30 protein-coding genes, 1 pseudogene and 2 riboswitches are annotated in these 45,033 nt (G+C 58.4%); of the genes and pseudogenes, 12 read left to right on the top strand and 19 right to left on the bottom strand.

What is annotated here, in order from left to right:
• Positions 1-242 precede the first annotated feature (242 nt).
• A complete protein-coding gene (locus tag KGB23_RS25850; protein ID WP_150655635.1) occupies positions 243-764 on the bottom strand; it encodes a DUF4142 domain-containing protein in 522 nt (173 codons plus the stop codon).
• 217 nt (positions 765-981) lie between these two features.
• Here KGB23_RS25850 and KGB23_RS25845 point away from each other — a divergent pair, with 217 nt between their 5' ends.
• A complete protein-coding gene (locus KGB23_RS25845; RefSeq protein WP_046048501.1) occupies positions 982-1,224 on the top strand; it encodes a DUF465 domain-containing protein in 243 nt (80 codons plus the stop codon).
• Positions 1,225-1,353: 129 nt separating this feature from the next.
• Here KGB23_RS25845 and KGB23_RS25840 read toward each other — a convergent pair whose 3' ends face one another.
• The 3 genes from KGB23_RS25840 to KGB23_RS25830 form a co-directional block, all read right to left on the bottom strand.
• Positions 1,354-2,442 carry an SMP-30/gluconolactonase/LRE family protein gene (locus tag KGB23_RS25840; RefSeq protein WP_223433084.1) on the bottom strand — a complete coding sequence of 363 codons (1,089 nt, stop codon included), beginning with the start codon at positions 2,440-2,442 and terminating at the stop codon, positions 1,354-1,356.
• Complete coding sequence (locus KGB23_RS25835) at positions 2,439-3,584, bottom strand: SRPBCC family protein (RefSeq protein ID WP_223433083.1); 1,146 nt, start codon at positions 3,582-3,584, stop codon at positions 2,439-2,441. Before KGB23_RS25835 ends, KGB23_RS25840 begins: the two co-directional genes overlap by 4 nt.
• Positions 3,585-3,690: 106 nt before the next feature.
• A complete protein-coding gene (locus KGB23_RS25830; RefSeq protein WP_033061633.1) occupies positions 3,691-4,554 on the bottom strand; it encodes a LysR family transcriptional regulator in 864 nt (287 codons plus the stop codon).
• Positions 4,555-4,979: 425 nt separating this feature from the next.
• On the opposite strand from KGB23_RS25830, the gene KGB23_RS25825 reads away from it, so the two are divergent.
• Complete coding sequence (locus KGB23_RS25825) at positions 4,980-5,951, top strand: zeta toxin family protein (protein ID WP_223433082.1); 972 nt, start codon at positions 4,980-4,982, stop codon at positions 5,949-5,951.
• A 124-nt stretch (positions 5,952-6,075) separates the two neighbouring features.
• Here the strand turns inward: KGB23_RS25825 and KGB23_RS25820 are convergent, their stop codons facing one another.
• The 6 genes and pseudogenes from KGB23_RS25820 to KGB23_RS25795 form a co-directional block, all read right to left on the bottom strand.
• The gene (locus tag KGB23_RS25820) at positions 6,076-7,923 is read right to left on the bottom strand and encodes an amidohydrolase (protein ID WP_223433088.1); all 1,848 of its coding nucleotides are present in this window, start codon (positions 7,921-7,923) and stop codon (positions 6,076-6,078) included.
• 307 nt (positions 7,924-8,230) lie between these two features.
• Positions 8,231-8,545 carry an SCP2 sterol-binding domain-containing protein gene (locus KGB23_RS25815; protein ID WP_008015934.1) on the bottom strand — a complete coding sequence of 105 codons (315 nt, stop codon included), beginning with the start codon at positions 8,543-8,545 and terminating at the stop codon, positions 8,231-8,233.
• Positions 8,546-8,609: 64 nt separating this feature from the next.
• Positions 8,610-9,320 carry a histidine phosphatase family protein gene (locus KGB23_RS25810; RefSeq protein WP_150655639.1) on the bottom strand — a complete coding sequence of 237 codons (711 nt, stop codon included), beginning with the start codon at positions 9,318-9,320 and terminating at the stop codon, positions 8,610-8,612.
• Positions 9,321-10,138: 818 nt separating this feature from the next.
• Positions 10,139-10,567 (bottom strand): hypothetical protein, encoded by a 429-nt coding sequence (locus KGB23_RS25805; RefSeq protein ID WP_223433081.1) that lies wholly within the window; start codon positions 10,565-10,567, stop codon positions 10,139-10,141.
• 53 nt (positions 10,568-10,620) lie between these two features.
• Complete coding sequence (locus KGB23_RS25800; protein WP_223433080.1) at positions 10,621-11,046, bottom strand: hypothetical protein; 426 nt, start codon at positions 11,044-11,046, stop codon at positions 10,621-10,623.
• Positions 11,009-12,162 (bottom strand): annotated as a pseudogene (locus KGB23_RS25795) (polymorphic toxin type 44 domain-containing protein). The gene KGB23_RS25800 and the pseudogene KGB23_RS25795 overlap by 38 nt, the downstream one beginning before the upstream one ends.
• Before the next feature lie 136 nt (positions 12,163-12,298).
• On the opposite strand from KGB23_RS25795, the gene KGB23_RS30515 reads away from it, so the two are divergent.
• A complete protein-coding gene (locus tag KGB23_RS30515; protein ID WP_411741510.1) occupies positions 12,299-12,520 on the top strand; it encodes a gp19.5 family protein in 222 nt (73 codons plus the stop codon).
• Between the two features lie 33 nt (positions 12,521-12,553).
• On the opposite strand, the gene KGB23_RS25785 is transcribed toward KGB23_RS30515, so the two are convergent.
• Positions 12,554-13,276, bottom strand: coding sequence for a hypothetical protein (locus KGB23_RS25785; RefSeq protein ID WP_223433079.1), 723 nt, complete (start codon positions 13,274-13,276; stop codon positions 12,554-12,556).
• 339 nt (positions 13,277-13,615) lie between these two features.
• Between KGB23_RS25785 and sohB the strand changes: the two genes are divergently transcribed.
• Together sohB and KGB23_RS25775 are read left to right on the top strand one after the other, a co-directional pair.
• Positions 13,616-14,641, top strand: a complete 1,026-nt coding sequence (gene sohB, locus KGB23_RS25780; protein ID WP_150655640.1) for a protease SohB — start codon at positions 13,616-13,618, stop codon at positions 14,639-14,641.
• Positions 14,642-14,841: 200 nt separating this feature from the next.
• Positions 14,842-18,672: a leucine-rich repeat domain-containing protein gene (locus KGB23_RS25775; RefSeq protein WP_223433078.1), complete on the top strand. Its 3,831-nt coding sequence runs from the start codon at positions 14,842-14,844 to the stop codon at positions 18,670-18,672.
• A gap of 70 nt (positions 18,673-18,742) precedes the next feature.
• Here the strand turns inward: KGB23_RS25775 and KGB23_RS25770 are convergent, their stop codons facing one another.
• Both KGB23_RS25770 and KGB23_RS25765 read right to left on the bottom strand, forming a co-directional pair.
• Positions 18,743-19,237 carry a DUF934 domain-containing protein gene (locus tag KGB23_RS25770; protein WP_111449837.1) on the bottom strand — a complete coding sequence of 165 codons (495 nt, stop codon included), beginning with the start codon at positions 19,235-19,237 and terminating at the stop codon, positions 18,743-18,745.
• The gene (locus tag KGB23_RS25765; protein WP_223433077.1) at positions 19,221-20,879 is read right to left on the bottom strand and encodes a nitrite/sulfite reductase; all 1,659 of its coding nucleotides are present in this window, start codon (positions 20,877-20,879) and stop codon (positions 19,221-19,223) included. Before KGB23_RS25765 ends, KGB23_RS25770 begins: the two co-directional genes overlap by 17 nt.
• A gap of 525 nt (positions 20,880-21,404) precedes the next feature.
• Between KGB23_RS25765 and KGB23_RS25760 the strand changes: the two genes are divergently transcribed.
• Positions 21,405-22,478, top strand: coding sequence for an ABC transporter substrate-binding protein (locus KGB23_RS25760; RefSeq protein WP_223433076.1), 1,074 nt, complete (start codon positions 21,405-21,407; stop codon positions 22,476-22,478).
• Here the strand turns inward: KGB23_RS25760 and KGB23_RS25755 are convergent.
• Positions 22,475-22,693 (bottom strand): DUF2970 domain-containing protein, encoded by a 219-nt coding sequence (locus KGB23_RS25755; RefSeq protein WP_008154959.1) that lies wholly within the window; start codon positions 22,691-22,693, stop codon positions 22,475-22,477. The genes KGB23_RS25760 and KGB23_RS25755 overlap by 4 nt on opposite strands.
• A 152-nt stretch (positions 22,694-22,845) precedes the next feature.
• On the opposite strand from KGB23_RS25755, the gene KGB23_RS25750 reads away from it, so the two are divergent.
• Positions 22,846-25,527, top strand: coding sequence for a dermonecrotic toxin domain-containing protein (locus KGB23_RS25750; protein WP_223433075.1), 2,682 nt, complete (start codon positions 22,846-22,848; stop codon positions 25,525-25,527).
• A gap of 41 nt (positions 25,528-25,568) precedes the next feature.
• Positions 25,569-29,924 carry an NEL-type E3 ubiquitin ligase domain-containing protein gene (locus KGB23_RS30275; RefSeq protein ID WP_317851634.1) on the top strand — a complete coding sequence of 1,452 codons (4,356 nt, stop codon included), beginning with the start codon at positions 25,569-25,571 and terminating at the stop codon, positions 29,922-29,924.
• 62 nt (positions 29,925-29,986) lie between these two features.
• On the opposite strand, the gene metH is transcribed toward KGB23_RS30275, so the two are convergent.
• Positions 29,987-33,697 (bottom strand): methionine synthase, encoded by a 3,711-nt coding sequence (gene metH, locus KGB23_RS25740; protein ID WP_223433074.1) that lies wholly within the window; start codon positions 33,695-33,697, stop codon positions 29,987-29,989.
• A 155-nt stretch (positions 33,698-33,852) separates the two neighbouring features.
• Here metH and KGB23_RS25735 point away from each other — a divergent pair, with 155 nt between their 5' ends.
• Together KGB23_RS25735 and nfuA are read left to right on the top strand one after the other, a co-directional pair.
• A complete protein-coding gene (locus tag KGB23_RS25735) occupies positions 33,853-36,147 on the top strand; it encodes a fatty acid cis/trans isomerase (protein WP_223433073.1) in 2,295 nt (764 codons plus the stop codon).
• Between the two features lie 207 nt (positions 36,148-36,354).
• Positions 36,355-36,939: a Fe-S biogenesis protein NfuA gene (gene nfuA / locus KGB23_RS25730; protein ID WP_046048486.1), complete on the top strand. Its 585-nt coding sequence runs from the start codon at positions 36,355-36,357 to the stop codon at positions 36,937-36,939.
• A gap of 146 nt (positions 36,940-37,085) precedes the next feature.
• Here nfuA and cobM read toward each other — a convergent pair whose 3' ends face one another.
• The 4 genes from cobM to KGB23_RS25710 form a co-directional block, all read right to left on the bottom strand.
• Positions 37,086-37,832 carry a precorrin-4 C(11)-methyltransferase gene (cobM, locus tag KGB23_RS25725; protein ID WP_223433072.1) on the bottom strand — a complete coding sequence of 249 codons (747 nt, stop codon included), beginning with the start codon at positions 37,830-37,832 and terminating at the stop codon, positions 37,086-37,088.
• Positions 37,833-37,915: 83 nt separating this feature from the next.
• Positions 37,916-38,329 (bottom strand): cobalamin biosynthesis protein, encoded by a 414-nt coding sequence (locus KGB23_RS25720; protein WP_223433071.1) that lies wholly within the window; start codon positions 38,327-38,329, stop codon positions 37,916-37,918.
• A complete protein-coding gene (locus KGB23_RS25715; RefSeq protein WP_150655646.1) occupies positions 38,326-39,033 on the bottom strand; it encodes a CbtA family protein in 708 nt (235 codons plus the stop codon). Before KGB23_RS25715 ends, KGB23_RS25720 begins: the two co-directional genes overlap by 4 nt.
• An 11-nt stretch (positions 39,034-39,044) precedes the next feature.
• On the bottom strand, positions 39,045-39,248 hold the full coding sequence (locus KGB23_RS25710; RefSeq protein WP_008150980.1) for a CbtB domain-containing protein: 204 nt from the start codon (positions 39,246-39,248) through the stop codon (positions 39,045-39,047).
• Between the two features lie 120 nt (positions 39,249-39,368).
• Positions 39,369-39,598: riboswitch (cobalamin riboswitch) on the bottom strand.
• 193 nt (positions 39,599-39,791) lie between these two features.
• Positions 39,792-40,007, top strand: a riboswitch (cobalamin riboswitch).
• A 100-nt stretch (positions 40,008-40,107) separates the two neighbouring features.
• Here KGB23_RS25710 and cobW point away from each other — a divergent pair.
• Positions 40,108-41,169 carry a cobalamin biosynthesis protein CobW gene (cobW, locus tag KGB23_RS25705; RefSeq protein ID WP_317851632.1) on the top strand — a complete coding sequence of 354 codons (1,062 nt, stop codon included), beginning with the start codon at positions 40,108-40,110 and terminating at the stop codon, positions 41,167-41,169.
• A gap of 3 nt (positions 41,170-41,172) precedes the next feature.
• Positions 41,173-44,946 carry a cobaltochelatase subunit CobN gene (gene cobN / locus KGB23_RS25700; RefSeq protein ID WP_223433070.1) on the top strand — a complete coding sequence of 1,258 codons (3,774 nt, stop codon included), beginning with the start codon at positions 41,173-41,175 and terminating at the stop codon, positions 44,944-44,946.
• The last annotated feature ends 87 nt before the right edge of the window (positions 44,947-45,033 follow it).

The raw sequence follows: 45,033 nt of genomic DNA, 5'->3' as shown, positions 1-45,033 counted from the left end.
GGGCGGGAAGATTGTCGTCAGCGGCACGCCGCAGAAAGTGGCCAAGAGTAAAAAGAGCCGGACGGCACCCTTTTTGGCCAGAACCCTGGGCTAAATCAAAAGATCGTCCGAACGCGGCCCGATCTTTTGATTTTGATTCGGCCTTGCGATGGAACCCTGTCCCTGAAATACAAAACGCCCGATGCGGTGCATCGGGCGTTGGGGTGAAACAGGTGTAAACCTGTTTCAGGACTAGACAAGGGTTATTTGCTCGGATGAGCAGCCTGGAGTTTTTTCGCCATATCCAGATGCTTCTTCAGCGCTGGCAGCATTTTTTGCGCGAAACCTTTCAAGTCCGTGGCGCCTTTGGTTCTGTCGTCCGTCACCGTGTTGGCTTCTTTCTTGAACAGTTCGATAGTGTCTTCGTGAGCCTTCACCTGATTGTTGGCGTAGGCCGCATCGAAGGATTCATCGCGCAAGTCGAGGATTTTCTCTTTTGCCTGTTTGACCAGCGTCGTGCTGTCCGGTACCTCGATGTCATTCTTTTTCGCCAGCGCCGCCAGTTCATCGTTGGCCTTGGAATGGTCGGTAATCATCATGTTGGCGAATGCCTTGATGTCCGCCGATGAGCTTTTTTCCAGGGCCAGTCGGCTCGTTTCGACTTCCGCGATACCGCCCGCGGCCGCGCTGTCGACGAAGTCATTGGAAGTGGCGGCGAAAGCCGTGCCCATGCTGGTGCTCAAGGCAACGGCCAACGTGAGGTGGCGCAGGGTAAGTCCGTCCATTGGTTTTTCTCCACACAGGTTTTCATGGGCGATCGATTGATCGTTAACGTGTGGAGGCCGACGAGCGGGCAAAGGTTTTATTGCGTTTGCGGCAGGGCGACGAACGGGCACCGCTGGTCTGATAGGCGGTCGACAGAACGGGCTAACCGAGGCCATTCTGATAGTTGGTGAACGCAATTGATCGCGTTTGCCTCCGATCAACAAACGGAGGTGTTCCATGCCGGTGCCACACGACCTTTATCAGGATCTCAAGCTTTCAAAGGAAGATATCCAGCAAAAACGCACCAAGGATCCGTTACTGGATTCACTGATCAACAAGTATTCGCAGGCGGATGCCGAGGTCGTAAAGGCTGAGTCCGCAAAATCGGATGCGCCCAGTGATGACGCATTGAAGAAGCTCAAGGCGAAGCGCGTGGAGGTTAAGCAAAAGATCGTTGATCGACTCCAGACGCCGTCCTGACGCGCCCTGTCTGGTCACCGACGACCGGTGACTGAAAAATTGGAACGGCGATAAATACCGGCACCTCGAATGTTCAGAGTCCGAATTTACGGCTCCATGCGAGGTGCCCCATGACCGAACGCACCACCATCAATCCAGCGCGGTACTCAACGGCAATCGCGCCATGTGTCTGGCCTTCAACGACCCGAAATACAACCAATCCCCATACTCGCGAACGGTAGTGATTGGCGAGTAGTTGTCGCGGCTACCGTCCTGCAAGTTTGCGATGACTTTACCGTCCAGATCCAGGCCCAGCGCGAAGGCGCGTTTCTCCACCGGTTTAGGCAGGACAGTCATGGCTCGCACGATCATTTTGCGCACGAAGGGATGCGGTGCGGTGGCATCGAGCAATGCGTTGCGCGGTGCATAAAGCGCCACCCAGAAGCGGTCGCGGCCATTGAACGCGAGGTTGTCCGGCAACCCTGGCAAGTTGTCGATGAATAGATCTCGGGTGCCGGCTTTGGGCCCGCTCAGCCAGTAACGACTGATACGATAGGCGCCCGTTTCGTTGACCAATACAAAGGCATCGTCCGGTCCCAGCGTCACGCCGTTGGCGAATTCCAGCTTATCCAGCAGGACCGCGGTTTTGCCGGTCTGGAAGTCATAACGCAGCAAGCGGCCATCGCCGCCATGCTCGATGATCGCTTCGCCGTCACTGCCGTAGCCAAAGCGGCTGGAGGCATCACTGAAATAGGCGTAGTGCCCGGATTTGTCGATCGCCACGTCGTCGGTGAAACCGAAGGGCACGCCGTTGGCCGCCGTGGTCAATGCAATCAATCGGCCCTGGGCATCCAGTGACAGCAAGCCCTTGACCCCGTCGGCAATCACCAGCAGACCATTGGGATGACGGGCCAGGCCCAAGGGTCTGCCGCCCGTATCGGCCAGGACCTTGGTGACCTTGCCGTCGAGGCTGGTACGGATCAGTCGGCCGTCATGCAAACCCGTGATGAGAACGTTTTCCTCCAGCAGCAACGCTTCCGGCCCGTCGATATCTGCGGCGCCGACGCGCTCCACGCCTTTTAGGCGCTGATTGTCGGCGTAGATGCCGCTGGTGAGAGAGGGTGCCGGTGTCGGTGTCCAGGCCACCGGCTGAACCTTGGTCGGCATCAGCAGCAGAAAAGCGCCGATGGCAACGATTATCAGCAACAACAGATGGCGAAACTTGACGGTTCGACTCATGCGCCGACTCCTGCCGGGGCCAATTGTTTTTGCGCCATCTCGCGCAACGCCAGCATCGACGCCGCCGACTCACGATCGATGCGCCGCTTGAGCAGCAGTCGATTGGCAATGCGCATCGCCAGGCCGCTGAACTGATACTCCAGGGTGCGCACAAAGCGTGTGCCATCGCCCCGGGCCTCGCACTCGTAAGTCACCACTAAAGACAACCCGTGATCGTCATGGGCCCAGGCACTCCAGCGGCGTCCTGGCAGGTATTCGTTAACCTCCCAATGCAGGTGTCCCTCACGCCCGCCCGCCTTGATGTCTTCCTCGAACCGCCCCCCGGCATGCAGCGGACCGCTCTGGCCATCGACCTTGAGGGACGAGGGATGCCACTCCGGCCAACGGGCCACGGTGCTGGCATAGGCGAGCACGTCAATCGGGTCTCCAGCAATGTCGATCTGATGCTGCATGCGGGTCATGGTCGTTCTCGTCGGGTGCAGATCCGTCGGCTCCGGTTCCCAATAGAGGGTGCCGAACAGGTAGTCCATCAGCGGAAAAACGATATTGAAATTGCGTTCCTGCATCAGCTCACGACGGTGATGCAGTTCATGCAGGCGGCGCATCTGGCGGATCCATGGCAAGCGTGTGACGGGGTTCTCCGCTGGCAGGTGCTCGCAGGCATGGAACACTTCATAGGTCAGGTAGCCGAGGACCAGGCAGCCGCCGAACAACCCGGCGACGTTGGTATCGAACTGCTCAAGCAGCCACCAGACGGGTAGGGTGATGACGACCGTGTGCAACACGATCAGCCAGGCTGGAAACAGAATCACCCGCCAGTCCCGGACACTGTCGTAGGTCATGTGGCCGGGGGCGAAAAAGCTGTGATGGTCGCCGGCATGGCGTGCGTAGAACATTCGCGCGAAGTTTTTTTTGTGATGCCCCAGGTGTCGATGGACCATGTACACGCCGAAGTTGAAGAACAACAACGTCAACGGCATCGCCAGCCATTCCAGTGGCTGCACCTGGTGTACGGTGCTCCAGAATCCGCCGATGGCCAGCAACCCGAACAGCAACACAAAAGCGCCGTGCAGCCATGGGTTGTAGAGCGGATGAATGTCGGCGCGGTAGCGGGCGCGGAATGCTTCGGTGGTCTGCCTCACTGCGTTCACCTGTTGTTTTTGTTATCTCCAGCAGATTAGACGATCCCGGCGTTTTGGCTGGCCTAACCTTGAGGACGCAACCGCCATGCTTCGGTGCAAACCGGATTCAGGTCAGCGGGTTCCAGCGTTGCGACCAGTCATCGTCGGATTTGATCACTTCGCGCAGCAGGTCGAAGGCTCGTTGCAAGGTCGCCGAGTCGCGGTCGCGGGAGTAAACCAGATAAGTCGGATAGCTGAACTCCGGGGCTTTAGGCACTTGCTCCAGCACACCACTTTCCAGATAGCTCTGGACCACCCGGGTGCGGAAGTAGCCGCTGCCGCCGTTTTCCAGAATGTACTGCAAGCCCAGTGGGCCGAGGTTGAAGCTCAATGCGGCTTTGGCTTTTTCCGGCAGGGCCGCATCGTGCTGGCGGCGGAAGTCCGGGCCCCAGTCGATGTACACGTAGGGATCGGGTCTTGCCGCCAGGCGGATAAGGACCAGTTTTTCTTCCAGCACCTGTTCGACTTGCAGGCGTGGCCAATACTCGGGCTGGTAAACCAGCGCCGCATCCAGAACCCCCAGTTCCAGTTGGCGCAGCAGGTTTTCACCGTCACGGATTTCCATGCGCAGGGCGTGGCTGGGGATCTTCTCGCGCAGCGCACCGGCCCAGCTGAGCATCAGCGGGTTGCACAGACTGACCTCGCCACCGATGTGCAACACGTCGCGGTAACCCTCGGGCAACGGCAAGTCCCGTCGCGCCGCTTCCCAGGTTTCGACCAGTTGATTGGCGTAGACCACGAAGGCTTCACCGTTAGGCGTCAGGCGTGCACCGGCGCGGTTGCGCACGAACAACGTACTGCCTAGCTGGCTTTCGAGTTTCTGTACCCGCGCCGTGATCGCGGTCTGGGTAACGTGGAGTTTTTCGGCGGCTGCGGCAAGGCTGCCGTGGCGGACGATTTCCAGAAAGGTGCGGGCGAGATCGATGTCCATGGGGCGGCCGGTGTCGGAGGTGCAGGCATTGTAAGAGCAGGGGCTGGCAACGGATACCTCGCAGGCCGGTCTTCGAGTTTGAAATGGCGTCATTGGTTTATAAGAAACAGGGTGTTTCTGGAAGGGATTTTGTCAAGTTGAGCATAGGGGGATTCGTTGATGCGGCGATGAAGTTTCGCTGAGTGCGATACTTGATGATGTGTGTTAGGTAGTCCATTGCTGCTTGCTCTGTAGGGGGTTTTTCCGGAGTTACGGTTGACGATTTTTTGAAATGTTTTGCATGATCTTCTTGGTTGTTCGATGTAACAAAATGGTTTTAGCTTGAGTTGTCTTTTGAATGGCTTCGGCGATTGTCAATAACTTTTACCGTGTCGAAGTCATGATTATTTAAAGGACTTATTTCAACTGAAAAGGAATTTCAGCCAGTGTCGAATAAATATGCTTATACGAAACAGGATGTAGAAAAAGTTTTCCATGAAATGGAAGAAGAGTTGTTCGCGTCCAGAACGCCAGGTGCGGACGATGAATCTGTGCCAAAGATGCTGGTGGTCGTTGGCGTGGAGGGCGCGGGTAAAACGCATTTGCTCAATGAGTTGCTCAAAACTTCCCGTTATTCAAATTACGTCCCGCTGTACGAGCCTGAATATCGCACCCGTCATCCGCACTACGACGAGATCGAGAAGCATGGCGTGGTATATGCCTACAAGCAGACTGAAGCGTTTGTCAGGGATCTGGGGGCGATGATCTTTGATAAGTCCCTTGAAGACAAGTACAGCATTATCATGGAGGCTGGCCTTGAAACCCGTGAGTTTGCTGGTTTTCAAACGGGTGAGCATGCTTGTCTCTATGAGTATGAGGTTCATGTCATCGCGAGCAAAAAAGATTTTGCGCACGTGTCGACCATCGTGCGGGCACTGGACAGCGTGAAGGGGAACAAGCTGGAACGCTTCGTTTCGCTACGGGACATAGATGCGGGCATGGCGAATGCCAAGGCGGTGCTGACTGCCTTCGAAGAAGCCTGTTCCAAGGTACAAGGTTCGGAAATTACGTTGTATGACCGTAACTTTGGTACCGATAAAAGAAGCAGGCAGATTTGCCGCAGTCAGTGCGTAAAAGTCGGGGAGTTGACGCCGCAGCCGATACACAACGGGAGTGTTTCGGTGCCGGTGGCCATAAATCAGGTACGTATTGAATACACGTCCGGTGCTGTCCTGTTCGGGGTATACAAGGCGTTTTCCGATATTGCCGATGGAGCGATCTTTCACCGTTATGGTCGTGAAAAGATGGTGCTTGAATGTCACGCTGCTCTGGCGGGTACTCTTCAGCTGGATCGGATGGATGCGGAGTTGGCAGTGAACAACCTCTATTCTTACATTCTTAAATACGCCATTCGTTAATACACAGGAAAGCCATCGTATAAAAATAAACGGTTCGTTTTGAGCGCCGTACTCGTTGATGATTAAACTGTCGAACGTGATTGCCGGAACTGCAAATGAGTTCCGGCTTTTTTATGGGTTTTTTCTAAAAGGCGAAACACGAACAACCAAACGCCCCCCAAAAACCTTGAAAGTCACTGACCGGCGCGGCCGACAGTCTCGCTCTCTCGTGACTGTGCGCATGCACCGCGCAAGCCCCGACGCATTGATGAACCTGCGCCGTCAGCGGCGCCAGGGGTTTCCAATGGCCCGGTACTTTGGCAACGGGCGACCACTCAGGCACCACCGGGACGGGAGGCGGCCCGAGTTTTTCAAACTCGACGCTGCCGTAGACGATCTTGCCGTCAACGATGGTCAGTACCGATTCGATCCATTTGACTGCTTCATCCTCGATGTGGAAGTAATCCGCCGACAGCGCAATCAGGTCCGCCAGTTGCCCGACCTTGATCTTGCCTTTTTTGCCTTGCTCGGAGGAAAACCAGGCGCTGCCGTTGGTAAAGAGTTCCAGCGCGGTATCGCGGCTCAAGCCTTGCGGGTACAGCGCCAGACCACCGACGGTGCGACCGCTGATCAGCCAGTACAGCGAAGTCCAGGGGTTGTAGCTGGAGACGCGCGTGGCATCGGTGCCGGCGCCGACCGGAATGCCTTCGGCGAGCATACGAGCGATGGGCGGCGTGGCTTCGGCAGCCTTGGCGCCATAACGGTCGACGAAGTATTCGCCCTGGAATGCCATGCGGTCCTGGATCGCGATGCCGCCACCGAGGGCCTTGACCCGTTCGATGTTCTGCGGGGTGATGGTTTCGGCGTGGTCGAAGAACCACGGCAATCCGTCGAACGGAATGTCGCGATTGACCTTCTCGAACACGTCGAGCATGCGGCTGATGGATTCGTTGTACGTGGCGTGCAAACGGAACGGCCAGCGCTGTTCTACCAGATGGCGGACCACCGGTTCCAGTTCTTGCTCCATGGTTTGCGGCAGGTCCGGGCGGGGTTCGAGAAAGTCCTCGAAGTCGGCCGCCGAGAACACCAGCATTTCCCCGGCACCGTTGTGCCGTAGAAAGTCATCGCCCTGACCGTAGTGGGAGGTGCTGGTCCAGTTCTTGAAGTCGGTCAGCTCTTCCTTGGGTTTCTGTGTGAACAGGTTGTAAGCAATGCGCACCGTGAGTTGTTGGTCTTTGGCCAGTTGCTGGATGACTTGATAGTCGTCTGGATAATTCTGATATCCGCCGCCAGCATCGATGGCGCTGGTGACACCCAGGCGATTGAGTTCGCGCATGAATTGGCGGGTGGAGTTGACCTGGTATTCCAGTGGCAGTTTCGGCCCTTTGGCCAGGGTCGAGTAAAGAATCATCGCGTTGGGGCGGGCGATCAGCATGCCCGTCGGGTCGCCATTGGCATCGCGCTGGATTTCGCCACCTGGCGGATTCGGCGTGTCACGGGTATAGCCGACCACCTTCAACGCGGCGCGGTTGAGCAGTGCGCGATCATAGAGGTGCAGGACGAACACCGGGGTATCCGGCGCGGCCTTGTTCAGTTCATCAATCGTCGGCAGGCGTTTTTCGGCGAACTGGAATTCGTTCCAGCCACCGACTACCCGCACCCATTGCGGCGTGGGCGTGCGGTCCGCCTGATCCTTGAGCATACGCAGCGCGTCAACCAGGGAGGGGACGCCTTCCCAGCGCAGTTCGAGGTTGTAGTTGAGGCCACCACGGATCAGGTGCAGGTGCGAGTCGTTGAGGCCAGGAATCACCGTGCGGCCGTGCAGGTCGATAATTTGGCTGCCGGGGCCTTGCAGGGCCATGGCCTGGGCATCGCTGCCGACCACCACGAAGCGTCCGTCCTTGATCGCGACGGCGCTGGCTTGGGGTTTTTTGCGATCGACGGTATGCAGGCGTCCGTTGTACAGAATGAGGTCGGCGGGGGCGTCGGGCATGGTTTTACTCCCTGCGATTAGCGGGCTGATCCAGGCACCGACGGCACCTGCCGAAAGGCCTTGCAGTACACGTCGGCGGTTAATTCCGTCGTGGTCGTCAGGTGGGCTCATGGGCAGTGCTCCGCGTAAAGGCTCTTCATAAAAAAGCGAAGGCAAACAGCCGATGTCTGACGCATGCGGCCAGAAGGAATATAGACGGCAAATCCACAGGTAGCCGTTTTCCAATGGTGAAAAACGACGAATCCCGCCTCGAGGGACGGGATTCGTTTGCGGCAAGGCGTGCTCCCGAAGGTCGGGAGCGGCGCGCTTAGCTCGGGAACAGCTCGGACAGTTTCATGGCCAGCATCATGTCGCCTTCAGCGCGCAGTTTGCCGCCCATGAACGCTTGCATACCGTCAGTCGAACCGTCGACGATGCCTTCCAGGGTTTCGCCGTCCATGACCAGAGTCACCTGGGCGTCCGGGTTTTCGCCTTCCTGGAGCTCGCAAGTGCTGTCCTTGACGATCAGCGAGAAGTTCTTGGTGTCGTCGATGCGGAAACCGAATACCAGGTCCAGGCCGGCAGCAGCGGCTGGGTTGAACTTGGCTTTCATTGCTTGTACGGCATCAGCTACGGAGGTCATGGTTCGATCCTTTCTTGGGTAATTAGAGCTGGGTGAATACAGCCAGGGTCACAATAGTCCGGACTCAGCGAAACGTGATGAGTTCCGGGGTCTTCAACAGTTGCAGGTGCGCATGACTGTTGAAAGAAGACAGAGCCACCTCGCGACCGCGAAACTTCAGCAGGTTGAGCGAGGTGTTGACGATTTGCCAGTTCAGTTCAAACGCCTGCCTGGCAGGCATTTGTGTAATGAGATGGAGCAGGGCCGTGATAGTGCCGCCGGAGGTGAACACGGCGATTTTCTGGGTGTTGTCGGCGCTTTCGAGGATTCGCTGCAGACCGGCCTGCACCCGTTCGACAAACCCCAGCCAGCTTTCCAGGCCCGGTGTGTCATAGGTGCCGGCGAGCCAGCGTTCGATGATCAGGGCGAAGATGCGCTGGAACTCACCGCGGTTTTGCGCGGCATTGCGCAGGATGTGCAGCGCTTCGGGTTCGTCCGGTAACATGGCCGGCAGCAGCGCGCGGATCACCGCATCGGCGTCGAACTCATTGAAAGCGGAATCGATCTCCAGGACGGGAACCGGCAGGCCTGCCGCAGCGAACTGTTCCAGTGCGCTGTTGGCCGTGTGCTGCTGGCGGCGCAGATCGCCCGAGAGGCAGCGATCGAAGCTGATACCCAGCTCGGCGAGGTGCTGGCCGAGGACTTCTGCCTGGCGAATACCGGTCGGCGACAGAACGTCATAGTCGTCTGCACCAAAGGAGGCCTGGCCATGTCGAATCAAATAGATACTGCCCACGTCCGCGTCATCCCGGTACGTTGAAGGTTCGGCGAGGTTATGAGGATGACGGTGAGCTGTCAATGAAAAAACATACGCTTGTTTGAAATGCCCGTTACAGGGCTGTTGCCAGAGGTTTCACGGCTGGCCGACGGGGCGGCGCTGGAGGTATCTCGCGCGCATTTTTGCAGCGCATCGTATTAAAGGAGTCCCTGTGGAGTTTTTTGCCAACTGACTTGATCCCAACATGATTGCCTATGCGGCTCTGACGCGCGGGTCGTACCTCGGAACTGCCTTTGGCCTGGCTAACATCGTGGCTGCACCATTGGGCTTTGATCAGGCGGCGATGGTGCGAACTTCGATTCTTCCTGAGGTAGCAAAAGAGGGACCCAAAGGAGAAAGCATGGCTGTACGGCCTGAGTGACCTCGACAAGTCCGGTGAAATTCTTACAGGTGCCCTGAAGCAGGTCCCAGCGGCTGGCTTGGTTAGCAGTGCTGCGCAGGTCGGATACAACCTTGCAGGAACCATTAACAGTCCCGACATGGCCCTGCAGTACCGTACAGACATCTTCAACGGATTCCGGGGGGTAATCCCCAACGATCCTATGAGCCAGCGAGCGACCGTTGAGATGTTTGAGCGGTGGGGCATCGACACCACGAAGTAAATCGCTGTGGCTTCAAAGGGGACCTTAACGGGTTCCCTTATTTTTCAAAATGACCACCTCTGAGAGGCCCCATCTGTACGGCCTGCAAATACCCCCACTAAAAGCAGAGGGGGCTAGAGGTTACTCTTTCAGGAACCCTCGTATAGATAACGCTGAGGCTGCTCTGTCTGATGATTATCGCCAATCCTTATACCTATCACGAACAGCCAATCTGGCCATCCAGGCAAAGGCAAGCAACCAGACGTAATAGCCATAGGTATACCCTATAACGGTGAGCCTGCCGTCTTCGTCGTACCAAGTAGCGTGCTGCAATTGCACCGACAGTCCTGCCATTAATGCGAGTAAGGCATAGATTAGGCTGCGCTTGGCGGTCCGGGTGCGGTAGGCGGCGATGAGCAAGGGGTTTGCTAACCAAGCGGCGTAACCGTAGACGATTGACAGAAACCCCATGATGAATGCACACGATCCCGGCAAAGTGTCTTGGGTGAGTGTTCCATGCAGCCAGTTATCATCTTCTTGCCACACCGCTGGCAGCACGAGGCTAAGTAGGTACAGGGCCAAACCGAAATCACGTAGTTCGAGACGTCGCTTGCGCCATTTCATTGCTGTGGTGCTCCGTCACCGCGTGAAACTCTTTGCTTGTTGGTCATATTTGCTTAAGGGCGGAAAGGGTCAAGTTCCCCCTTGCATGGTTTCAAACGAGTAATAACGTCAGCGGAAGTTTTCGCGGTGTCGATCCTGCCTGTTTCATCAAGGTTAATTTCTGTTGTTGTTCCCCATTTCGGCGTGATGGCGATGCACCTCCGAAGCCCCTTGTTTGACCACCAATCGAACATCATGAAGAAATCCTTATCGGGGAAGATGTGACCAATATCTGCTGTCCCTTGGCCGGGGAGAATGCCTCCTTTGTCAATACGGTGCTGGGTGTTCCAGATATAGCGCAGCTCATCCTTTCCATCCTTGGGGTAATTGACGACTACTCTCGGCAACGTCACATACCAAAATACAAGTAATGCAAGCAGGAGTAGGGTTACTACTCGTCGTTTACTCAGCTTTCTTACAAATGTGGACACGAGTGCCATCTCCCCAATCCTCTGGTTTAATTGCAAGAACTTTTTCCATGATCATCTGAGCGGTAATTCCCCCGTTAGGATGTTCGGCGAATAGTTTGATCCCGATACTGATTGATATACGGTCCTGGTCGTCGTCGTAAGCCCTCAACCCATCGACACCTTCGGCCGCATGGGGCCACTGCCGTTTACCCCAATCAAATATCTTCCTGACGGATTCGGACGCGATCTGCTCAAGACCCGCACCGTCGGATAGGGCGCTTTCCGAAAGGCCTCCAGCTCGTCCCACGTAGCCGTAGTGAATGTTCGACCAAATGTCATAGAAATAATCGTAGTCACCCTGTTTGTGGTACACGACGCCGTCGTACTTCTTTGCCAGCTCCACTTTGTGGTCCCACTTACGGCCTTGGCCAACTCGCTCAGTCCAAAGCCCCATAGCTGCCGCCACATTTGCAGCACTAATAGCTTGAGGGCTGGTCGTTCCGATTTGGGCGTACCAAGGCAGCTCCATTTGCTTGCGCGTTTCTTCCGCAACGTCATAGCTGAGCAGTTCTTTCATCTTCAAGACGGAGGGGTGATGGATGTTGGTATTTATCTCGCCAGCAATGTAACTCGCCAGCTCCTCCATCATGTCAGGGTCTTTACAGACGGCAGGTTGAGCTTTTGGCTCAGGCTTCGCATCCGGCTGCTTAGAGGCTGCCTTGGGATCTACCAAAGCGTTCGCCGCTGTGGCTTTCTCTACGAGCTTAGGGTCAGCCAACAAGGTCGCCATCTTCTCGTCGTCTCGTCTATAGAGCCATCTGGCCGGAATGCTCCGAGGGCCATAAAGTTGATGATGGTTGCACCGCCAGCGTCACCCATGACAAAGCCACCACCGACATCGCCTGACCCCGAGATGATTGTCCCACCGTGACTGGTAGGGCTCCCTAAGTGGGCCATTGGACGGCCATTCACTTGAATAGAAGGAAAGCCGGTGGTGACGACTGCGCCACACCCACAGGTATCGCCAACTCGGGCAGAGCCCATAAAGTTGATGTTGGTGTCAGCAGATGCAGAGGCGATAGGGGTAGTGCCGTGGCTTGGCAATGGGCAGACGTGTTTGTCACCCAATCGAGCAGAAGAAATCATTTTGCATCGTCCTTGCGTCTTTCATCCATGGTCATGAACCAGTCATATGCTGGCTCGCGGGAGGCTACCGGAAACGGAAGGGCGGGTCTGTAGGAGAAACCCCAAAGTTGGATTTGAGTATTAGAGGCCCTCAGAGATGGTGGTTATCGTCCACCTAACCCTACAGCTCAAGGAGGGCTATGCGATGACTACACGGTGGAAGACCTGTGTTGCTGTACTCCGCACTCTGGCTACCCATCGTGTCACCTATCGATTTCTTGGTTTGCTCCTTGTCACTCTGGGAGCTGCTCAAGGTGGTCCTTTGGCCGAAGCCCTTGGGGATGTCGTCTGCGTTCTACTTGGAGGCTGCGCCGAGTGACTTCGTGGCGATTCTGGCAGGGGCCTCGCGGATTCACTGCCTTACCTCAATGACCTCAGTGAAGCCAGTCTTGTAGATGAGAATACGATCGAAAGGGGTCTCCCCAACGCTCTCGTCTGCGGGCCAATAAATTAACTGATCTTGTGCAGGGTCCCAAAACTCAACAACGAGCAATAACCAAGTGGCTTCACATGGAGCATATTGTTGAGCCTTTGCGGCTTTCCGCGCGACTACATCCTTCACTCGTGTCACTGATAAGAGCGGCGTGCGGAAGGTCTGCGACAGCTCCCATCTACATTTGGGATATTCATTTCCATCGTGAGAGAGATAGCCTATCTCCGGTGTGGCGTCGAGGGGCCAACAGCTTAGATACCCATCTGATAGCGTTGAAATTTCCAAAGCATACGAAGCCAGGTCTTTCGCGATTTGTTTAATACGTTTTGGTTTAATCAGATTCAATTCGCAGAATCCTACATAAAGCGCGATCTTGCGCCCGCCACGCGATAGGTAGATTTCTTCAGCTGAGTCGATCACCTTGAGTCGATTAACGCTCTGAAGTTGTTCGCTATCCTTAACATCACCATCCTTTATGTAGAGGTGGGCAATCTCTATCCCAAGCGTACTCTGGTTGTTCTCGCCAAGAATTACCACATCAGGCTTGTCGCCGTGCTCAACGGTTCCAAGTGGCAGCTCATAGTGTTTACTGAACAAGTCGAAGTATTTCTTCTCGATCTTCTGTTTTTCGGTGAGCTGCATAGGACTCGCCTCATCGCTGGTAGATGCGCCCAGTGTAGATCGAGTGACAGTCGCAGTGGGGGCCTTCAACTCGTGATGGATGCCTTTGAGAATCTGACAGAAAAATCTGAATGACCACCTCAGTGCTTCTATGGTCCCAAAGTCCCCCGTGGGGCCCTCGCGCCTGAGCCTTATCGTGCGCCTGCGTGGGGTCCTTAGCGCGAGCTCGCAGGCCTCTGGAAGTCAGGCATTTTGGGGCCTCGGCGGTGTCACAAAGTGTTAGAACTCTGTAACAACAGCGTTAGACATACGTCGAAAGATGTCCGTAGAATGGGCCTCTCATGCCTCATTGGAAGCCTTATGGAGTTTTTTGCCGAGTACGCAGTTTTTCTGGCTAAGACCGTGACACTGGTGATCGCCATTCTGGTGGTCCTGGCCAGTTTCGCGGCATTGCGCAGCAAAGGTCGGCGCAAGTCGGTCGGCCAGTTGCAAGTCAGCAAACTCAATGATTTCTACAAAGGACTGCGCGAACGCCTGGAGCAAACCTTGCTCGACAAGGACCAGCTCAAGGCCTTGCGCAAGGTCGAGGCTAAATCCGAGAAAAAGCAAAAGAAAAAACCTGAGGCAGCCAAACCTCGGGTGTTCGTGCTGGATTTCGACGGCGACATCAAGGCGTCGGCCACTGAAAGCCTGCGCCATGAAATCACCGCGCTGCTGACCCTCGCCACGCCCAAGGATGAAGTGGTGCTGCGCCTTGAAAGCGGCGGCGGCATGGTTCACAGCTACGGCCTGGCGTCCTCGCAACTGGCGCGTATCCGTGATGCCGGTGTGCCGTTAACCGTGTGCATCGACAAGGTCGCGGCCAGCGGCGGCTACATGATGGCGTGCATCGGCGAGAAGATCATCAGCGCGCCGTTCGCGATCCTCGGCTCGATCGGCGTTGTGGCCCAGTTGCCTAACGTCAACCGCCTGCTGAAAAAGCACGACATCGACTTCGAAGTGCTGACCGCCGGCGAATACAAACGCACCCTGACAGTGTTTGGCGAAAACACCGAGAAGGGCCGCGAGAAGTTCCAGGAAGACCTGGACATCACTCACCAGCTGTTCAAGAACTTCGTTTCGCGCTATCGCCCGCAACTGGCCATCGACGAAGTGGCCACTGGTGAAATCTGGCTCGGTGTTGCCGCGCTGGACAAGCAACTGGTGGACGAACTCAAGACCAGCGATGAATACCTCGCCGAACGTGCGAAGAAGTCCGAGCTGTACCACTTGCACTACGCCGAACGTAAAAGCTTGCAGGAGCGCATTGGCATGGCGGCCAGCGGCTCGGTCGATCGTGTGCTATTGAGCTGGTGGAGCCGGTTGACCCAGCAACGCTTCTGGTAATACTCAAAAAGCATCATCGTTAAAAAAATGAAACCGTGGATATCTCCCCCGGTTTCATTTTTTTTTGCGGGTTTTAAGTCCATACGTTTTCCTTCCGGTGTTTGCGAATTTTCCTGAGGTCATTGTCGATCGCTCCCGCTTCCGGTTGATCCGTGGTCAGTTAGGGTGGTGTTCCTGAAACGCTTGCAATGGAATGCACCATGACCGACTACCCTCACAAAGACGACAATGCACCGACCTTTCCCGGCATGCGCGAAGAGCTGAAGTCCGCTGTGGATGCCGCGCTGCCGCAGACTCCCGGCCAGTTTGGCGGACACCTGATCAAGCAGAAGTGGGGTCAAGACATTGACCCGACGACAGCGCAGCTGGTGACACTCGATTACGACTACGTCGGGCGTTCTGCGCAGAACGGCGTCCATCAGGGGCGGGTGGCGAGTTCCATGTCCCTGGCGCAGGTGCTGATTTCCAACTATCAAACCGTGGGCGACGGGCGTTTCGGCGAAACAGCGTTTGGCTTGTACACGCCACCCGATGTCGGGCCGTCCATCGTTGTTACGGAACACGTCGATGAGTTGGCCGAGCCCGGTAATGACTATCACCATTCCTACGAAGGCATTTATCGCCGAACCGTTCCGCAGCGCTACGGACCGCTGACCCAGATCGCCGTGAGGCCCGCCGATTTCAAGAAATGGGTCTGGGAACTGAATCTCCAGGACCGATATCAGGCTTACCTCGATCAAGCCTGGCCATCGGATGAAGTGATTGTCGCCCCCAGACCCCATGCGCTGAAAACCTCGGCCAAAGCGGCCTTCGTCATGGCCGCTTTGCTGCAGCAGCATGAGAACAGTCTGACCCCAAAGGGGAGCGAGCTGGCCATGCAGGCGGCAGGGCTGCCGTCGGATCAGGCATGGGCAACGCTGACGGTCGAACAACTGCAGACGCCCACCAGGGTGCCCGCGATGCTCAAGACGGGACGCCTGAAGCTTTATCGCTACACCGCGGAAGATATCTGGGGCTACCGTGACCCCGACGGCAGGATTCTGTTGTACATCCCCGGCAACTCGTCGCCCTTGCACCTGTTTGACGATTCCGGGCAATTGCATCAATGGGTTGTGAAGCAGGGCAGGCATGACGATACAAAACAGGCCTTGGCCGCCCACTTCGCCGAGGACGATCGCAAGGACGGCACTTTCCATGCCGGTGTGTTGACGGCGCTGGATGGCATGGCGGTCTACCCGAAGGTACACAGGCTGAGGAAAGAGGCGGGGTTCTTCAACGATGACGGCCTTTGGGAACCGGCCGGATACATCGGTTTCGATGACTCGCCATCAGGCATCGATCCGTTTGCCCAGCTGGTTCTGACCATGAAGGAGGCCTCCCGGGCCAGTGTCAAAACCATTCGTGACGATGCGCAGGTCAACCGGGACAACTTGAGTGCCGTCGTCGAACCGGTCGTGCAGTGGATCAACCGTTTCGGTCCGTTGGCGTTGTTCGTGCCCGGTGGTGAAGGATTGCTGGTGCTGGCCGGTATCATCGACGCCGGGTATGGCCTTGATCAGGCCGTCAACGGCGCAACATCGAGTGATCGAGCGTCGGGCGTGACCCGCACGGTGTTTGGCTTGCTCAATGCGCTGCCGCTGGCAGGCGCAGGCGTGGCGCTCAAGAGTGAAGCTACCGAGGCCGGTGCCATTGCCGAGAGAGTGCACGAACCTGGCGTAGCGCCGAGGGAGGAGGTTGCCAGACCGACGCCGGATCTGGCCGTTGCCCCGACTCCCGGACTATCGAACCTGATACTGCCGACCCGCGTGGAACTTCTGCGCGGAATCGGCCCGTCGGTGGCGTCTTTCAGCGATGAAATGCTGGCGCAGATCGGCAAGGTCAGTACAGTCGATGACGACATGCTGCGACTGATGCAGGCCGGGCGCCCGCCGACGCCTTTGCTGGCCGATACGATCAGCCGTTTCAGGATTGATCAGGAGCTCGGGCAAACTACCGTGGCACAGGGCGAGCGAGTCGAACTGTTCAACAGCCGTTACGAAGCGCTTCAGCACTCGGAACATGAATGGGGCCGGTTGTTTCAGCGCCAATACCCCGGCCTGCCCAAAAGCGCCATTGAGCAGATGCTCGACCGCTATGGAATAGACATCCAGAGTCCGCCCGAGGCGGCTCAGGTCCGGCAATCATTCGGCCGTCTCGACAGCAAGGCCCGCCAGTATCAACAACATGTGCGGTTCAATCGTGCCTATGAAGGCTTGTACCTTCGGTCGGTGGTTAGCCCGGAGTCGGACACACTGGCCCTGCATTCCCTCAAAAATCTCCCCGGATGGCCAAAAAGCCTTCGAATTGAGGTGCACGACAGTTCCCTCGCTGGCCGTGTTCTGGATCGTAGCGGTGCGTTTGACGCCGCCAGTGTTCGACGGTTGATCAAGGTGGGAAACCGTTACCAGAGTCGCGATGTGCCAACGGGCTTTTATGAAGTGGTCCTGGAAATCTTGTCCGGGGACGAACGTGAGGGGCTGCAACTTTCATCGCTCGATCCGGCCCGCGAGTTGCGGCTGAAAGTCGGCGAGCGGGCAATGCCTCGATCCGAACTCGTGCTCGGTCTGGGCAGGATGGATTCCGGTCTGCCCTTTGAGGCGCAAGGGCTGCGCGGTGGCGGCTACCCCGGTACGCCGCAGGCCGAAGGGTTGACGCACGAGATGATGAGGTTGCAGCTCAAGGAGCTTTATCCGGATTTCTCGAACGCTGAAGCAGATGAACTGTTACAGCGTGCTGGTGGCAATGCTCAGGTACACATCGATCAGCTGAAGCAACAGTTTCAGCAGCTCAACATTGACTTGAGTGGCTGGATCGATCAGGTGGCGGAAGACATTGAGGACATGGACATTCCCTTCCTGAACGAAGCTGACAACGAGGCACAGGGGCTGACTGATGAGCAGATTGAAGAACATAACGCGGACATGGTTCGGAACACCATGCACTACGAGCGTGAAACCAGGACCGAGCTGGCTGACGAGCTGATCGCCCTCTGGCAAAAGCGGGCATCGCAAGATCAGCGCGTCTATTCAGGCGGACAGCTTGTGGGGTTCAAGCTCGACCTGGCGGGCGAGGACTATCATCGATTGCCGGTCATGAACATCCGGTTCAACGAGGTCGTCGAGTTGTCGATGCCGCACTTCCATGTAACCGAGCGTGAAACCTTGAGTGGGTTCCTCGAGTGTTTTCCGAATCTGCAGACCTTGAATCTTGAGAGTGCCGAGCTGACTCAATTCGACGCCGAGGGTAGGGCGCAGACCTTTCTGCCGACGGCCATGTTCAGCCTGACTCATCTCACGTCGCTGAATCTCAGGGCCACGGGCCTGGTGTTCACCCAAGAGACGGCGTCGCAGTTGACCGGGTTGGTCAGGCTTCACACGCTGGACCTGAGTGAAAACCCATTGAGCGTACCTCCCGTGCTGCTCGGGATGAATGACTTGCGTCAGCTGAACCTGAGCGACACCCAGATTACCCGGTGCCCGATCGGCATCAGAGATGAGCCCTACATGATCTCACTGGATTTGCGTGATAACCGCATTACCCGGGTTCCGCCCGCGGTGATGAATCAGGCCGTCTCGGTGGAGCGTGTGCAGCTGTGGGGTAATCCACTGACGGACGAGGACACGCTGCGCCGACTGATCAGTCATCGTGAGCAAACGGGAATCAATTTATGGCTGAGCGCGCCAAGTGCTGACTATGGACAGCCGATTGTGTGGCTACGAGACTGCGACGAGCCGCTGCAACAGTCCCGACAGGCCCTTTGGCAGCGGCTGGCAGGTAAGCCCTCCGGTACGCGGTTTTTAGGCGTAATAGACAGGCTGAGCCTGATCGCCGACTTTCAGGTCAGTTATCTGTCGATTCAGGCGCGAGTCTGGCGACTCTTGGAGGCGGCAGATCTTTCAGACGCAGTATGGAGTCGATTGAGCGCGGGGCGTGGACGGTTTGAAAACCCATTGGTGGCTTTCAGGGCGCTGGAACAGCGCGCAGGCCTTTAAACGGATTTATCCGTGGGTTCGGTACAAGGAGGGAGCCTTGAACCCCGCGAAGGGGTTCAAGGTTTGACGATCAGCGGCGACGGAACAGCGGCAACGGTTCGTCGGTGGCGGCCTGATAGGTCACCGAGAAGTCCTTGAGACCTTCAAGGGCTTCGTACGGGTCTTTATCGGCGCGGATCGCAAAGGCGTCGAAACCGCAGCGGTGCAGGTAGAACAGCTGGTCGCGCAGCACATCGCCAATTGCCCGCAATTCGCCTTTGAAACCATAACGGTCACGCAGCAGGCGGGCGTTGGAGTAGTTGCGGCCGTCGGTGAAGGCCGGGAAGTTCAAGGCGATGACCTGGAAATTTTCCACGTCGTCACCGATTTCTTCCGCTTCTTCATCGGCATCCAGCCATACGCCCAGGCCGCCATCGCGGGCCTTGAGCATGCGGCTGTGTTCGCGCCACAGCTGCAACGGGACGATGTAGTCGTCGCAGTTGCTGATCTCGTCGATGTTGAAGTCCTTGGGCAGCAAGTGCCAGGTTTCGTCGACGACTTCGTTGTTCTTAATTATTCGCTGCATAGACACGCTCCTTGAAGAGGTCGATGCCAATACGCTGATAGGTGTCGATGAAACGCTCGTCTTCGGTACGTTGTTCGATGTACACGTCGATCAGCTTTTCAATCACATCAGGCATGGCTTCCTGGGCGAAGGACGGGCCGAGGATTTTGCCCAGGCTCGCGTCGCGACTGGCGCTGCCACCCAGGGACACCTGGTAGAACTCTTCGCCTTTCTTGTCCACCCCGAGGATGCCGATGTGGCCGACGTGGTGGTGACCACAGGCGTTCATGCAGCCGGAGATGTTCAGGTCCAGTTCGCCGATATCGAACAGGTAATCCAGGTCTTCGAAGCGACGCTGGATCGACTCGGCGATCGGGATCGACTTGGCGTTGGCCAAGGAGCAGAAGTCACCGCCCGGGCAGCAGATGATGTCGGTCAGCAAGCCGATGTTCGGCGTGGCGAAACCCTGCTCACGCAACTCGCCCCACATCGCGAACAACTGACTTTGTTCAACGTCGGCCAGAATGATGTTCTGCTCGTGAGACGTGCGCAGCTGGCCGAAGCTGTAACGATCGGCCAGGTCGGCAACGGCATCGAGTTGCTTGTCGGTGATGTCGCCCGGTGCAACACCGGTCGGCTTCAGGGACAGGGTCACGGCCACATAACCCGGCTTTTTGTGGGCCAGGGTATTGCGGGTGCGCCAGCGCGCGAAGCCCGGGTGTTCTTTATCGAGTTCGGCCAATGCCAAGGTCTGGTTGTCCAGAGCCTTGTACTCGGGGTCGACGAAGTGTTTGGCCACACGATGCACTTCGGCTTCGGTCAGCGTGGTCTGGCCACCGCGAAGGTGCTCCATTTCCGCATCGACTTTTTGCGCGAAGACTTCAGGTGTCAGGGCCTTGACCAGAATCTTGATCCGCGCCTTGTACTTGTTGTCACGACGGCCGTAGCGGTTGTAGACCCGCAGGATGGCGTCGAGGTAGCTCAACAGGTCTTGCCACGGCAGGAATTCATTGATGAACGCGCCGACCACCGGGGTACGGCCGAGACCGCCACCCACCAGCACACGGAAGCCCAGCTCGCCAGCGGCGTTGTGCACCGGCTCAAGGCCGATGTCATGGACTTCGATGGCCGCACGGTCGGAAGTCGAACCGTTGATGGCGATCTTGAACTTGCGCGGCAAGTAAGCGAATTCAGGGTGGAACGTGGTCCATTGGCGGACGATCTCGCACCACGGGCGCGGATCGATCAGCTCGTCGGCAGCGACACCGGCGAACTGGTCGGTGGTGACGTTGCGCAAGCAGTTGCCGCTGGTCTGGATCGCGTGCATCTGCACGGTCGCCAGTTCGGCAAGGATGTCCGGGATGTCTTCCAGCGCCGGCCAGTTGAACTGTACGTTCTGCCGGGTGCTGATGTGGGCATAGCCCTTGTCGAAATCGCGGGCAATCCTGGCCATCATTCGCGTCTGGCGCGAAGTCAGTTGGCCGTAAGGCACCGCCACCCGCAACATCGGCGCGAAGCGCTGGATATAAAGGCCATTTTGCAGGCGCAGGGGGCGGAATTCTTCTTCGCTCAGCTCGCCTGCCAGATAGCGTCGGGTCTGATCACGGAACTGCTTGACGCGGTCCTCGATGATCCGCTGATCGTACTCGTCGTATACGTACATATAAGTCCTGTTCTCAGGCTTGGGCCGGTCGGATCCAGTTGCGTTTTTCGCTTGCTGAAGTTTCCGATACTGCCTCGGCAATTCTGCGCGCACGGCCGCGCACTCCCAACGGAGCCGGGGCAAGATACCAGTTTGCAGTTATGCGCAAAAGTGATGTTTGAGTATATGTAAAGAACCAAAACGACTAATGAAGGCCAACGAGCTAAAACCCACATTTGTGGTGCGGGCAATCATCGTCTTAACTGTGCTCGAGTCTTTATGCAATCACCGATAAAACCGACAAGAGGCGATGCAATGAGCAACCCTACCAAAACGTCAAAACCCGATAGCACGGTCGATGCTTGGGCCATTCTGTTCCTGATCATCCTGGTCGTGGGCACTGCGGTATTTTGGGTCAGTCATCAATAACCGACCTCGTCCGGGTCCCATACCGACGATTGTCGGACAATAACCGGAATAAACGCCGTTTTCCGGGACTTCGCTGGCTATAATGCGCGGCGAATTGCCGGGGGGCTCGAACGATCAATGTTGAAGTTTTTCTACTCATTCCTGCTGATGCTTGGCGCAGTTTACGGCCCCGTTGTGCGCGCGGAATCGGTATTGTTCCTGAGCCCTGGAAAGACTGACGAAGCCTTCTGGATCAGCTATTCGCAATTCATGCAGGCGGCAGCCACGGATCTGGGCATCGATCTGCGAATTCTCTATTCCCGACGCATGCCGGAGCTCACGTTGGCGCAAGCGCGTCAGGCGCTGCAAGGCCCTGATCGTCCGGACTATCTGGTGTTCGCCAACGAACAGTACGTCGCCCCGCAGATCATTCGCCTGGCCCAGGGCAGCGGGGTAAAGCTGTTTATGGTTAACGCTTCGCTGACGGCCAATCAGCAGAGTCTGCTGCGGGATCGCTCTGATCAGTTGGGCAGCCTGGTGCCCAACGATGAGGAGGGTGGCTACCTGATGCTCAAGGAACTGATTCGCCAGCATCCGCCCGCGGCGCCCGGTCAGGTCATCGAGTTGCTGGCGTTTTCCGGCCTGAAGATCACCCCTTCGGCGCAACTGCGCGAGCAAGGCATGATGCGGGCCTTGGCCGAGCACCCTGAAGTGCGCTTGCGCCAACTGGTTTACAGCGGCTGGACCCGGGAACGGGCCTACGAACAGGCCAAACTGCTGTTCCGGCGTTATCCGAAGGTCTCGCTGGTGTGGTCAGCCAATGACGAAATGGCGTTTGGCGCCATGCAGGCGTATTCGGAGACGGGTGGGATACCCGGCAAGGATGCGTTGTTCAGTGCGGTCAACACCTCGCCGGCGGCGTTACAGGCGAAGGTCGACGGACGCATCAGCGTGCTGTTGGGCGGGCACTTCACGTTGGGCGGCTGGGCGCTGGTGGAGTTGCATGATCTTGAACTGGGTGTGGATCTCAGCCATTACGGCGGCCGAGACCGGCAAATCCCGTTGCTGCAATTGATCGACAAGGCACAGGCCAAGCGATTGCTGGCCATGGGGGAATCACCGGATTACGGTGTGAACTTCCGCCGTCTTTCAGCCAAGGGCCGGTCGACGTCGTATCGCTATCCGTTCAGCCTGCAAACCTTGATGCGCTAAACCCCGGCCAGATGCACCACCAGTTGCACGATGCCGTACAGCGTCAATGCGAACACCGCGGTGAACAAAATCCCCAGAATCACGAAATGACTGGGCTTGCCGTGAGTGAAGTCCCGCGCCCGGTTCTTCCCGCTCTGCACCCCGAACGCCGCCGCCATGACGCTGTGCAGCATCTGCCAGAAAGTGGGCGGCTTGTTGTCGGCTGGATCGTCCATAAACCCCTCGTCTGCCGTTTGAGTAAGACAAGCATAGACAACCCACGGAAAGAAGATCGCCCCAGGCGCTACCCGGTATAAATATGTACCGCCCTGGACGACAAACCTGCTGATTGACTGGTGCTTCATTTAACAGCATCAGGTATTGCCACATGAGTGGAATCCCAACGGCCCAGGAAAAGGGCCTTCACAACCATTTCATCAAAAAAAAGCTGCACGATCGGATACGCCACCTGACCCCGGCAAACATCCAGGCTCTGGATCGGGCGAGAACACCAGGAGGCCTGGCCGAAAATGCCATGCCAGACTGGTTTCAGAAGGCCTCCAGCGACCAACGACAAACCGTACGGGACGACCAGAAGCGCAGTCGAACCGCCAACGAAACCCTGGCAAAAACACTCACCGGGCTCAAAGGGGTCACCGAATTCGCGAAGCCGTTGCTCGAAGCAGCGTTGCAAAAAAAGTTCGGGTTGAAAGTTGATGTTGCGCAGACCTGGTTCTACGAGCCCTTTGCAGGCTCGCTGATCACTCACCAGACACTGCTGCAATTGGCACTGCGCAATTTTGAAGAACACCAGGCGTTTGATGAACATGACGTCATTGCTGAACGAGGTATGCGGGCTGCCTCTCTGGAAACTCAAGGAGGACCTTACGGTTGGGACTATCCGCAAAAGGGCCCTTCAACGCGCTACAGGATCAAGAAGCTACCGATAAAGCCCGCCGATTTCGCCTCGCTGTGCCGTGAACTGGATATCGGCAAGCAGTATCAGGAACATCTGACGGCGATGTTTGACGCCGCGGACAGGGCGGCCACCGTGCGCACCCAAACGCTCGGCGCGTGGGCGGACAGTCTGCGGGTGCATGCCCATATCGCCCACCTCAAATCGCTGATCACGCCATCGGCCTACAGCACATTGCTGGCCGTGCTCAACGGCGACAAATCGGCAACACTGGATGGTGAGCGCGTCACTTGCAGTCAGTTGCATGTGCTGGGGTCGCCTGTCAGTGAGCTGTTTGTCATTGGCGCAAGCCGGCGCAAAGGTAAAAAGGTCAACTTCAGCTGGACCAATCCCGGTGTAAACCTGTTTGACGTACTGGGTTACCAGGACTCGCGGATCATCGTCTGTATTCCGGGCGATCCGGTGGCGCCGGTCATGGAATATGCCTCGCTCAAGTCCTTTGAAAATGACCTGAGCTACAGGCTGCGCGATATGAACTACCAGCGCTCTTTCCTCAGGCTCATTCCTCACGGTGATGCGGGCAAGTTCCTCGGCAAGATCAAGACTGCTCTGCAAACACTCAAATGGAACCCGGATTTCCCACACCGTAAAGAAACCCTCTTGGGGCACATAGACGGAATCTACGAAAATGTTTACCGGGACGAGCCGGCTCTTGATATCAGTGAAGAATTTTTTGGCACGGAGCTGTTCGGCGAGCTGTACACGCGGCACCAGACGCGCCTCAAGGAGACAGCCGAGCAACTGGCGGTACCGACGGCCAAGGTCGATCATGACGCCTGGTATGAACGACTCGCCCGCTATGCCGAGTGGGGGCTGAACATACTCAACGTGGCGGCTTTTTTTGTGCCCGGCCTGGGCGAGGTAATGATGGCCGTGATGGCTGTGCAACTGACCACAGACATTTATCACGGGGTTGAAGCGTGGAGCATCGGGGACACGGATCAGGCCTGGAGTTATTTGAAGTCGGTGGCCGTGAACGTGGCATTCATGGCGGCTGTAGGCGCGGCTGTCAGTAAAGCGCCGAAAGTGCTGTCTACACCCATCGTCGATGGCCTGGTCAAGGTCAAATTGCCGTTTGGCAACGAACAGTTGTGGCGGCCTGGCTTGACGCCTTACCTGAGCGACAGGGTCTTGCCGGCGGGGCTCAAGCCCGACAAGCTTGGGCAGTATGAAGTGGGCGGCAAGACCTATATCAGGCTCGACGGTAACGTCTACGAAAAAACCTTCGACCCCACGCTGAACAAATGGCGTTTCAAACACCCGACGGACCCGAACGCTTACTCCCCCGTTCTTGAACACAACGGTGAGGGCGCGTGGCGCCATCGTTTCGAGCGCCCGCTGGGGTGGGATCGTGCCACCTTGTTACGACGTCTTGGCCCGGTCACCGACGGTATTGACGCGGCGACGCTGGAGAAAATCGCCGATATCAGCGGCGTTAACGACGACGCGTTGCGCAAGATCCATACGGATAACCTGCGCTTGCCATCAGCGTTATCCGACACGTTGCGGCAGTTTCAAATCGACCGTCAGCTCAATGAAATGATTGAACAGATTCGTCTCGATCAGCCGGTGCCGGACAGCCGCTACAACGCGATCTTGCCACACGTGATCAATATGCCGCGTTGGCCGCAGGGGCGGGTGATCGACGTGTTCGACAATGCAAGCCTGAGCGGTGCTTCGTCCCGCTATGGTGAGGCGTCGACACCCGTGAAGCCGAGCATCAGGATTTCCCGTGAGGATGTGTCTGCCGGGAAATTGCCCGAACGAGTGCTTGCGGCACTGGAGGAGGAAGAAATCGTTCGCTTGCTGGGGGTGAAGGTGCACGGGTCGAGGCAGAGCGTGAAACGGTTTTTCGACAACAGCTTGGCGACCACCTTTCGGGCAACAAAACCTCATTGTTCGACACACTCAGCCAGGATTCCAAGGCAACAACGCGTGAAATTCAGGCGCTGCAGCGTACTTTCCCCAGTCTATCGACGGACGCGGCGCAAGGAGTCCTGGCCAATGCCACCGCCAAGGAACGGCTGCACATCAAACAAACCGGCCGACTTCCCACCAGTCTGTTGCTCAAGGGGCGTGCGCGCGCCCGGGTGACTCGGCTGAACAAGGCCTTGGCCGGACTGCAGCTGGAGAGCATGGCGTCATCCGACAGCCAGCGCCTGGCGCTGCACAGCCTTGAAAAACTCCCCGACAGGCCGAAAAGCCTGCGCCTGGAAGTTCGTCAGGGCGATTGCGGCGGAAAACTGCTCGACACCATCGGTAGCGAGACGGCCGAGCAAGTCAAATACCTGGTCAAGGACGGCTATCAACATCATCAAGCCAATCAGTTCCAGGCCTTCGACCAGCAAGAAAACTCGTTGAGCAGCGTACCGAAAGAAGGCGACAACTTTTTCTCTTCGGTCATGCATGCGTTGCCGGACGACGTCCGCACTCAGTTGGGCATGCCCAATGTGACGCAGGGTGCCAGGTTACAAAAGACGTTGACCACCTACGCCATGGGCCACCGTGATCAGATGATGGAAACCCTCGTGCCCAACGCCGCCATGCCACGATTCCGTTCGCCGGTGCGACTGGCCGACGGCAGGGTCGGCTACCCATTGAGCGGGCGAGGTGCCGGAGCAAAGGTGAATCCCTCATTGGTCTCCAGGTTGCGGGATGTCTATCCGATCTTCTCCGATGAGGTGGCGGAATTGATGGTCATCAAGCTTGCGCGTGATGGCATGACCGAAACGCAGATCGCCCATTTTCTGAACATGCGGGGCCGGGAATACGAGGCCCTGACGGCGCAGCTCGAACAATGGATAACCAGCGGCGGCCAGAATACTGCCCGCCATCAAGTCGCACGAAACATTCGATACGTCTGGCAGCGGAGGGGTATTTACGATGGCGATGCCAGTGTTTCTCTGGACGTGGGCGCTGCAGACAGCCTGCCGGAACTGGCCGGCAACTTTCCTCACGTAAGTCGTCTGAATATGAGTGTTGGTGGAGTATTGAGTCAGACGCCGGAAGCCTTTGTGCGCCAGTTCCCCAACGCCCGGTCGCTGACGTTGGGAGTCCAGGATGGCGTCGATAGGGTTCAACTGGCCGAGAGACTAAAGGCACTGCCGGGTATTCGTGAGCTGGAGATGGCAGGGCCGCTGGGTCCGGAATTCACCGACGCTGCCCAATCGGTGATAGACGCGATGCCACAACTGCAACGATTGGACGTGATCGGCATGGCGGGCGAGCTGGATGTCAGTCGCCTGACTCAACTGCATTCGTTGAGTGTGTACGGAACGACAGAGGTCTGGCCGAAGGGCGCTCTGCAATTGCCGCAGCTCAGGTCGCTGGATCTCACTCACTCAAGCGTCAAGACACTTCCCCCTGAATGGCTATCCGGTCATGAATCACTGTGGCCCGGCATGAAACTCAACTGGGCCAGGCTGAGCACTGAGGACTTCGTGAAGGCATACGAGTATGTGCACGACAATCCTGCGCATTTGCTGGATACCGGGCAAATGCTGGATCGTTATTGCCAAGGCACGCTACACAACGCCCTGGAGACAAGCGACGAGCTTTCGAAGATTGCCCTTGGGCGAATGAAGGTTGAGGGGTTGGCAGGGCGGGTGTTGCTGGCACGGATCAATGCACTGCGCCAGGATGGACAGGCATTGCGACAGCAACTGGAGGCGTGGCAGCAGCGAACAGCAAGAGTCAATGGCCGGCAAGTCAACATTCGGGAACGAGAATCCGTTGCCCGGCGAATCCGTGAGTGTTGGCGTGATGGTCTGCGTAAACGCTATGGCGGTACGCAGGAGGCACAGTCTTCGCAGCCTCTGGCCGGGTCTTCAACGGTGTGGCCATTGCCTGGCATGCCGCGACAAATCATTGCATCGACTCTTGATTTGTCCGGCTGGCCGCTGGGCGATCTGCCTGAACTGCCAGCGCTGTCAGCAACGAATTTTGCCCATGTGCAAACCCTGCAAATGTCGGGTGTGGTGGCCTCATCCGAGGATTTCAGTCGTTTTTTGAGCGGCTTCACCGACATTCGTGGGTTGGATCTGAGTGGCAATCAACTGCAGGATCTCCCGTCGGCATTGGGCAATCTCGGAAAACTCAGTTATCTGGAGCTGAGCCGAAATCACCTGACAATTACCCCGAGTATGCAGCAACGCTTGAACCGGTTGTCTGCCCTTGAAAGCCTGGACTTGCGCTATAACCGGCTCGATTCGCTGGATGTCAGCGCCATGACCCGCTTGAAGACCCTGCGTGTGGGTCATTCCGCCATTAAGGACTGGCCAAAAGGTGCATTGAACTTGTCCGGCCTCGGCAAGCTCGAGTTGAACAACAGCGCTATCACGACGATTCCTGAGGCTGCCCTGACCGGCCATGACGCTCTAAGGATCGATATGACTGGCTGTCGATTGACGGCCAAGGCCCGCACCGATTTGCTGGCGAGTACTTCTTCCGAAACACCCATGGGTATCTCCAGAGCCAGCTTGCAGGCGGGCATTACCCTGGGTGAGCCAGAGTACTTTCCGGTTCTGGTCGCGCAAAATCCGGACTTGTTATTGCCGCTGCCCGTTGTACCTGGCAATGACCTGACACGCTTGACCCCACAAGCCCGCTTGCGAAGGCTTGATCCGGACCTGCCAGGCGTCGAGGCGATACGGATAATTGATGAACTGACGTTACGCCATGGCGGCGCTGGCCCCCTGTATGAGCAATTGGCCAAATGGGACAGACAACATCAGGCATTGACGAAGACCCTGAACACATGGATCGAAACCCAACCACAGCGGATGGGTGAATCCTCTCCTCCTGTGTGGATTGCAGCCACCGAGCGTCGTCAGGCGGCTGACCGGATAATGGCGTGCTGGAGGCAGAACCTTCGCGGGGCGCAGGCCGTGGAGAGCGCATCGGGAGGTTACATCCTTGATCTGTCCGATAACCCCTTGGGCAATCTCCCGGCTCTACCCGCCGACTTCGCTCATGTCGGTGCGTTGAACCTGAACAACGTTTATCTGAGAGAGGAGGGGCTAAGCGATTTCCTCGGCGCGTTTACTCACGTTCATACCCTGGCGCTGAATGCCAACGCATTGAGTGCCTTGCCAGAGTCCGTGACCTCATTGAACAGCCTCAAGCGACTTTCGGCAGTCAATAACCGTTTTTCCAATGCACCTCAGCTCCAGCGTCAGCTTGCAGGATTGAGCAACCTGGAATCATTGAACCTGTCCGAAAACTGGCTTGAGTCGCTGGATGTCAGCCCTCTTACCCGTTTGCAGGCCCTCGATCTGAGTGGCAATCGCCTGGTCATCTGGCCGCAGGGAACGCTTCAGCTCCCCTCGCTCAGCGCGCTGGATTTGCGCGACAACATGATCGAGTCCATTCCGTCGGTCCTGATGGCCGATGAACACAGGGAATTGCGTGCGGGCACGAATCTGGCCAGCAACGAAACTCTGGATGGCGCGAGCCTGCTAATGCTGCGTAATCAGGTGCTGGAGGGCGAGCAGATAGTGGGATGGACGCCAGAAGAGATTGATGAGGCGTTGGAGCGGATTGATAGCAGTAGCGACAGCCGCAGCTTTAACGACAGCGATAGCGATGACTCGATTGCAAGTGACGTAGAAGTAGATTTGGATGAGGTGACAGGTACTGACGCCCGTGAGCGATGGATCGCTCCGTCAGCAGCCGACTCAGAGGAATTGATACGGATATGGAATGACTTCGAGCAAGCGCAAAACAGTAAGTTCTTCTTCAATCTGCTGACCAGAATGGAAGGTACGACAGACTTCCTGACGGGACGTCCTGATCTTGTGCGGCGGGTCCATACCGTGATGAGGGTGGCCGATAGCGACGCAGGTCTGAGGGATACGATCTTCGAAATGGCGAGGTCTGGCGCAACCTGCGTTGATGGTCAAATCCTGTTGTTCAGCGATATAGAAGTTAAGACTTTCGAATGTGAGACCGCGAAGTCAATTTCCCCGGGCCAACAAGGTAAAGTCTTGTTCAGACTTGGCAGGAACCTGTTTCGCCTTGGCGAAGTCGAGAAAATCGCTAACCGCGACATTGTCCAGCGACAGGCAAGCCGCCGTTCAACTGATCCGGCGGAAGTGCGGTTAGCCTATCGTATCGGCCTTGCCGAGCGACTTGAGTTGCCGGGGCAACCAAGAGGCATGCGCTACAGCGGCAACGTAACGCCTGTCATGCTGGATGCGGCCCATGCTGAAGTGATCGCGGCAGAACAATCATCGGCATTTGTTGATGATTTGGTCGGCCGCCAGTACTGGAGCGACTATTTGAAGGACAAATACCCTGAACGGTTCGCCCAGGTGCGAGAGGGGTTTGCAGGCAGAGAGCATGAGGTAGACGAGGCGTATCCAAATTACGGCGAAGGCGCGGAGGAACAGTACAAGACCGCCATGCGGGTGATAGAGGCAGACCTTCTCTTCGAGCAAGGAAAGTTGGTGCGCGAATTGTCTGAAAAAGAACGGACGCTGGTGGGGCTGTAACGTTTAGCGGCAGCTTTCACAAGAACCCCGGGAGTCGCACCAGTCGACTCCCGGGACCATCATCAGTTGTCGTAACCCAGGTTCGGCGCCAGCCAGCGCTCGGTCACGCTCAACTCCTGACCCTTGCGCGACGTGTAGCTCTGCACTTGATCCTTGTCGATCTTGCCCACGGCAAAATACTGCGCCTGCGGGTGAGCGAAGTACCAACCGCTGACCGCTGCCGCCGGGAACATGGCGTAGTGCTCAGTGAGGAACACGCCGCTGCGGCCGGCTTTCATTTCCGAGGCCTCGGGGTCCAGCAACTTGAACAGTGTGGATTTCTCGGTGTGATCCGGGCAGGCCGGGTAGCCCGGGGCAGGGCGGATACCGGTGTATTGCTCTTTGATCAGCGCCTCGTTGTCGAGCGTCTCGTCCTTGGCGTAACCCCAATAATCTTTACGGACCTGCTGGTGCAGCCACTCGGCGCACGCCTCGGCCAAACGGTCGGCCAGTGCCTTGACCATGATCGAGTTGTAGTCGTCGCCGGCATCCTGATAGGCCTTGGCCACTTCTTCGGCGCCGATCCCGGCGGTGGTGATGAAACCACCCACGTAGTCGGTCACTTCGCTGTCCTTCGGTGCAACGAAGTCAGCCAGGGAGAAGTTCGGTTTGCCGTCGGTCTTGATGATCTGCTGACGCAGGTGATGCAGCTTGGCAATCGGCTTGCCGTCATCGCCATAAACTTCGATGTCGTCGTCACGCACCTGGTTGGCCGGCCAGAAGCCGAACACCGCGCGGGCGCTGATGAGTTTCTCGTCGATCAGCTTGGCGAGCATTTCCTGGGCATCGGCGAACAGCGCGGTGGCGGCTTCACCGACCACTTCGTCCTGCAGAATGCGCGGGTACTTGCCGGCCAGGTCCCAGGAGATAAAGAACGGCGTCCAGTCGATGTATTCGGCCAGGACTTTCAAGTCGATGTTGTCCAGCACCTTGGCACCGGTAAAGGTCGGTTTGACCGGCGCGTAAGTGCTCCAGTCGAACTGCGGTTTCTTGGCGATGGCCGCCGGGTAACTCAGGCGCTCGGTACGGGCGCTACGGTTGGCAGTACGCTCGCGGACGTCGATGTATTCCAGGCGGGTCTTCTCGACGAAAGCCGGTTTCAACTCCTTGGACAGTAACTGCGTCGCCACGCCCACGGCGCGGGAAGCGTCGGTGACGTAGATCACTGCGTCGTTGCTGTATTTCGGCTCGATCTTCACTGCCGTGTGCGCTTTCGAGGTGGTCGCGCCGCCGATCATCAGTGGCAGATGGAAGTCCTGACGCTGCATCTCGCGGGCCACGTGGACCATTTCATCCAGCGATGGCGTAATCAGGCCGGACAAGCCGATGATGTCGCACTTCTGCTCCTTGGCCACTTGCAGGATTTTTTCGGCCGGCACCATCACGCCGAGGTCGACGATGTCGTAGCCGTTACAGCCCAGCACCACGCCGACGATGTTCTTGCCGATGTCGTGCACGTCGCCTTTTACCGTGGCCATGAGGATCTTGCCCTTGGCTTCCGGTTTGTCGCCTTTTTCCAGTTCGATGAACGGGATCAAGTGGGCCACGGCCTGCTTCATCACGCGGGCGGATTTCACCACCTGCGGCAAGAACATTTTGCCCGCGCCGAACAGGTCGCCGACGATGTTCATGCCGGACATCAGCGGGCCTTCGATCACTTCGATCGGGCGAGCGAACGACTGACGGGATTCTTCAGTGTCTTCAACAATATGTGTGGTGATGCCTTTGACCAGCGCATGCTCCAGACGCTTGTTGACGTCCCAGCCGCGCCATTCTTCGGTTTCGGTTTCCTTGACGCTGCCGTCGCCCTTGTACTTGTCGGCAATGGCGAGGAGGGCGTCGGTGCCTTCCGGGGTGCGGTTGAGCACTACGTCTTCAACGGCGTCACGCAGCTCGGCCGGGATCTGGTCGTAGATCTCCAGCTGACCGGCGTTGACGATGCCCATGGTCAGGCCGTTGCGGATCGCATACAGCAGGAACACCGAGTGAATCGCCTCGCGCACCGGGTTGTTGCCCCGGAACGAGAACGACACGTTGGACACGCCGCCCGAGGTCAGCGCGTACGGCAGTTCGTCACGGATGTAGGCACAGGCATTGATGAAGTCCACAGCGTAGTTGTTGTGTTCTTCGATACCGGTGGCCACGGCGAAGATGTTCGGGTCAAAGATGATGTCTTCCGGTGGGAAGCCGACTTCGTTGACCAGAATGTCGTAGGAGCGTTTGCAGATTTCTTTCTTGCGCGCTTCGGTGTCGGCCTGGCCGGCTTCGTCGAAGGCCATCACCACCACGGCGGCGCCGTAGCGCTTGCACAGTTTGGCGTGATGAATGAACTGCTCGACGCCTTCTTTCATGCTGATGGAGTTGACGATGCCCTTGCCCTGGATGCACTTGAGGCCGGCTTCGATCACTTCCCACTTGGAGGAGTCGATCATGATCGGGACGCGGGAGATGTCCGGTTCGCCGGCAATCAGATTGAGGAAGGTCACCATGGCCTTCTTCGAATCGAGCATCCCTTCGTCCATGTTGATGTCGATCACCTGGGCGCCGGCTTCAACCTGCTGCAGGGCGACTTCCAGGGCTTCGGTGTAATTGTCTTCACGGATCAGCCGGGCGAACTTGGCGGAACCGGTGATGTTGGTGCGTTCGCCGACGTTGACGAACAGCGAGCTGCGATCGATGGTGAACGGTTCCAGGCCCGAGAGGCGGCAGGCCTTCGGGATGTCCGGGATTTCGCGCGGCGCATAACCGGCGACGGCGTTGGCGATGGCTTCGATGTGGCCCGGCGTGGTGCCGCAGCAACCGCCGACGATATTGAGGAAGCCGCTTTGGGCAAATTCTTCGATGACCTTGGCGGTTTCCGACGGCAGTTCGTCGTACTCGCCAAATTCATTCGGCAGGCCGGCGTTCGGGTGCGCGGATACGTGGGTGCTGGCCTTGTTCGACAGTTCTTCCAGGTACGGGCGCAATTCGCTGGCGCCGAGGGCGCAGTTCAAACCGACCGAGATGGGCTTGGCGTGGGCCACGGAGTTCCAGAAAGCTTCGGTAGTCTGGCCGGAGAGCGTACGGCCGGAGGCATCGGTAATGGTGCCGGAGATCATGATCGGCAATTCGACGCCGAGTTCTTCGTACACACCTTGCACCGCGAAGATCGCCGCTTTGGCGTTCAGGGTGTCGAAAATGGTTTCGATCAGAATCAGGTCGGCACCGCCTTCGATCAGGCCTTTAGTGGCCTCGGTGTAGTTTTCCACCAGTTCATCGAAGGTCACGTTGCGGTAGCCAGGGTTGTTCACGTCAGGCGACAGCGAGCAGGTGCGGCTTGTAGGGCCGAGCACGCCAGCGACGAAGCGCGGCTTGTCCGGGGTTTCCAGGGTCTTGGCGTCTGCCACCTTGCGCGCCAGGCGTGCGCCTTCTACGTTTAGCTCGTACGCCAGGCCTTGCATGCCGTAGTCAGCTTGGGACACTTGGGTGGCATTGAAGGTGTTGGTTTCCAGAATGTCGGCGCCGGCATCCAGGTAGGCTTTCTCGATGGCGCCAATCACGTCCGGGCGCGTCAGGACCAACAGGTCGTTGTTGCCCTTGACGTCACTTGGCCAGTCGGCGAAGCGTTTGCCGCGGTAATCCTGCTCTTCGAGCTTGTAGCTCTGGATCATCGTGCCCATGCCGCCATCGAGAATCAGGATGCGCTCTTTGAGGGCGTGCTTGAGAGCTTGAAGGCGAACACTGCGATCGGACATTTGGACTACTCGGAAAGACCATGACGAAGGGGCGGGATAATAGCAAACCTGCGTGGTTTTAGAGCATGTCCCGGTTTTGCATGAATATCGCTCATGTTGGAGCGGGGGGCAGACCGGTAGAATCGCGACGTTTTTTCATGATCGGGACCAGGGATATGTCTTATCGCGTCATCAGCATTGTTTTGCTGTTTTTAAGCTGGGGCGCCGCCGCGCAGGATCCGGCCATTTCCTCTGCCATTTCCTACAGCCGCGACATCCAACCGATCTTCACCGAAAAGTGTGTGGCCTGCCATGCCTGCTATGACGCCGCCTGTCAGCTCAACCTGGGCAGTGGCGAAGGGGCCGCTCGTGGCGCGACCAAGGTCCCGGTCTACGACGGCCAACGCCGCCAGGCTGCCGCGCCGACCCGGCTGTTTTATGACGCCTTCGGTAAACGCGCCTGGCAGCAAAAGGATTTCTATTCGGTGCTCGACGCTCAAGGCAGTCAGGCCGCGTTGATGGCGCGGATGCTCGAGCTGGGCCACAAAACGCCTTTGCAACCCAATGCCAGGTTGCCAGAAGAGATCGTTCTGGGCCTGAGCCGGGAAAACACGTGCGCGATGCCGGCCGAGTTCGACGGCTACGCCAAATCACATCCCAAAGAGGGCATGCCGCTGGCGGTCACCGGTCTGACTGACCAGCAATACCAGACGCTGCAACGCTGGCTGGCGTCCGGCGCGCCGATTGACGAGCAAGGTCTTGTACCGAGCGCCAAAGAAGCGTTGCAGGTGGTGCAGTGGGAAAACCTGCTCAATTCACCGGGCGGACGGCAAAGCCTGGTGGGGCGTTGGTTGTTCGAGCATTGGTTTCTCGCTCATCTCTATTTCAAGGACGGCGAGCCGGGGCATTTCTTTCAGTGGGTACGTTCGCGCACGCCGACTGGCCAGCCGATTGATCTGATCAACACACGCCGCCCGAATGACGATCCGGGCACTCAGGTGTATTACCGCTTGTGGCCGGTGCAAGGCGTGGTTGTGCAGAAGACGCACATCACCTACCCGTTGAGCGCGGCGAAGATGGCACGGATCAAAAGCCTCTTCTATAACGGCAACTGGCAGGTCAACGCCTTGCCGGGCTACGGGCCGGAGCGTCGGGCCAATCCGTTCACCACGTTCGAGGCAATCCCGGCCCAGGCGCGTTATCAATTCATGCTCGATAACGCCGAATACTTCGTCCGTACGTTTATTCGCGGCCCGGTGTGCCGTGGGCAGATCGCCACCGACGTGATCCGCGATAACTTCTGGGCACTGTTCCAGGCGCCTGAACATGATCTCTACATCATCGATCCGAATTATCGCGGCCAGGCCACGCCGTTGTTGGCGATGCCGGGGCAGAACGACGATGTCGGCAGCGTCCTGAGCCTGTGGCATGACTACCGCGACAAGCGTAACGAGTACGAGGCGCTGCGCCGTGACAGTTACGCCGACGCGCCGGCGCCGAGCTGGTCGACCTTGTGGGCCGGTAACGATAACGCCTTGCTGACGATCTTCCGGCATTTTGACAGTGCCTCGGTGAACAAAGGCCTGATCGGTGACGTGCCGCAAACGATGTGGCTGTTCGACTTCCCGCTGCTGGAGCGCACCTATTACCAGTTGGCGGTCAACTTCGACGTGTTCGGCAACGTCTCCCATCAGGCGCAAACCCGGCTGTACTTCGACCTGATCCGCAACGGCGCCGAGCAAAACTTCCTGCGCCTGATGCCGGCCGATTCGCGCGACGACTACCTCGACGACTGGTACCAGAGCGGCGGCAAATTCAAGATGTGGCTGGACTACGAGGCCATCGATAACGACAAAGAGACGGCGCTGGTACTGGACGAAAAGGACCCGAAACGCGATTTCACCCTGCAGTTGCTGGCCCGTTACGGCGACCTCAACGCCAAGCCGGATCCGATCAACCGTTGTGACGGCGCTTATTGCTCGCGGCCGAACATCGATCTGGCCTTGCAGAGCGCCGAGCAGGCGTTGAGTCGTCTGACTTCGCGTCCGGCGGCCGGGCTGAAGGTTATCGATCAGTTGCCGGAAGCGACTCTGCTGCGCATCGAAACCGCGAGCGGCAAGCGTGAGGTTTACAGCCTGCTGCGCAACCGGGCGCACAGTAACGTCGCGTTCCTGCTCGGTGAATCCCGGCGTTATCAACCGGGGCTCGACACGATCACCATTTTTCCGGGCGTGCTCAGCAGCTATCCGAACTTCATGTTCAACATTCCGGCCGAGCAAGTGCCTGAGTTCGTGGACGAGATGGAAAACGCCAAGGATGCTAATCGCTTCGAAAAAATCGTCGAGCGCTGGGGCATTCGCCGCAGCCATCCGCAGTTCTGGTTCTACTTCCATGACCTGAGCCGGTACGTCCACGAGACCGATCCGGTAGAAGAGGGCGTGCTGGACATGAACCGGTACGAGAATCTTTGATTAAGGGCCCTGTGGCGAGGGGGCTTGCCCCCGTTGGGTTGCGAAGCAGCCCTCTGCATTCTTCAGATACACCGAGTTGTCTGGTTTACGACTGCTGCGCAGCCGAACGGGGGCAAGCCCCCTCGCCACAGTTCCCGACAAAAATACTAGGACTTTGTACGGCGCGATGATTGGCGTAAACTGCGCCCAAGCCTGCGAGGAGTTTCCATGACCGCTATTACCATTACCGACGCCGCCCACGATTATCTGGCTGATCTGCTCTCCAAGCAGAACACCCCAGGCATCGGCATCCGCGTCTTTATCACCCAGCCTGGCACCCAGTACGCCGAAACCTGCATTGCTTATTGCAAGCCGGGCGAAGAAAAACCTGAAGACACGGCGCTGGGGCTCAAAAGCTTCACCGCTTACATCGACTCGTTCAGCGAAGCGTTCCTGGACGATGCGGTAGTCGACTACGCCACCGACCGTATGGGCGGCCAGCTCACCATCAAGGCGCCAAACGCCAAAGTACCGATGGTCAATGCCGACAGCCCGATCAACGAGCGTATCAACTATTACCTGCAAACCGAGATCAACCCGGGGCTGGCCAGCCACGGCGGTCAGGTCAGCCTGATCGATGTGGTCGAAGACGGCATCGCCGTGCTGAAGTTCGGCGGCGGTTGCCAGGGCTGCGGCCAGGCAGACGTTACCTTGCGCGAAGGCATCGAGCGCACCTTGCTCGAGCGCATTCCCGAGCTCAAGGGCGTTCGTGACGTCACCGACCACACGCAGAAAGAAAATGCCTACTACTGAGTAAGGTGTTCGCTGCAAACATAAAAAACGGCGCCCCGTGAGCGCCGTTTTTTTATGGGTGAAATTCACTGACGCCTTCGCGAGCAAGCCCGCTCCCACATTTGATCGCATTCCAATGTGGGAGCGGGCTTGCTCGCGAAGGGGCCCTATGGGCGATACAAATGCGCATGCCCCGCACGGTACAGCGATGATTCACTGAAGTGATCACTGCCCAAAACCCGACCCACCAAAATCAACGCCGTGCGTCGAAATCCCTTGGCTTCAACCTTCTGGGCAATATCCGCCAACGTCCCCACCACCCAGTCCTGATCCGGCCAGGTCGCCCGGTGAATCACCGCAATCGGGCAATCCGCGCCGTAATGCGGCAGCAATTCGGCCAGGATTTTCTCCAGATGATTAACCCCCAGATGGATCGCCATGGTCGCCCCGTGCTGCGCCAGGCTGCCGAGCTCTTCGCCGGCGGGCATCGCGGTTTTGTCGGCATAGCGGGTCAGGATCACGCTTTGCGATACGTCGGGTAACGTTAGTTCCGCGCCCAACAGCGCCGCGCAGGCCGCCGTCGCCGTGACACCGGGAATGATTTCAAACGGGATGTCGAGTTCGCGCAGGTAGCGGATCTGCTCGCCAATGGCGCCGTAAAGACTCGGGTCGCCAGAGTGCACCCGGGCCACGTCCAGGCCCTTGGCATGGGCGGATTTGATCAGCTCGATGATCTGTTTCAGGTGCAGTTCGGCGCTGTTGACTACCTGTTCGGCGCGATGGCCTTCCAGCACGGCGGCGGGCACCAGGGAGCCGGCATAGATGATCACCGGGCAGCTGCGAATCAGCCGTTGGCCTTTGACGGTGATCAGTTCCGGGTCGCCGGGACCTGCGCCAATGAAGTAGACGGTCATCGTCGGTTCCTGTGAGAAAAAGGGGCTGGGCAAAGCTTCAGATGAAGATTGCTCATGATCGAAGGCGAGGATTATCGAGGATTTTAGGCGGCGCCGGCCAATGCCAAGGTGGCCTGGGCATATTTTTGTCGTGAAATCAGCAATTTTGCCGGTGCCTGGGTCAGTTGTTCGGCCAGGGCCAGGGCGGCACTTTCCGCTACGCCGTAGCAGCCGGTGCGTTCGAACGCGATGTCCGAGCGGTGGCTGAGTTGCGGTTGATAGCCGGCCAGTTGTTCGCTGCTGAAGTACATCAACGGTAACTCCAGCTGTTCGGCCAGTTCGATCAAGCCAGGTTCTTCGCGCTTCAGGTCGATGCTGGCCAGCGCCTTGATCTGGTGAAGTTCGATTTTATGTGCCTGTAACGCCTGATCGAGCAGCGCCCGCAGCGTGCTGACGGGGCAGCCGCGCTGGCAGCCCAGGCCGACCACTAAAGTCGGCGCTGTGCTGATCTCAGTCATGCGTGGTATTGACCATCGCTTTTGCGGCGGAACAACCAGGCACTGATCAGGCCCAGGGCCAGCCAGAATGCCACGTTGGTCAGCTGCGAAGCGATTTTGAACTGAGCTTCCAGGGCTTGCGGAGCCAGCATCGAGTGGACTTCCGGTTGTGGTGCGCCGATCACGTGAGGAACGGCCAGGATTGCTACGCCGAGCACTTTCATCAGCCAGTGACGGCTGAACACGATCAATGCGATGCCAACTGCGGTGGAGGCAGCCGTGCCGATCCACCAGATCTGCCGTTGCGCCAAATCAGCCGCGGCAGTGCCCGGCAGCTCAGGCGGCAGACCGAGGGTCGGTGCCAGCACGAACGTCGCGTAACCGGCCAGACCCCAAAGCAGGCCTTGGGAGGTTTTGGTCGGAGCGCGCAAGGTGTAAAGACCGGCCAGCATCAGCGCGAAACCGACTGCTACCACCAGGTTGCCGCCGGTAGTGGACAGCACGCGCTGCCAGCCGTCTTCCGGTTCCCACGCTTCAGCATCGTGGGTGTGAGCGGCGACTGCACCTGCGGCGTGTTCGTGAACTTCAACAGCGGCGGGCTCGGATTTTTCGAACGTCTCGGCCTGCAGAATCAGTGGCGCCACCCAGAAGCTTTGCAGCAGGGTCAGCAACAGGGCGGCCAGCAGCCCGGTGAACCCTGCGGTTTGCGCAATACGCTTGATCATGTCATCAGGTCTCAATGGCACGGGAATGCGGAGCTGTGGCGGGTATCGTGCGCGGCGTTATGCACCGCTTCGATGTGCGAGAAACCGGCGAAATACACCAGGCAGGCACCCAGGATCGACGCACATACGGCGGCGGTCAGGCGTTGAGTCAGGGTGTTGGTGGTGCTGGCGGTGCTCTTATCGGTGTTGCTGCCGGTGCTGCTGATGATCGACATGGCGCTTCCCTCTGGTCTGTCAGCGGGTGATTTAGAGCGCATGGAAGACCCCTGCGAGTCGGGCACGCAGAGGTTCAAACAGCGCCCGCCCACCGCGGGTTTGTTATTCAGTGATCGTAATGGTCACTTTGTGTTGCGGGCCGGTCTCCGGGCTCACGAGGGGCACTGGCTTTCGCCTTGACCTGCAAGCATCACCTTCCCATGCCGAACTGCTGGCACAGTGGATCTGACGCTTCGCTCGCTTACCGTTGCGGGGGCAGCACCGGACTGACATGACTTTAGAGTAAAGCACATGATTCACCGGTTTCCCGTTTCACCCTCTGAAGGGCACCCGTAACAAGGCGTGTAGGAGAGCATGGGCGGGGGTTGGACGTCAATTGGCAAGGGTTCTCAGTTGGAAACTGCGGCGCTCCCTTCGCGAGCAAGCCCGCTCCCACATTTGGAATGCATTCCCCTGTGGGAGCGGCGGTGCGACGATTCGACTTGCTCGCGAAGGGGGCGCCATAGAACTCAGGTGAACATTGACCCGCCCCCACACGATGCGTAGCCTTGCGCTTTCGAGGTTCTTCGGCGTCTGCCGAAGCTAAGAAGGGAACGCGGTCGATGCCGCGGCTGCCCCCGCAACTGTGAACGGTGATGTTCGCTGCCACGCCACTGCAAACCCTGTGCAACGGGTTCGCGGGAAGGCGCAGCGAATGCCAGGCCCACAAACCCGGCACACCGTCAGCCAGGAGACCTGCCTCGACACAGATTCTCACTACAACCGGGCGGGGTGATCCGGTGGCGGAACTCTTGCGCGCGCACATCCGTCGCAGCGATTGTCGTCCCGTATGCCCGCCACCTTGCCAAAGGGCATCCGATGAAAACACTGGCCAAACTCCCCGTCACCATCGTTACCGGCTTCCTCGGCTCGGGCAAAACCACCTTGCTGCGGCACATGCTCGACAACGCTCAGGGCCGTCGCATTGCGGTGATCGTCAACGAGTTCGGCGAGCTGGGCATCGACGGCGAAATCCTCAAGCAGTGCTCCATCGGCTGCACTGAAGAAGAAGCCAACGGCCGCGTCTACGAACTGGCCAACGGCTGCCTGTGCTGCACCGTTCAGGAAGAGTTCTTCCCGGTGATGCGCGAACTCGTCGCCCGTCGCGGCGACCTCGACCACATCCTCATCGAAACCTCGGGCCTGGCCCTGCCAAAACCGTTGGTGCAAGCCTTCCAGTGGCCGGAAATCCGCAGCGCCTGCACCGTTGATGCGGTGATCACCGTGGTCGACAGCCCAGCGGTTGCCGCCGGCACCTTCGCGGCTTTCCCGGACCAGGTCGATGCCCAGCGCAAACTCGACCCGAACCTGGACCACGAATCGCCGCTGCACGAACTGTTCGCCGACCAACTGGCCAGCGCCGACCTGGTGATCCTCAACAAGGCCGACCTGATCAGCCCCGAAGACCTGGCCCGTGTGCGCCTGGAAGTCGCTGAAGAACTGCCGCCCGCGGTGAAAGTCATCGAAGCCAGCAGCGGTCGTCTGCCACTGGACGTGCTGATCGGCCTCGGCGCCGGCTCCGAAGAACACATTGACAGCCGTCACAGCCATCACGATCACCACCATGAAGGCGAAGACGATCACGACCACGATGCCTTTGACTCCATCTCCATCGAACTGCCGCAAGCCGACGAAAGTCTGCTGCTGGACGCGCTGACCCAACTGGTGGTCCAGCACGGCATCCTGCGCGTCAAAGGCTTCGCGGCGATTCCGAACAAGCCGATGCGCTTGCTGATCCAGGGCGTGGGCACACGTTTCGACAAGCACTTCGACCGTCAGTGGGGCGCCGATGAAGCGCGCACCACGCGTCTGGTGTTGATCGGTCAGGCGCTGGATGCCGCGCTGCTCGAAACGCAATTGCGCGCCGCGCTCAGCGTTTAAGCCATGCACCTGCTCAGGACCCAGCCCGGCGGTTTCGTGTCGGATGACAACATTGCCGACCTAGGGCAAACCCCCGCCGAGCTGGTGATCCTGTGCAGCGGCGATTCCAGCCTCGCGCTGCTCGCCGAAGCGGCGCAGCAGTTGCCCGACGATTACCCGAGCGTGCGCCTGGCCAACCCGATGCAGGTGCAGAATCACGCCTCGGTCGATCTCTACTTCGACGAAGTGCTGCGCCACGCCAAGGTGATTCTGATTTCGTTGCACGGCGGCATCGCCTATTGGCGTTACGGCGTCGAGCAACTGGTGCAACTGTCGGAGCGCGGTGTGCAGCTGATTCTGGTGCCAGGCGATGACCGCCCGGACCCTGAACTCAGCGAGCTAAGCACGGTGGGTGCGGAAGACCGCGATCGGCTCTGGCAGTTTCTGCGTCAGGGCGGCATGAGCAATGCCCTGGATTTTTTCCGCTGCCTTGCCAATCGTTGGCTGGATCGCGACTACGCCTGGGCCGAGCCGCAAACCCTGCCGCGCACGGCGATCTACCACCCGCAAAAAAGCCCCGCTGAACTGAAGGATTGGCAAGCCGACTGGCAGGCCGATCAACCGGTGGCGGCGGTGCTGTTCTACCGCTCGCATTTGCAGGCGGCCAACACCGGTTTCATCGATATTTTCTGCCAGCGTTTGCAGGTGGCAGGGTTGAATCCTTTGCCGATTGCAGTGGCCAGTTTGAAAGAACCCGGCTGCCTGACGGTGGTCGAGGACCTGTTGGACGAAGTCGAAGCCGGCGTGATTCTCAACACCACCGGTTTCGCTCAATCCAGTCCCGAAGCGCCGCACTTGCGACCGTTTCGCCGCAACATCCCGGTGATCCAGGCGATTTGCGCCCAGGACAACGAACCCGGTTGGCGCGCCAGCGAACAAGGCCTCGGTCCGCGCGATCTGGCGATGCACATCGCGCTGCCGGAACTGGACGGGCGGATCATCAGCCGACCGATCAGCTTCAAAGACCTGGCCTGGCGCAGTGAGCGCAGCCAATCCGATGTGGTCTGCTATCGGCCACAACCGGAGCGTATGGATTTTGTCGCCGAACTGGCGCGACGCTGGATCGATCTGGCGCGGGTGCCCAATGCTGAAAAACGCATCGCCCTGATCCTCGCCAACTACCCGACCCGTGATGGTCGCATCGGCAATGGCGTGGGTCTCGACACCCCGGCCGCCGCGCTGAATATCCTGCGTGCGCTGCATAAAGAAGGTTATCCGCTGCCGGCCGAGTTGCCTGATAGCGGCACCGCGTTGATCCAGCAGTTGCTGGGTGGCGTCAGCAACGACCTCGAAACCCTCGACCAACGTCCGTGTCATCAAAGCCTGTCGATGGACGACTACAACCTGATGTTCAACGCCTTGCCCGAGTCCAATCGGCAGGCCGTGCTGGAACGATGGGGCTCGCCGCAAAGCGATCCGATGTGCCGTGGCGGGCGAATGATGATTGCCGGACTGCGCTTTGGCCTGACCTTCGTCGGCATTCAACCGGCGCGGGGTTATCAGGTGGACCCAAGTGCGGTGTATCACGATCCGGACCTGGTGCCGCCTCACGGTTACTTGGCGTTCTATTTCTGGTTGCGCAACACTTACGGCGCCCACGGCGTGATCCACGTCGGCAAGCACGGCAACCTCGAATGGCTGCCGGGCAAAGGCGTCGGGCTGTCGGAGCATTGCTGGCCGGATGCGCTGCTCGGGCCGCTGCCGAACATCTATCCGTTCATCGTCAACGATCCGGGCGAGGGCGCCCAGGCCAAGCGCCGTACGCAGGCGGTGATCATCGATCACCTGATGCCGCCGCTGACCCGCGCCGAAACTTACGGCCCGCTACGCAACCTCGAATTACTCGCCGACGAGTATTACGAAGCGCAATTGCTCGATCCGCGCCGTGCCCGGGAATTGCAGCGCGACATCCTGCAACTGGTGCGCGAGACGCACATCGACCGCGAACTGCAACTGGACGAAAAACTCGACAGTGATGCTGATGCGGCGATCTGGTTGCCGCGTCTGGACACGTATTTGTGCGACTTGAAAGAGTCGCAGATCCGCGACGGCCTGCACATTTTCGGCGAATCACCGACCGGGCGTTTGCGTATCGATACGTTGTTGGCGTTGTTGCGTATTCCGCGTGGCGACGGGCGTGGTGCGCAATCGAGCCTGCTGCGTGCCTTGGCCAAGGCGTTCACGTTGGGCTTCGATCCGCTGGATTGTACGCTCGCCGAGCCTTGGATCGGGCCGCGTCCGATTGAACTGCAAGCCCTCACCGATGAAATCTGGCGCACGGCAGGTGATACCCGCGAACGTCTGGAACTGTTTGCCGCGCAATTGATCGAGCAAGCCTTGGTCACTGAGGTTGAGCAGCTGAACGAGCCAGGCTGGTCAGAGATGAAAGCCATCATCGACAGCCTGCGCGAAGTCGTCGCGCCACGACTGGACGCCTGCGGTCCGGCGGAAATGCGCGGTCTGCTCGACGCCCTCAGCGGTCGCTTCGTGCCCGCCGGTCCCAGTGGTGCGCCGAGTCGCGGTCGGCTCGACGTGCTGCCGACCGGGCGCAACTTTTACTCGGTGGACGTGCGTAACCTGCCGACCACAACCGCGTGGCGCATCGGTTTCCAGTCGGCCAACCTGATTCTCGAACGACACCTGCAAGACCACGGCGATCACCTGCGTCAGCTCGGCCTGTCGGTGTGGGGTACCGCGACCATGCGCACCGGTGGCGATGACATCGCCCAGGCCATGGCGCTGATGGGCGTGCGCCCGGTCTGGGCCACGGGCAGTCAGCGGGTCGACGACTTCGAGATTCTGCCGCTGAGCCTGCTGGACCGTCCGCGCGTGGACGTGACGTTGCGCGTCTCCGGATTCTTCCGCGATGCCTTTGCCAATCTGATCCGCCTGTTCGACGCCGCCGTGCAAGCGGTCGCCGCCCTCGATGAGCCGGACGACCTCAACCCCTTGGCGGCCAAAGTGCGTGCCGAGCGCGAAGCATTGATGCAATCGGGGCTGGATGAAGACGCGGCCAAGCGTCAGGCCGGTTGGCGCATCTTTGGCGCCAAACCCGGTGCCTATGGCGCGGGCGTGCAGGGCGCCATCGATGGTCGTCTGTGGCAAAGCCGTGACGACCTGGCCGAGGTTTATCTGAACTGGGGCGGCTACGCTTACGGCGGTTCTGACGAAGGCACCGCGGCGCGAGCGCAGTTCGCTCAGCGCCTGAGCCAGGTTCAGGCTGTGCTGCAAAACCAGGACAACCGTGAACACGACTTGCTCGACTCCAACGACTATTACCAGTTCCAGGGCGGCATGCTCGCGGCCGTGGAAAGCCTCAGTGGTGAAGCCGCGGCCAGTTACCATGGCGATCACAGTCAGCCGGACTTGCCGAAGATCCGCACGTTGAAGGAAGAGCTGAACCGGGTGATTCGCTCCCGGGCAGCCAATCCGAAGTGGATCGACGGCGTGAAGCGCCATGGCTATAAAGGCGCGTTTGAACTGGCGGCGACGGTTGATAATCTGTTTGCCTTCGACGCTACAACGCAGTTGATCGACGACCACCAGTACGCGTTACTGGCGGATGCGTATTTGCTGGATCCGGCGACCCGGGATTTTGTTCGCGAGCATAATCCGCATGCGTTGCGCGACATGACCGAGCGGATGCTGGAGGCGCAGCAGCGGGGGATGTGGAAGGAGCCGGGTGACTACCGTGAAGCGCTGGAGAATTTGTTGCTCGATATAGAAGAAGACAGTTAGTGCGCTAAACCCTGTGGGAGCGGGCTTGCTCGCGAAGGCGGCGTGTCAGTCAACATCAGTATTGAATGTCCCACCGCCTTCGCGAGC

Source organism: Pseudomonas sp. GL-B-26, from assembly GCF_019947405.1.
In the GTDB taxonomy this organism is placed as follows: Bacteria; Pseudomonadota; Gammaproteobacteria; order Pseudomonadales; family Pseudomonadaceae; genus Aquipseudomonas.
The sequence above is the reverse complement of the archived record's forward strand: the minus strand, read 5'-3'. Positions and strand labels throughout refer to the sequence as shown.

Bases quoted from the DNA above. Each gene is read 5' to 3' on its own strand.
- KGB23_RS25715 (WP_150655646.1), bottom strand. From the start codon at position 39,033: ATGATCAAGCGTATTGCGCAAACCGCAGGGTTCACCGGGCTGCTGGCC.
- KGB23_RS25845 (WP_046048501.1), top strand. From the start codon at position 982: ATGCCGGTGCCACACGACCTTTATCAGGATCTCAAGCTTTCAAAGGAA.
- sohB (WP_150655640.1), top strand. From the start codon at position 13,616: ATGGAGTTTTTTGCCGAGTACGCAGTTTTTCTGGCTAAGACCGTGACA.
- nfuA (WP_046048486.1), top strand. From the start codon at position 36,355: ATGACCGCTATTACCATTACCGACGCCGCCCACGATTATCTGGCTGAT.
- KGB23_RS25710 (WP_008150980.1), bottom strand. From the start codon at position 39,248: ATGTCGATCATCAGCAGCACCGGCAGCAACACCGATAAGAGCACCGCC.
- KGB23_RS25820 (WP_223433088.1), bottom strand. From the start codon at position 7,923: ATGCCCGACGCCCCCGCCGACCTCATTCTGTACAACGGACGCCTGCAT.
- metH (WP_223433074.1), bottom strand. From the start codon at position 33,697: ATGTCCGATCGCAGTGTTCGCCTTCAAGCTCTCAAGCACGCCCTCAAA.
- KGB23_RS25770 (WP_111449837.1), bottom strand. From the start codon at position 19,237: ATGCAGCGAATAATTAAGAACAACGAAGTCGTCGACGAAACCTGGCAC.
- cobN (WP_223433070.1), top strand. From the start codon at position 41,173: ATGCACCTGCTCAGGACCCAGCCCGGCGGTTTCGTGTCGGATGACAAC.
- KGB23_RS30275 (WP_317851634.1), top strand. From the start codon at position 25,569: ATGGCGTCATCCGACAGCCAGCGCCTGGCGCTGCACAGCCTTGAAAAA.
- KGB23_RS25815 (WP_008015934.1), bottom strand. From the start codon at position 8,545: ATGACCTCCGTAGCTGATGCCGTACAAGCAATGAAAGCCAAGTTCAAC.
- KGB23_RS25805 (WP_223433081.1), bottom strand. From the start codon at position 10,567: ATGAAATGGCGCAAGCGACGTCTCGAACTACGTGATTTCGGTTTGGCC.
- KGB23_RS25850 (WP_150655635.1), bottom strand. From the start codon at position 764: ATGGACGGACTTACCCTGCGCCACCTCACGTTGGCCGTTGCCTTGAGC.
- cobW (WP_317851632.1), top strand. From the start codon at position 40,108: ATGAAAACACTGGCCAAACTCCCCGTCACCATCGTTACCGGCTTCCTC.
- KGB23_RS25785 (WP_223433079.1), bottom strand. From the start codon at position 13,276: ATGCAGCTCACCGAAAAACAGAAGATCGAGAAGAAATACTTCGACTTG.
- KGB23_RS25720 (WP_223433071.1), bottom strand. From the start codon at position 38,329: ATGACTGAGATCAGCACAGCGCCGACTTTAGTGGTCGGCCTGGGCTGC.
- KGB23_RS25840 (WP_223433084.1), bottom strand. From the start codon at position 2,442: ATGAGTCGAACCGTCAAGTTTCGCCATCTGTTGTTGCTGATAATCGTT.
- KGB23_RS25760 (WP_223433076.1), top strand. From the start codon at position 21,405: ATGTTGAAGTTTTTCTACTCATTCCTGCTGATGCTTGGCGCAGTTTAC.
- KGB23_RS30515 (WP_411741510.1), top strand. From the start codon at position 12,299: ATGGTGGTTATCGTCCACCTAACCCTACAGCTCAAGGAGGGCTATGCG.
- KGB23_RS25765 (WP_223433077.1), bottom strand. From the start codon at position 20,879: ATGTACGTATACGACGAGTACGATCAGCGGATCATCGAGGACCGCGTC.
- KGB23_RS25775 (WP_223433078.1), top strand. From the start codon at position 14,842: ATGACCGACTACCCTCACAAAGACGACAATGCACCGACCTTTCCCGGC.
- KGB23_RS25800 (WP_223433080.1), bottom strand. From the start codon at position 11,046: ATGGCACTCGTGTCCACATTTGTAAGAAAGCTGAGTAAACGACGAGTA.
- cobM (WP_223433072.1), bottom strand. From the start codon at position 37,832: ATGACCGTCTACTTCATTGGCGCAGGTCCCGGCGACCCGGAACTGATC.
- KGB23_RS25750 (WP_223433075.1), top strand. From the start codon at position 22,846: ATGAGTGGAATCCCAACGGCCCAGGAAAAGGGCCTTCACAACCATTTC.
- KGB23_RS25830 (WP_033061633.1), bottom strand. From the start codon at position 4,554: ATGGACATCGATCTCGCCCGCACCTTTCTGGAAATCGTCCGCCACGGC.
- KGB23_RS25755 (WP_008154959.1), bottom strand. From the start codon at position 22,693: ATGGACGATCCAGCCGACAACAAGCCGCCCACTTTCTGGCAGATGCTG.
- KGB23_RS25735 (WP_223433073.1), top strand. From the start codon at position 33,853: ATGTCTTATCGCGTCATCAGCATTGTTTTGCTGTTTTTAAGCTGGGGC.